61 protein-coding genes and 1 other RNA gene (1 of these 62 only partly in view) are annotated in these 54,804 nt (G+C 61.2%); 43 read left to right on the plus strand and 19 right to left on the minus strand.

The genetic code is table 11. The features are described from left to right. A partial coding sequence (locus tag IGB42_RS00005; protein ID WP_159664782.1) for a TetR/AcrR family transcriptional regulator occupies positions 1-479 on the plus strand: 479 nt, incomplete at its 5' end. 118 nt (positions 480-597) lie between these two features. Here the strand turns inward: IGB42_RS00005 and IGB42_RS00010 are convergent. Further along, on the minus strand, positions 598-1,323 hold the full coding sequence (locus IGB42_RS00010; protein ID WP_159664785.1) for a peptidylprolyl isomerase: 726 nt from the start codon (positions 1,321-1,323) through the stop codon (positions 598-600). 115 nt (positions 1,324-1,438) lie between these two features. After that, complete coding sequence (locus IGB42_RS00015) at positions 1,439-2,695, minus strand: D-amino acid dehydrogenase (RefSeq protein ID WP_159664788.1); 1,257 nt, start codon at positions 2,693-2,695, stop codon at positions 1,439-1,441. Between the two features lie 194 nt (positions 2,696-2,889). On the opposite strand from IGB42_RS00015, the gene IGB42_RS00020 reads away from it, so the two are divergent. From IGB42_RS00020 to IGB42_RS00040, 5 genes are all read left to right on the plus strand, one after another. Beyond that, positions 2,890-4,749: an ATP-binding protein gene (locus tag IGB42_RS00020; protein WP_159664791.1), complete on the plus strand. Its 1,860-nt coding sequence runs from the start codon at positions 2,890-2,892 to the stop codon at positions 4,747-4,749. A gap of 86 nt (positions 4,750-4,835) precedes the next feature. Continuing rightward, complete coding sequence (gene recA, locus IGB42_RS00025; RefSeq protein ID WP_159664795.1) at positions 4,836-5,894, plus strand: recombinase RecA; 1,059 nt, start codon at positions 4,836-4,838, stop codon at positions 5,892-5,894. A gap of 199 nt (positions 5,895-6,093) precedes the next feature. Further along, positions 6,094-6,546 (plus strand): recombination regulator RecX, encoded by a 453-nt coding sequence (recX, locus tag IGB42_RS00030; protein WP_159664798.1) that lies wholly within the window; start codon positions 6,094-6,096, stop codon positions 6,544-6,546. Positions 6,547-6,655: 109 nt separating this feature from the next. After that, positions 6,656-7,528, plus strand: a complete 873-nt coding sequence (locus IGB42_RS00035) for a sensor histidine kinase (RefSeq protein WP_159664801.1) — start codon at positions 6,656-6,658, stop codon at positions 7,526-7,528. After that, a complete protein-coding gene (locus IGB42_RS00040) occupies positions 7,525-9,753 on the plus strand; it encodes an EAL domain-containing protein (RefSeq protein WP_159664804.1) in 2,229 nt (742 codons plus the stop codon). The genes IGB42_RS00035 and IGB42_RS00040 overlap by 4 nt, the downstream gene beginning before the upstream one ends. 16 nt (positions 9,754-9,769) lie before the next feature. Here the strand turns inward: IGB42_RS00040 and IGB42_RS00045 are convergent, their stop codons facing one another. Further along, positions 9,770-10,219, minus strand: a complete 450-nt coding sequence (locus IGB42_RS00045) for a YchJ family protein (RefSeq protein ID WP_374705039.1) — start codon at positions 10,217-10,219, stop codon at positions 9,770-9,772. 9 nt (positions 10,220-10,228) lie between these two features. Here IGB42_RS00045 and IGB42_RS00050 point away from each other — a divergent pair, with 9 nt between their 5' ends. Further along, positions 10,229-10,909, plus strand: coding sequence for an HAD family phosphatase (locus IGB42_RS00050; RefSeq protein ID WP_159664807.1), 681 nt, complete (start codon positions 10,229-10,231; stop codon positions 10,907-10,909). A gap of 2 nt (positions 10,910-10,911) precedes the next feature. Further along, positions 10,912-11,676, plus strand: a complete 765-nt coding sequence (locus IGB42_RS00055; RefSeq protein ID WP_159664810.1) for a CHAD domain-containing protein — start codon at positions 10,912-10,914, stop codon at positions 11,674-11,676. Positions 11,677-11,751: 75 nt separating this feature from the next. Here IGB42_RS00055 and dut read toward each other — a convergent pair whose 3' ends face one another. Both dut and coaBC read right to left on the minus strand, forming a co-directional pair. Next, positions 11,752-12,201, minus strand: a complete 450-nt coding sequence (gene dut, locus IGB42_RS00060; protein WP_159664813.1) for a dUTP diphosphatase — start codon at positions 12,199-12,201, stop codon at positions 11,752-11,754. Beyond that, positions 12,198-13,388 (minus strand): bifunctional phosphopantothenoylcysteine decarboxylase/phosphopantothenate--cysteine ligase CoaBC, encoded by a 1,191-nt coding sequence (gene coaBC / locus IGB42_RS00065; protein ID WP_159664816.1) that lies wholly within the window; start codon positions 13,386-13,388, stop codon positions 12,198-12,200. Before coaBC ends, dut begins: the two co-directional genes overlap by 4 nt. Before the next feature lie 105 nt (positions 13,389-13,493). Here coaBC and radC point away from each other — a divergent pair, with 105 nt between their 5' ends. The 8 genes from radC to IGB42_RS00105 all read left to right on the plus strand — a co-directional run bounded on the left by radC (position 13,494) and on the right by IGB42_RS00105 (position 21,334). Next, complete coding sequence (gene radC / locus IGB42_RS00070; protein ID WP_159664818.1) at positions 13,494-14,171, plus strand: DNA repair protein RadC; 678 nt, start codon at positions 13,494-13,496, stop codon at positions 14,169-14,171. A 76-nt stretch (positions 14,172-14,247) separates the two neighbouring features. Beyond that, positions 14,248-15,294 carry a VCBS repeat-containing protein gene (locus IGB42_RS00075; protein ID WP_159664821.1) on the plus strand — a complete coding sequence of 349 codons (1,047 nt, stop codon included), beginning with the start codon at positions 14,248-14,250 and terminating at the stop codon, positions 15,292-15,294. Between the two features lie 203 nt (positions 15,295-15,497). Beyond that, the gene (locus IGB42_RS00080) at positions 15,498-16,715 is read left to right on the plus strand and encodes a branched-chain amino acid ABC transporter substrate-binding protein (RefSeq protein WP_159664824.1); all 1,218 of its coding nucleotides are present in this window, start codon (positions 15,498-15,500) and stop codon (positions 16,713-16,715) included. A gap of 514 nt (positions 16,716-17,229) precedes the next feature. Next, positions 17,230-18,159 (plus strand): branched-chain amino acid ABC transporter permease, encoded by a 930-nt coding sequence (locus IGB42_RS00085; protein WP_159664827.1) that lies wholly within the window; start codon positions 17,230-17,232, stop codon positions 18,157-18,159. A 19-nt stretch (positions 18,160-18,178) separates the two neighbouring features. Continuing rightward, entirely contained in the window at positions 18,179-19,291 is a 1,113-nt protein-coding gene (locus IGB42_RS00090; protein ID WP_159664830.1) for an ABC transporter ATP-binding protein, read from the plus strand. Then, the gene (locus tag IGB42_RS00095) at positions 19,288-20,067 is read left to right on the plus strand and encodes an ABC transporter ATP-binding protein (RefSeq protein WP_159664833.1); all 780 of its coding nucleotides are present in this window, start codon (positions 19,288-19,290) and stop codon (positions 20,065-20,067) included. Before IGB42_RS00090 ends, IGB42_RS00095 begins: the two co-directional genes overlap by 4 nt. Beyond that, complete coding sequence (locus tag IGB42_RS00100; protein ID WP_159664836.1) at positions 20,064-20,780, plus strand: ABC transporter ATP-binding protein; 717 nt, start codon at positions 20,064-20,066, stop codon at positions 20,778-20,780. Before IGB42_RS00095 ends, IGB42_RS00100 begins: the two co-directional genes overlap by 4 nt. Positions 20,781-20,980: 200 nt before the next feature. Then, the gene (locus IGB42_RS00105; RefSeq protein WP_159664838.1) at positions 20,981-21,334 is read left to right on the plus strand and encodes a hypothetical protein; all 354 of its coding nucleotides are present in this window, start codon (positions 20,981-20,983) and stop codon (positions 21,332-21,334) included. A gap of 82 nt (positions 21,335-21,416) precedes the next feature. Here the strand turns inward: IGB42_RS00105 and IGB42_RS00110 are convergent, their stop codons facing one another. The 6 genes from IGB42_RS00110 to IGB42_RS00135 form a co-directional block, all read right to left on the minus strand. Further along, positions 21,417-22,190 (minus strand): peptidyl-prolyl cis-trans isomerase, encoded by a 774-nt coding sequence (locus tag IGB42_RS00110; protein ID WP_159664841.1) that lies wholly within the window; start codon positions 22,188-22,190, stop codon positions 21,417-21,419. A 36-nt stretch (positions 22,191-22,226) separates the two neighbouring features. Further along, on the minus strand, positions 22,227-22,487 hold the full coding sequence (locus tag IGB42_RS00115; RefSeq protein ID WP_159664845.1) for a BolA family transcriptional regulator: 261 nt from the start codon (positions 22,485-22,487) through the stop codon (positions 22,227-22,229). Next, a complete protein-coding gene (locus IGB42_RS00120; RefSeq protein ID WP_159664849.1) occupies positions 22,487-22,789 on the minus strand; it encodes a YciI family protein in 303 nt (100 codons plus the stop codon). Before IGB42_RS00120 ends, IGB42_RS00115 begins: the two co-directional genes overlap by 1 nt. Position 22,790: 1 nt before the next feature. After that, positions 22,791-23,342, minus strand: a complete 552-nt coding sequence (locus tag IGB42_RS00125) for a septation protein A (protein WP_159664852.1) — start codon at positions 23,340-23,342, stop codon at positions 22,791-22,793. Between the two features lie 296 nt (positions 23,343-23,638). Further along, positions 23,639-23,736: signal recognition particle sRNA small type (gene ffs, locus IGB42_RS00130), an RNA gene on the minus strand. Between the two features lie 20 nt (positions 23,737-23,756). Continuing rightward, positions 23,757-24,755, minus strand: coding sequence for an asparaginase (locus IGB42_RS00135; protein WP_159664855.1), 999 nt, complete (start codon positions 24,753-24,755; stop codon positions 23,757-23,759). 49 nt (positions 24,756-24,804) lie between these two features. Between IGB42_RS00135 and smpB the strand changes: the two genes are divergently transcribed. Then, positions 24,805-25,260: an SsrA-binding protein SmpB gene (gene smpB, locus IGB42_RS00140; protein ID WP_159664858.1), complete on the plus strand. Its 456-nt coding sequence runs from the start codon at positions 24,805-24,807 to the stop codon at positions 25,258-25,260. A gap of 63 nt (positions 25,261-25,323) precedes the next feature. On the opposite strand, the gene IGB42_RS00145 is transcribed toward smpB, so the two are convergent. Beyond that, complete coding sequence (locus tag IGB42_RS00145) at positions 25,324-26,106, minus strand: inositol monophosphatase family protein (RefSeq protein ID WP_159664861.1); 783 nt, start codon at positions 26,104-26,106, stop codon at positions 25,324-25,326. Positions 26,107-26,370: 264 nt separating this feature from the next. On the opposite strand from IGB42_RS00145, the gene IGB42_RS00150 reads away from it, so the two are divergent. The 4 genes from IGB42_RS00150 to IGB42_RS00165 all read left to right on the plus strand — a co-directional run bounded on the left by IGB42_RS00150 (position 26,371) and on the right by IGB42_RS00165 (position 28,356). Further along, a complete protein-coding gene (locus tag IGB42_RS00150; protein WP_174764148.1) occupies positions 26,371-27,135 on the plus strand; it encodes an RNA methyltransferase in 765 nt (254 codons plus the stop codon). A gap of 312 nt (positions 27,136-27,447) precedes the next feature. Beyond that, positions 27,448-27,960, plus strand: coding sequence for a hypothetical protein (locus tag IGB42_RS00155; RefSeq protein ID WP_159664864.1), 513 nt, complete (start codon positions 27,448-27,450; stop codon positions 27,958-27,960). Between the two features lie 21 nt (positions 27,961-27,981). Further along, positions 27,982-28,137, plus strand: a complete 156-nt coding sequence (locus IGB42_RS00160) for a hypothetical protein (RefSeq protein WP_159664867.1) — start codon at positions 27,982-27,984, stop codon at positions 28,135-28,137. Positions 28,138-28,140: 3 nt separating this feature from the next. Then, complete coding sequence (locus tag IGB42_RS00165; protein WP_159664870.1) at positions 28,141-28,356, plus strand: hypothetical protein; 216 nt, start codon at positions 28,141-28,143, stop codon at positions 28,354-28,356. Positions 28,357-28,411: 55 nt separating this feature from the next. Here IGB42_RS00165 and IGB42_RS00170 read toward each other — a convergent pair whose 3' ends face one another. Continuing rightward, the gene (locus IGB42_RS00170) at positions 28,412-28,954 is read right to left on the minus strand and encodes a DUF1697 domain-containing protein (RefSeq protein ID WP_159664873.1); all 543 of its coding nucleotides are present in this window, start codon (positions 28,952-28,954) and stop codon (positions 28,412-28,414) included. 309 nt (positions 28,955-29,263) lie between these two features. Here IGB42_RS00170 and IGB42_RS00175 point away from each other — a divergent pair, with 309 nt between their 5' ends. From IGB42_RS00175 to IGB42_RS00195, 5 genes are all read left to right on the plus strand, one after another. Then, positions 29,264-29,539: a hypothetical protein gene (locus IGB42_RS00175; RefSeq protein WP_159664876.1), complete on the plus strand. Its 276-nt coding sequence runs from the start codon at positions 29,264-29,266 to the stop codon at positions 29,537-29,539. Between the two features lie 414 nt (positions 29,540-29,953). Beyond that, complete coding sequence (locus IGB42_RS00180) at positions 29,954-30,151, plus strand: YqaE/Pmp3 family membrane protein (RefSeq protein WP_159664878.1); 198 nt, start codon at positions 29,954-29,956, stop codon at positions 30,149-30,151. Positions 30,152-30,235: 84 nt separating this feature from the next. Continuing rightward, positions 30,236-30,868, plus strand: coding sequence for a hypothetical protein (locus IGB42_RS00185; RefSeq protein WP_159664880.1), 633 nt, complete (start codon positions 30,236-30,238; stop codon positions 30,866-30,868). A 344-nt stretch (positions 30,869-31,212) separates the two neighbouring features. After that, a complete protein-coding gene (locus tag IGB42_RS00190; RefSeq protein ID WP_159664882.1) occupies positions 31,213-31,713 on the plus strand; it encodes a hypothetical protein in 501 nt (166 codons plus the stop codon). A 30-nt stretch (positions 31,714-31,743) separates the two neighbouring features. Further along, on the plus strand, positions 31,744-32,373 hold the full coding sequence (locus tag IGB42_RS00195) for an NADAR family protein (protein ID WP_159664884.1): 630 nt from the start codon (positions 31,744-31,746) through the stop codon (positions 32,371-32,373). 27 nt (positions 32,374-32,400) lie between these two features. On the opposite strand, the gene IGB42_RS21910 is transcribed toward IGB42_RS00195, so the two are convergent. From IGB42_RS21910 to IGB42_RS00205, 3 genes are read right to left on the minus strand one after another with little or no spacing between them, the layout of a single operon-like run. Next, on the minus strand, positions 32,401-32,541 hold the full coding sequence (locus IGB42_RS21910; protein ID WP_201799772.1) for a hypothetical protein: 141 nt from the start codon (positions 32,539-32,541) through the stop codon (positions 32,401-32,403). Further along, positions 32,511-33,029: an FMN-dependent NADH-azoreductase gene (locus IGB42_RS00200; protein WP_201799773.1), complete on the minus strand. Its 519-nt coding sequence runs from the start codon at positions 33,027-33,029 to the stop codon at positions 32,511-32,513. Before IGB42_RS00200 ends, IGB42_RS21910 begins: the two co-directional genes overlap by 31 nt. A 12-nt stretch (positions 33,030-33,041) precedes the next feature. After that, entirely contained in the window at positions 33,042-33,359 is a 318-nt protein-coding gene (locus IGB42_RS00205) for a multidrug efflux SMR transporter (protein ID WP_159664886.1), read from the minus strand. Between the two features lie 88 nt (positions 33,360-33,447). Between IGB42_RS00205 and IGB42_RS00210 the strand changes: the two genes are divergently transcribed. Next, positions 33,448-33,846 carry a helix-turn-helix domain-containing protein gene (locus IGB42_RS00210; protein ID WP_159664888.1) on the plus strand — a complete coding sequence of 133 codons (399 nt, stop codon included), beginning with the start codon at positions 33,448-33,450 and terminating at the stop codon, positions 33,844-33,846. Between the two features lie 99 nt (positions 33,847-33,945). On the opposite strand, the gene IGB42_RS00215 is transcribed toward IGB42_RS00210, so the two are convergent. Beyond that, entirely contained in the window at positions 33,946-34,695 is a 750-nt protein-coding gene (locus IGB42_RS00215) for an SDR family oxidoreductase (protein WP_159664890.1), read from the minus strand. A gap of 152 nt (positions 34,696-34,847) precedes the next feature. On the opposite strand from IGB42_RS00215, the gene IGB42_RS00220 reads away from it, so the two are divergent. After that, positions 34,848-35,747: a LysR family transcriptional regulator gene (locus IGB42_RS00220; protein WP_159664892.1), complete on the plus strand. Its 900-nt coding sequence runs from the start codon at positions 34,848-34,850 to the stop codon at positions 35,745-35,747. 22 nt (positions 35,748-35,769) lie between these two features. Here IGB42_RS00220 and IGB42_RS00225 read toward each other — a convergent pair whose 3' ends face one another. Then, on the minus strand, positions 35,770-36,411 hold the full coding sequence (locus tag IGB42_RS00225) for a pyridoxamine 5'-phosphate oxidase family protein (RefSeq protein WP_159664894.1): 642 nt from the start codon (positions 36,409-36,411) through the stop codon (positions 35,770-35,772). Positions 36,412-36,508: 97 nt separating this feature from the next. On the opposite strand from IGB42_RS00225, the gene IGB42_RS00230 reads away from it, so the two are divergent. The 6 genes from IGB42_RS00230 (at position 36,509) to IGB42_RS00255 (ending at position 45,908) form a co-directional block, all read left to right on the plus strand. Further along, entirely contained in the window at positions 36,509-37,969 is a 1,461-nt protein-coding gene (locus IGB42_RS00230) for a PLP-dependent aminotransferase family protein (RefSeq protein WP_159664896.1), read from the plus strand. A gap of 200 nt (positions 37,970-38,169) precedes the next feature. Further along, on the plus strand, positions 38,170-38,439 hold the full coding sequence (locus IGB42_RS00235) for a hypothetical protein (protein WP_159664899.1): 270 nt from the start codon (positions 38,170-38,172) through the stop codon (positions 38,437-38,439). A gap of 198 nt (positions 38,440-38,637) precedes the next feature. After that, positions 38,638-39,021, plus strand: a complete 384-nt coding sequence (locus IGB42_RS00240) for a DUF5086 family protein (protein WP_159664902.1) — start codon at positions 38,638-38,640, stop codon at positions 39,019-39,021. Between the two features lie 210 nt (positions 39,022-39,231). Then, entirely contained in the window at positions 39,232-41,142 is a 1,911-nt protein-coding gene (locus IGB42_RS00245) for an ATP-binding cassette domain-containing protein (RefSeq protein ID WP_159664905.1), read from the plus strand. Continuing rightward, on the plus strand, positions 41,139-44,054 hold the full coding sequence (locus IGB42_RS00250; RefSeq protein ID WP_159664908.1) for a PAS domain S-box protein: 2,916 nt from the start codon (positions 41,139-41,141) through the stop codon (positions 44,052-44,054). The genes IGB42_RS00245 and IGB42_RS00250 overlap by 4 nt, the downstream gene beginning before the upstream one ends. Before the next feature lie 264 nt (positions 44,055-44,318). Further along, entirely contained in the window at positions 44,319-45,908 is a 1,590-nt protein-coding gene (locus IGB42_RS00255; RefSeq protein WP_159664911.1) for a peptide chain release factor 3, read from the plus strand. 95 nt (positions 45,909-46,003) lie between these two features. Here IGB42_RS00255 and nagZ read toward each other — a convergent pair whose 3' ends face one another. Further along, on the minus strand, positions 46,004-47,542 hold the full coding sequence (nagZ, locus tag IGB42_RS00260; protein ID WP_159664914.1) for a beta-N-acetylhexosaminidase: 1,539 nt from the start codon (positions 47,540-47,542) through the stop codon (positions 46,004-46,006). Between the two features lie 184 nt (positions 47,543-47,726). Between nagZ and IGB42_RS00265 the strand changes: the two genes are divergently transcribed. The 9 genes from IGB42_RS00265 to IGB42_RS00305 all read left to right on the plus strand — a co-directional run. Further along, on the plus strand, positions 47,727-48,614 hold the full coding sequence (locus tag IGB42_RS00265; RefSeq protein WP_159664917.1) for an AraC family transcriptional regulator: 888 nt from the start codon (positions 47,727-47,729) through the stop codon (positions 48,612-48,614). Between the two features lie 249 nt (positions 48,615-48,863). Beyond that, positions 48,864-50,099 (plus strand): lipoprotein-releasing ABC transporter permease subunit, encoded by a 1,236-nt coding sequence (locus IGB42_RS00270; RefSeq protein WP_159664920.1) that lies wholly within the window; start codon positions 48,864-48,866, stop codon positions 50,097-50,099. Positions 50,100-50,106: 7 nt separating this feature from the next. After that, complete coding sequence (gene lolD, locus IGB42_RS00275; RefSeq protein WP_201799774.1) at positions 50,107-50,847, plus strand: lipoprotein-releasing ABC transporter ATP-binding protein LolD; 741 nt, start codon at positions 50,107-50,109, stop codon at positions 50,845-50,847. A 4-nt stretch (positions 50,848-50,851) separates the two neighbouring features. Next, positions 50,852-51,745: a histone deacetylase gene (locus tag IGB42_RS00280; protein ID WP_159664926.1), complete on the plus strand. Its 894-nt coding sequence runs from the start codon at positions 50,852-50,854 to the stop codon at positions 51,743-51,745. 124 nt (positions 51,746-51,869) lie between these two features. After that, the gene (locus IGB42_RS00285) at positions 51,870-52,700 is read left to right on the plus strand and encodes a transporter substrate-binding domain-containing protein (RefSeq protein WP_159664929.1); all 831 of its coding nucleotides are present in this window, start codon (positions 51,870-51,872) and stop codon (positions 52,698-52,700) included. A gap of 90 nt (positions 52,701-52,790) precedes the next feature. Next, positions 52,791-53,318 (plus strand): GbsR/MarR family transcriptional regulator, encoded by a 528-nt coding sequence (locus IGB42_RS00290; protein WP_159664936.1) that lies wholly within the window; start codon positions 52,791-52,793, stop codon positions 53,316-53,318. A gap of 107 nt (positions 53,319-53,425) precedes the next feature. Next, positions 53,426-53,788 (plus strand): thiol-disulfide oxidoreductase DCC family protein, encoded by a 363-nt coding sequence (locus tag IGB42_RS00295; RefSeq protein ID WP_159664940.1) that lies wholly within the window; start codon positions 53,426-53,428, stop codon positions 53,786-53,788. A 1-nt stretch (position 53,789) separates the two neighbouring features. Then, on the plus strand, positions 53,790-54,200 hold the full coding sequence (locus IGB42_RS00300) for a DCC1-like thiol-disulfide oxidoreductase family protein (protein WP_159664945.1): 411 nt from the start codon (positions 53,790-53,792) through the stop codon (positions 54,198-54,200). Next, positions 54,200-54,804: the 5' end (the start) of an NAD(P)H-binding protein gene (locus IGB42_RS00305; protein ID WP_159664950.1), read on the plus strand. Its footprint extends 628 nt past the window's final position; only the first 605 of its 1,233 coding nucleotides appear in the window; its start codon is at positions 54,200-54,202; its stop codon lies beyond the right edge, outside the window. Before IGB42_RS00300 ends, IGB42_RS00305 begins: the two co-directional genes overlap by 1 nt.

Consider the following 54,804-nt stretch of genomic DNA (forward strand, 5'->3'; position numbering starts at 1 on the left):
AAGCCGGCATCAACAAGATGAGCCTGTACCGGCAATTCAGCTCCAAGGATGAGCTGCTGCGCCAGTACCTGCTGCGGCGCGAGGAAAAATTCTGGGCATACTTCGAGCGCAGCATCAGCCAGCACCCTACCGATGCCGCCGCTGCATTGCACCGGTTTTTTGCCGATCTGGCCGAACGCGCCGGTCAGCCCACTTACCGGGGTTGCCCGTTTGTGAACATCGCGGTCGAATTTGCCGACCGCGAGCACTTTGCCCGGCAGTTTGTCGCGCAGAACAAACAGCAGTTGCTGCAACGGCTGCTTGAACTGTCGGCGGCTGCCGGCGCACGTGATCCATTGCAGCTTGCGCATGCGCTGGCCGTGTTGATCGAGGGCGCCTATGCGGCCAGCCAGACCTATGCAACCCCCGCACCACTGCTGGCCGCGTTGCCCGCCGTGGTGGATGCGCTGATTGCGCAGGCCAGGCAACCGGCAGACTGAAGCGCGGGTTGGCTGCAGGCCCCCGTCGCATGCTGACATGCTGAGCAATCCACAAACAGAAACCCCGCCGTAGCGGGGTTTGTTGTGTGCAGCGTGCCGCGGCAAAGCGGCGCGGCCATCACGCTTCCAGCTGGTAACCTTCGATCTTGGCGCCCTTGACCAGGCCGCCCAGATAGTCGTTCATTGCCTGGCGGCTGGCGAGTTCGGTCAGGTACTGCTGCAGGCGTTCCTGCACCTGATCGAATGCCACGCTTTCACCGGCGGTTTTCTTGCCAGCCTTGATGATGTGGAAGCCGAACTGCGTTTCCACCAGTTCCGGGCTCAACTCACCCTCGCCCAGCGCGAACGCTGCGGCATCGAATTCCGGCACCATCTGGCCGCGGCCAAACTGGCCCAGGCTGCCACCCTGCTTGCCGGACGGGCAAGTGGAGTGTTCGCGCGCATAGGCTTCAAACTTGTACGGCTCCGCCTTCAGTTCGTTCAGGATGCCTTCGGCCTTGGCACGCACCAGGCTGGCCGGTACGCCATCATCGGCCGAGAACAGGATGTGGCTGGCTTCCACTTGCTCGCCACGCACGAAGCTTTGCGGGTTCTGTTCGTAGAACGCACGGCAGGCGGCTTCGTCGGCCGGGGCGACATTGATCGCGGATTCAAGCAGGTTACCGATTTTTTCATCCTCGGTTTCACCGGTAATGCCCTGTGCGGCAGCGGTTTGCAGCAGCAGCTCGTGCAGGATCAGTTGCTGGGTTGCTGCGTCGCGCGGCGATGGCGTGCCCTCGAAATGCGGCAATTCGGCATCGATACGGGCATCGCTGATTTCGACGCCATTGACGGTGATGGTCATGCTTGGATACTCCTGTTTGCGGGCAAGCACCCGACATGAAAACGCCGCGTGGAACGCGGCAAACGGCGCATTGTACCGATCTGCAGACCAGATCAGCACATCACCGGCAGACAAACTAGATGCCGTCGATGAACGGAAATTCAACCTCGGGGGTTTTGCCGGAGATCAGGTCGGCAATCGCGTGGCCCGATCCGCAGCTTTCCGTCCAGCCCAGCGTGCCGTGGCCGGTGTTCAGGTACAGGTTGGGATAACGGGTACGGCCGATATAAGGCAGGTTGCCGGGCGTGGCCGGGCGCAAGCCGGTCCAGAACTCGGCCTGCGCATACCCTTCTATCTGTGGAAACAGCGTGCGCGTGCGCTGGATCAGCGCATTGCAGCGCACCGGGTTCAGCTCGAGGTTGTAGCCATTGAATTCCGCCATGCCCGCGACGCGCAAGCGCTCCCCCAGCCGCGAGAACACCAGCTTGTATCCGTCATCGGTCAGGCTGACCGTGGGCGCGACATCCCCTGCAGCCAGCGGGATGGTGGCCGAGTAACCTTTGGCCGGGTACAGGTCCAGCCGGATGCCCAGTGCACACAGGTGCTGCGCGCTATAGCTGCCCAGGCACACCAGGAAGGCATCGGCCGGCAGGCGCTCGCTGCCCTGCCCGCTTCTGACCTGCACTGCCTCGATCTGGCCACCTGCAGCGGCAAAGCCGTCTATCGTACAGTCGTAGCGAAAGCGCACGCCGCGCGCTTCGCACAGGCGCACCAGCTCGTTGGTGAAACGGCGTGCATCGCCGGATTCATCGGAAGGCGTATAGGTGCCACCGACGATGCGCTGGCGCGAGCCGGCCAGCGCGGGCTCGATGGCCAGGCATTCCGCGGCAGTCCTGATCTGCCGGTCCAGCCCGGTATCGCGCATCAGCGCGGCGGCCGGAATGGCTGCGGCAAATTCCGCCTCGCTGGTGTAAAAATGCAGTATGCCTTCACTGCGCTCGTCGTAATGGATACCGGTTTCTGCACGCAGCAGTTGCAGCTGGCTGCGGCTGTACAACCCCAGCCGCACCAAGTGCTGCAGGTTGGCCTGCGCGCGCGCGGCGGTGCATTCACGCAGGAAGCGCCAGCCCCAGCGCCACAACGCCGGATCGGCACGCAGGCGGAACAGCAGCGGCGCGTCTTCCTCGCCGAGCCATTGCAAGATTTTCCACGGTGCCTTGGGGTTGGCCCACGGCTCTGCGTGGCAGACCGAAATCTGCCCCCCGTTGGCAAAACTGGTTTCCCGTGCGGCCTCGGGCGCGCGCTCGATCACCGTCACATCATGGCCGGCCAGGCTGAGGAACCACGCCGAAGTGACGCCGATCACGCCGGCGCCCAGAACGATAAGCCGCATACAGACTCTCCCGAGGGCGGATTATGCCGGCCCGGGCTGCAATATGGGCAAAATCCGCTGCAAATCTGCCCATCAACGTGCTTGCCGATACACCAGCAGATGCGCGCCATTGCAACGCGCATCACGCACAGGGTGTAGCTGCCATGCAACTTGAACTAGACTAGCGCGACCGGCTCAAGCCAGACTGACGTCCAATGAAGAACTTATCGCTTCGCGCAGCCCTCATCATTGCCATCCTGATTGGCCTGTTGTTGCCGGCTGCGATCAACAGTCTGGTACTGCTGACCAGTCAGCTGGAGCAGAGCCGCGCGCAAAACGTCCGGGATCACCAACGCATTGCCGATATCCTGGTGCTGGGCATGCAGGAACCGCTGTGGAACCTGTCGCCCGATGCCGGCCGGCCACTGCTCGATTCGGTGATGAGCGACGAGCGCATCATCCGCGCCACCATCAACGACACCACGCTGGGCGTGTTCCTGTCCGCCAGCAAGCCCGAACGCCGCACCGGCCATGTGCATACGCTCACCCGCGTGGTCAGCAAGCAGGGCAACAATATCGGCACGGTGACGGTGGAGCTCGATGATGGCAAGGAAATTGCCGCCATCGAACAGGAACAGCACCTGTACGTGGGCGCGGTGATCCTGCAGGTGGTGATCAGCCTGGGGCTGATCCTGTTCCTGCTGAACTCGCGCGTGGTCAAGCCGATGGCCGAGCTGTCGCGCCAGTCGCTCAAGCTGGCCAACCGCCAGCTGGATGAACCCTTCGTCTGGCACCGCAACGACGAAATCGGCCAACTGGGCCACAACCTGGAAACCACACGGCAATCGTTGCACGCCATGGTGGAAACGCTGGAGCAGAAAAACCTGCAGCTGGAGGCGGACATCCTCAGCCGCCGGCAGATCGAATCCGCGCTGCGCGTCAGCCAGGATCGCTACCAGCGACTGGTGGAATCTACACAGGTGATCCCGTGGGATGCCAACGCCAGCGAGTGGCGCTTTACCTATATCGGCTCGCAAGCGGAACGCCTGCTGGGCTACCCGCTGACGCTGTGGTACCACGAAGCGTTCCTCTCCAACTATCTGCATCCGGATGACCGCCATCTGGCCTACCAGTTGTTCAGCGAGCAATCGATGAACCAGGAGCTGGAATTCGAATGCCGCTTCCTTGCCAAGGACGGCCGCACCGTATGGGTGTTGCTGATGGCCGCCAGTCGGGGCGAAGGCGCGCTGCGCCAGTTGCAGGGCTTCATGATCGACATCACTGCGCGCAAGCAGGCCGAACTGGAACTGGAACAATACCGGCACCACCTGGAAGAAACCGTGGAAGCACGCACGCGCGCCCTGGCCACCGCCAACCACGAGCTCGACACCTTCTCGCATTCGATCTCGCAGGACCTGCGCGGGCCATTGCGCACCATAGACGGTTACTCGCAGGTGCTGCGCGAGGATTACAGCGACAAACTCGATACCAGCGCGCGCAACTATCTGTCGCGCATCCGCGGCGCGGCGCAGGCGATGACCACGCTGATCGACGACCTGCTGTCGTTGGCCAAGCTCAACCGCAGCGACGTGCGGCGCCAGAGCATCGATCTTTCGGAAATATCGCGCGAGATCATCGAGGAATTCCAGCTGCTGCAGCCGGACCGGCAGATCGAGCTGTCGATCGCACCCGCGCTGGTGGTGGATGCGGACCCCAAGCTGATCCGCATCGCGTTGCACAACCTGCTGGATAACGCGTGGAAGTTCACCGTGCGCCAGGATCACCCGCGCATCGATGTGGGCGTCACCCACGTGCACGGCCAGAGCGTGTATTACGTCAGCGATAACGGCATCGGCTTCGACATGGCGCAGGCCGGCAAGCTGTTCAACCCGTTCCAGCGCCTGCACAGCGACTACAGCGGCAACGGCATCGGCCTGGCGCTGGTGCAGCGCGTGGTCAATCGCCACGATGGCCGCATCTGGGCCAAGAGCACGCCGGGTGAGGGCGCTACGTTCTACTTCACGCTGCCGGCCGCGGCGGTATTGCAGCCGCCGGCCAACCAGCTGATTGGCTGAGCGGGCCGGTTCAAAAAGCACTTGCCAAACAGAACGATTGTTCTATAATCGCCGTAACTTCTCGAACTACCCATACGGAACACGCCATGGACGACAACAAGAGCAAAGCGCTGGCTGCAGCACTTGCACAGATCGAACGCCAATTCGGCAAGGGCGCCATCATGAAGATGGGCGAGAACCAGATCGAAAACGACCTGCAGGTCGTTTCCACTGGTTCGCTCGGCCTCGATCTGGGCCTGGGTGTGGGCGGTTTGCCGCGTGGCCGTGTGGTGGAAATCTATGGCCCGGAATCCTCGGGTAAAACCACGCTGTGTCTGCACGTGGTGGCACAGATCCAGAAGCTGGGCGGCGTGGCCGCGTATATCGATGCGGAAAACGCGCTGGACCCGATCTACGCCCAGAAGCTGGGTGTGAACGTGGGCGACATGCTGATCTCGCAGCCCGATACCGGCGAACAGGGCCTGGAAATCTGCGACATGCTGGTGCGTTCCGGCGGTGTGGACATCATCGTGATCGACTCGGTTGCCGCGCTGACCCCGCGTGCTGAAATCGAAGGTGAAATGGGCGACCAGTTGCCCGGCCTGCAAGCGCGGCTGATGAGCCAGGCGCTACGCAAGCTCACCGGCAACATCAAGCGGACCAACACGCTGGTGATCTTCATCAATCAGCTACGCATGAAGATCGGCCAGATGATGCCCGGCCAGAGCCCGGAAACCACCACCGGTGGCAACGCGCTCAAGTTCTACGCCTCGGTGCGCCTCGACATCCGCCGCATCGGCGCGGTGAAGAAAGGCGACGAGATCATCGGTAACGTGACCAAGGTGAAGGTTGCCAAGAACAAGGTTGCCCCGCCGTTCCGCGTGGTGAACTTCGACATCCTGTATGGCGAAGGCATTTCGCGCGAAGGCGAGCTGATCGAACATGGCGTGGTGCACAAGATTGTCGAAAAATCTGGCGCCTGGTACAGCTACAACGGCAACAAGATCGGCCAGGGCCTGGAAAACTCGCGCATTTACCTGAAGGATAATCCGGAAGTGGCGAGCGAGATCGAAGCCAAGATCCGCGCCAAGGTAGGCATTTCCAGCGTGCCGCTCGATTCGAGCGCAGCCCTGGCCGAGGAAGACGACGAAGCACTGGCCGAATAAGCCTGCGCAATACCCATACTGGCCGCTGATGCGGCCAGTTTTCGTTTGATGGCGTGCATCGGTTTCCCCTCCCCGCTTGCCTGCCATCTGCATGCCGGGTGCAAGCGCATTGATGGCCGCTGCTGGCACCTGCCCGCAGGCAGCAATGCCGATAGCCGCACGCAAACCGGTCAATCCCGACCATTTGAAGGATCAGCGCATGTCGCCGTTACGCAGCAAAGGCCTGCAATTTCTGAACCGCCGTGAATACAGCCGCAGCGAACTGCGGCAGAAGCTGGCTGCACGCGCGGAAGATGAAGCGGCGCTGGAGGGGCTGGATGCACTGCTGGATGATTTCGAAGCGCGTGGCTGGCTGTCGGACCGGCGCTTTGCCGAGCAATGGGTAAGCAGCCGCGCCAGCCGCTTTGGCGCCAGCCGCCTGCGGGCAGAGCTGCGCCAGAAAGGCGTTGCCGATGAGCTGATTGCCGAGGCGCTGGGCGAAGCCGGCGACAATGAACTGGCGCGCGCGCGCGCAGTGTGGCAAAAAAGATACCCGCATCCGCCGCAGGATCTCAATGAGCGCGGCAAACAGTTACGCTATCTGGCCGCTCGCGGTTTTTCCCTCGACGTCATCTATCGCGTGGTCGGTGGCGAAGCACCGGAGATCGACTAGCGATTGATCTACCGCAGCGCCGTACCGGGAAACCCTTACTTGCCCTTGCAACGCTGGCGAATGCTTGCGGGTAGCACTATCAATAAGCATTGCCTTTGCAGACCCGGCCATGACGCAGCAGGATTCAGAGTTACCCGGCACCTCCACCGGCGCATCGGCAGCGGACAGCGTCGATGCGGCAGTGCATGCCGCGCTGAAAAACCTGCAGGGCGAACTGCTCAAGCGGGAGAAACTGGCATCGATCGGCAGCATGGTGGCAGGCTTCTCGCACGAGCTCAATACGCCGATCGGCAATTGCGTCACGGTATCTACCACGCTCTCGCACAAGACCCGCACCGTGGCTGCCGCGTTCGAAAGCCGCACGCTCAAGCAATCCCAGCTGGCCGCTTACCTGGCGGATGCGCGTGAAGCCACCGCGCTGCTGGAACGCAACCTGCAGCTGGCGCATGAACTGATCAGCCATTTCAAGCAGGCCGCCGTCGATCAGGCCAGCGCGCAACGGCGCAGCTTCGACCTGAAGGCCACGCTGGAGGAATATGCGGCGCTGCTGGAGCCACGGCTGAAAAAGACCACTCACCACTTGCAGCTCGATATCCAGACCGGCGTACAGATGGACAGCTACCCCGGCCCGCTGGGCCAGATCATCGGCAACCTGATCAACAATGCCTTGCTGCACGCGTTTGACGGCAAGGAAAACGGCCTTGTCCGCATCAGCGGCAGCGCCGCCGCAGACTCGGTTACACTGCGGATACAGGATGATGGCGTTGGCATAGCCAAGGCCAGCCTGCCGCGCATTTTCGAACCGTTCTTCACCACCAAGCTGGGCATGGGCGGTAGCGGGCTGGGCCTGCATATCGTGCATAGCCTGGTGACAGAACTGATGGGAGGCGAAATTACTGTGAGCAGCACGCTTGGCACCGGCACGCTTTTCGAGATTACCCTGCCGAAAGTTGCGCCCCCACAGCCAGAGGCACGCCGATGAGCAGCCCCGAACCGCTCGATCCTGACCTGCTGGCCCTGTCCGACGATGCCGATCCACCGCATGAGGTGATTTCGCGCTGGCGCATCCTGATTGTGGACGATGAGCCGGATGTGCACCTCGCCACCACGTTCGCGTTGCGCGACAGCATCATCCAGGGCCGCGAGCTGGAATTCCTGCATGCATACAATGGCGATGAAGCATTGCAGATGCTCTCGCAAGAGCACGATATCGCCGTGGTATTGCTCGATGTGGTGATGCAGGGCGACAACGACGGGCTGCTGGTGGCCGACGCCATCCGCAACCAGCTCAACCTGCAGGAACTGCGCATCGTGCTGCGCACCGGTCACCCCGGCTATGCACCCGAATACCAGGTAATCCGCGATTACGGCATCAACGATTACAAGACCAAATCCGACCTGTCGCAAATCCGCCTGCTCACCACGTTGACCACAGCCATCCGCTCGTACCAGCAGTTGCATGCAATCAATACCAGCAAACGCGGGCTGGAACTGATTGTCGAGGCGTCCGGGCAGTTGTTCGAGCGCCGCGCGCTGGAGGGATTCACCAGCCGCATCCTCGCCAACCTGGCCGAGCTGTTGCGTCTGCCCAGCGACGGGCTGATCTGTGTATTCAACGCCCGGACCCCCAGCCGCCGCCCGCAGCATGCATGGACGGTAGCCAGCGCATCCGGCCGCTACGTGAGCCTGGAAGGGCTGTCGCTGTCCGCGCTCGCCCGGCCCGAGCTCGTCAACGCCATCGAGCATGCAATCCGCTCGCGCAGCAATCTGTATAGCGGCGAATTCGCGGTGCTGTTCCTGTCGCGCCAGCGCGATCACGAGGCCGTGGTGTACCTGCACACCGGCCGGCCACTCGATGACATCGAGCGCCAGCTGATCGAGGTGTTCTGCAGCAATATCGCCATCGGCCTGGAAAACATCGCGCTGTTTTCGCAACTGCAGGACCTGGCGTATATCGACCCCTTGTGTCATGTGCCCAACCGCACCCAGCTCGTCAGCCAGTTGGGCCAGATGCGGCTGCACGCAATGGGTGACGAATGCGTGGTGCTGATCGATGTCGATCATTTCTCGCAGATCAACGATGCGCTGGGCCACCTGATCGGCGATCAGCTATTGCAAAGCATCACCTTGCGGCTACGCGGGCTATTGCCGCGTGAAACGCTGCTGGCACGCGTGGATGTGGACATGTTCGCCATTGCCGGGCGGGCCATCCATCTGGATCTCGATGCCATCATTGCCGCATTCGATCGCCCGTTCAGCGTGGCATCACACCAGCTGCGCGTGCAGATCACCGCTGCGGCCGCCAAGCTGGGCGATACCGAGGAAGACGGGCTGGGTTGCCTCAAGGATGTGACCATTGCGCTCAACCTGGCCAAGCAGGGCATGCGTGGCGGGCTGCTGTGGTTCTCGCCCTCGATGAGCAGCGCATCGCGCCAGCGTTTGTCGCTACTCAATGACCTGGAGCAGGCCATCGCCAGCAACCAGCTCACCGTGTACTACCAACCGCAGATCGAGCTGCAAAGCGGCCGGGTGATCGCGGTGGAGGCACTGGTGCGCTGGCCATTGCCGGGTGGGCACCTGATCCCCCCGGACCAGTTCATTCCGCTGGCCGAGCAATCGGGCCTGATCATCGAACTGGGTGAATGGCTGCTCGATACCGTGTGCCGGCAGATTGCCCGCTGGCGCGACGAGGGGCTGGGCGGGCTGCGCGTGGCCATCAATGTGTCGATGGTGCAGTTCAATCACGACGGCCTGATCGACTTGCTGGCCGATGCGTTGCGCCGCTACCAGATTCCGCCGGAGCTGATCGAGGTGGAAATCACCGAAAGCGTGGCAATGCGCAAGCCGGAAGACGTGATTGCGCGGATCGACCTGCTGAAGAAACTGGGCGTGCAGGTGGCCATCGATGACTTCGGCACCGGTTTTTCATCATTGGCTTACCTGCAGCGCTTGAAAGCGGACCGGCTGAAAATCGACCGGGCGTTCATCCGCGATATGGGCAGCGGCGAAACCAGCATTGCCGAGATGGTCATCAACCTGGGCCACAAGCTCGGCATACGCGTGCTGGCCGAAGGCGTGGAGTTTCCTGCACAGGCGGCCATCCTGCGCTCGCTGGGCTGTGATGAAGCACAAGGCTACATGTATGCGAAGCCGGCCCCGGCAGACCTGCTGACGTTGTGGCTGCAGGAAACCAACCGCAGCGTGTGAAAGCCGGGTGGCCTGATCAGCCGCCTTCGAACAGTTCACCGTCCACGTAATACCAGCGCCCGTCCTCGCGCACGAAACGGCTGCGTTCATGCAGCCGGTGCGCGCGGCCACCCATCTTGTAGCGCGCCAGGAACTCCACCTCGCCCCGATCACCCTCCGCATGGCTGGCCTTGATGACAAGGCCCAGCCATTTGCCGGGGGTATCCGTCGCCAGATCCAGCGTTGCCGGCCGTTTGCTGGCATGCCAACTGGTTAGCAAATAGTCCTCCAGCCCCAGCACGTAAGCGCTGTAACGCGAACGCATCAGCGCCTCCGGCGTGGTGGCGGGCATGCCTGCATGCAGCGCCCCGCAACAGGCAGCCAGCGCTTTTCCGCTGCCGCAGGGGCAAGCATTCACAGGGGGATTGTTGACTTTGGGCATCGGATCGGGGCGCTCGGGCTGGTAAACTGGGATTTTCCGCCCCATTTTACGCCGATGACCACCGTGACCAAGACCTCCGTCCAGATAAGCGCCGCATTGTTCGATATGGATGGCCTGATGCTCGATACCGAGCGCATTGCCTGCCGCGCCTGGCACGATGCAGCAGCAGGCTTGGGGCTGGAGATCGATCCGGAAGTGATCCTGGGCATGGTTGGCATGCATTCGAGCAAGGTCGAGGCCTGGCTGAAAAGCCAGTTGGGGGATGATGCCCCGGTCAACCTGCTGCGCGATGCCACGCATGAGCGCTACCTGCAACTGACCGAAGCACCGATTCCGCACAAGGCGGGCCTGATCGAACTGCTGGAATGGCTGAAAACTGCTGGCCTGCCGATCGGCGTGGCCACCTCCACCCGTCGCAGCATTGCCGAGCATCATCTGAAGGCCGCCGGCATCTGGCCTTACTTTGCGTTTGCGGTGTGCGGAGACGAGATCGACCACCCCAAGCCGGCGCCGGACATTTATCTGAAAGCCGCTGGTCTGCATGGTGTGGCGCCGCAGGCCTGCGTGGTGTTCGAGGATTCCAATTTCGGCGTACGCGCCGGTTACAGCGCGGGTTGTCAGGTGATCATGGTGCCGGACCTGCGCCAGCCTAGCGAGGAAACGCTGGCCCTTGGCATAACGGTGCTGCCGTCGCTGGTGGAAGCCCGGCAACTTGTTGCCAACTGGCTGGAGTGAAGATGGCACGCAAAAAACAGCTGCTGACAGAAATCGACATGCTGCTCGAGCGCATGGGCAAACTGCGCGCGCGGTTATGCGCCGCACCGGATGAAGAAGCATTGCACGATCTGCGCGTGGCGCTGCGCGGCTTGCGCACGCTGCTGCCGCTTTTGCTGGCAAAGCGTGATCCGCTGCACCAGTCGCTGAAAATGGCCTGGCGCAAGCTGTTCAAGCTCACCAGCCCGCTACGCGATACCGAAGTCATGCTGCAGACGCTGCCTGCCGATCACCCGATGACCAGCCAGTTGCAACAGCGGCAACAAGGCGCCTACCGTGCGCTGGTAGCGGGCCTGTCCAGCATTACCTGGCCGGTGCTGGATGCAGCCAGCCGTGCGCAACTGGCGCTGTCCATCGACAGCACACGCCGCAAACGCATCCGGCAGCGCATGCGCCGCCGTGCCGCACGTGCTGAAAACGAATTGCGGACATTACTGCATGATGGCGGCAAGGACGGCAAGGAGGCAGATCACGAAGCGTGGCATCCGTTGCGGATCAAGATCAAGCGCTTGCGCTACCTGATCGAATACGCCGGCCCGTGGCTTGCCGCGCCGACACGCAAACAGCTGGCACCACTCAAGGCCACACAAGGCGCGATTGGCGACTGGCATGACCTGATCGTGCGCCAACAAGCCGGCATCGTGCTGCCGCAGGACGCCGGCCGCTTGCCGGAGCTGGAACAAAAGGTGAAGCGCACGCAACGCAAATTGCGCAACGCGCTGGATTGAAACCGGACTGCAGGGAATCAGGCGTTCCGATTGAAGCCATACCTGGCAGGCCAATCCGGCCTGCCAGCGGCGGGATCAGTGCTTGCCGGTGCTGCCAAAACCGCCTGCACCACGCTCGCTCTCGGCAAACGATTCCACCAGATTGAACGTCACCTGCACCACCGGCACGATCACCAGTTGCGCAATGCGCTCCATGGGCTGGATCGTGAACAGCGTGTTGCCACGGTTCCAGACCGATACAAAAATCTGCCCCTGGTAATCCGAATCGATCAGCCCCACCAGGTTGCCCAGCACGATACCGTGCTTGTGACCCAGGCCCGAGCGCGGCAGGATCATCGCGGCAAGGCCGGCGTTGTCCAGATGGATGGCAATCCCCGTCGGCACCAGTGTGGTGGCGCCCGGCGCCAGCTCCACCGGCGCATCCAGGCACGCACGCAGATCAAGGCCGGCAGCGCCCGGTGTGGCATAGGCTGGCAGGTTTTCCCTGAGGCGTTCGTCGAGGATCTTGACGTCGAGCTGGGTCATGCGGTTTTTTCCTTGAAATAGAGTTGGGCAATATGGCTGACCATCTTGCGCGCCACGTCCAGCTTGGGGCCGCGTGGCAGGCGGTGTTCGCCATTGTCGTCGAGCAGGATGATTTCGTTATCGTCCGCACCCATGGCGCTTTGCACCAGGTTGGCGGCCAGCAGTGGCAGGTGCTTGCGCTTGCGCTTGGCTTCCGCGTATTCGAGCAGGTTTTCCGATTCCGCGGCAAACCCCACGCAGAATGGGGGTGCCGGGCGCGTGGCCACGCGCGCCAGGATATCCGGGTTGGGCGCCAGCTCCAGCGTGAGGATGTGCGCGTCTTTCTTGATCTTCTGCTCGGACGGGTTGAGCACGTAGTAGTCTGCCACCGCGGCCACCGCGATGAAGATATCGGCGTCATCCACCTCGGCCTCCACTGCATTGAGCATTTCCTGTGCCGATTGCACATCGATACGACGGCACTCCGGCGGTGTGGCCTGCGTGGTTTCACCGGCGATGATGGTGACCTCCGCGCCGGCTTCCCATGCGGCACGCGCCACCGCAAAGCCCATCTTGCCCGAACTGGAATTGGTGATGCCGCGTACCGCATCGATGCGCTCGAAGGTGGGGCCTGCGGTCAGCAGTACGCGGCGGCCAGAGAGCGGCTTGGGCTGGAAGCTGGCCTCCAGGTGCTGCAGCAGCTCTTCCGGCTCCAGCATGCGGCCCTGCCCCACCTCACCGCACGCCTGCTCGCCCGCGGCCGGGCCCAATACGCGCACGCCATCGGCCAGCAACTGGGCGATGTTGCGCTGGTTGGGTGGGTTGTCCCACATCTGCCGGTTCATGGCCGGCGCGACCAGCAGCGGGCAATCACGGGCGGAAATCAGCGTGGACAGCAAATCATCGGTCAGGCCGAGTGCGGTCTTGGCAATGATGTCTGCGGTAGCAGGCGCAATCAGCAAGGCATCGGCACCGCGCGTGAGCTGGATATGCGCCATGCCGTTCGACAGGCTGGGCGACCACAGCGCGCTGTACACCGGCCGGTTCGACAACGCCTGGAACGTGGCCGGGCCGACGAACTGTGCACCCGCCTCAGTCAGCACCACATCCACCTGCCAGCCAGCCTTTACCATCAGGCGCACCAGCTCCGCCGACTTGTACGCGGCCACCCCGCCGGTAACGCCCAATACGATCCTTCTTTGCTTCATGACCTGCCATCGCTTATATCGGTGTGACCCTGTGCCATAGATGCCGGCTGCAGCGCCAAAAACAATGCCCGGTAAACCGGGCTAAACATCCCGAGAGTGTAAACCATGCCCATCACCGATTGGCCCATCGATGAGCGACCGAGAGAAAAGTTGCTGACCCGCGGTGCGGCAGCGTTGTCCGATGCGGAACTGCTGGCGATATTCCTGCGGGTGGGCATCGTGGGCAGCAGCGCGGTCGATCTGGCGCGCACGCTGTTGCTGCGCTTTGGCAGCCTGAATGCGCTGTTCGCCGCCGCCCGCAGCGATTTTTCCGCCGTGCCCGGCATGGGTGATGCCAAGTTCGCGCAACTGCAGGCGGTGCTGGAAATGTCTCGCCGGGCGCTCAGCGAGGAAATCAGCCGCAACAGCGTGCTGGGCTCGCCCGCAGCGGTGCGCGATTACCTGGTGCTGCTGCTGCGTGGCCGCAGCAACGAAGTGTTTGTCGCGCTGTTCCTCGATGCAGCCAACCGGCTGATCAGTTGCGAGGAAGTAGCACAAGGCTCGCTGACCGAGGCGCGGGTTTACCCGCGCGAGCTGGCCAAGAAGGCACTCAATCTCAACGCGGCCTCGATCATCGTCGCACACAACCATCCGTCGGGAAACGCACAGCCATCCGCTGCCGACATCGCGTTGACGCGGCATCTTGCCGAGGCATTAAAGCTGTTGGAAATCAAATTGCTGGATCATTTTCTTGTTGCAGGACATCAAGTCATCTCCTTTGCGGAACAAGGGCTTATGGACTGAACGTGGGCTGAGCGCCCCTCAAGCTTTGCGTGAAGCTGCCGATTGCTTAAAAGAAACATGCTACGCGGAGCCTATCATGCGCATCACCGATTCAGCCGTTGCCTCCCAGGCAAGCCGCAGCTTTTCCAGCCAGCAACAGACCAGCATGTCGGTGCGCTACCAGGCGCCGCAACGCCAGCCGGCAGCACCGCGGGAGCAGGCGCGTGGCAACCGGCCCGATGTATCGCTGTCGCATGCTGGCCGCGAGCAATCCGCACAGCGGGTGGAAAAAAAAGACGCCAACGACAACCTCAGCCCGTACATTTCGCTGGTGAAGCGCCTGCTGGAATACATGCTGGGCCACGCTATCGACATCAGCCAGTATGTACCGGGCGCCACAGGTGGCGATAATGCACCGGCCACGCAGGACAGCGGAGCAACGGCCAGCAGTCAGCCGGCGCAGGCATCGCAAGCAGGCTTTGCCATTGAATACAATCACAGCTACCAGGAAGTGGAAGCAGCGCAATACAGTACGCAGGGCATCGTCAAAACCGCCGATGGCCGGGAAATCCAGTTTAGCGCCGAGCTCTCGATGGCACGCAGCTACTCGGAAACCAGCAGCGTGGGCGTCTATTCGGGCAGCCTGGCCAAGGTGCAGAAAGACCCGCTGATCCTCGATTTTGGCGGTACCGCCGGCCAGCTCTCCAGCCAGACCTTCGCTTTCGATATCGATAGCGACGGCCAGCAGGATCAGATCAGCAAGCTCAAGCAGGGGGCGGCCTTCCTTGCGCTGGATCGCAACAACAACGGCAAGGTGGACAATGGTGGCGAGCTGTTCGGCACCCGTACCGGTGACGGCTTTGCGGAATTGGCCGCTTACGACGACGATGGCAACGGCTGGATCGATGAAGGCGATGCAGTATTCGGCCAGCTCAAGCTGTGGCTCAAGGATGAATCGGGCCAGGATAAACAGGTCGACCTGAAAGCCATGGGAGTGGGTGCCATCTACCTGGGTGCGGCAAAAGCTGACTTCAATATCAACGATGCCAGCAACAACACCTTGGGCAAAGTACGTGCCAGTGGCATTTATCTGACAGAAGACGGCGCGGTCGGCAGCCTGCAGCAGGTGGACCTAAGCGTCTGAAATCTTGCAATTTTTCTTTATCGCACCCTTTAGTGGTGCAGATACAACAGTCGAATCCGGGAAAACCCGTATTTGACAGTCATTCTTCGCCCTCCCCATGATCGTTTTCTATCATCGGGTAAGTCCTGTGTTCAGATGGCTTGCAGCCTCCGTACACCGGCGCTCGCTGATTTCAACCAAACAGCATCTAGGGGATAGTTCAAATGACCATCGCGCGTTACAGCCTGATCGCAGCATCGCTGCTCACGCTCGCCGCTTGCGGCAAACAACAGGAACCGGCGGCGCCAGAAGCAGCCAGTGCAGCGCCTGCAGCTTCGGCCGCTGCTGAAGCACCGGCGACTACCGGCGGCGACGGTACTGTCAAGATCGGCCACGCAGCACCGCTGACCGGCAATATTGCCCACCTCGGCAAGGACAACGAGTACGGCGTGAAGATGGCCATCGACGAAATCAACGATGCCGGCGGTGCCGACATCGGCGGCAAGAAGGTCAAGTTCGAACTGGTATCGGAAGACGACCAGGCCGATCCGAAAACCGCCACCACCGTAGCGCAGCGCTTTGTCGACCAGAAGGTCGTCGGCGTGATCGGCCACCTGAACTCGGGCACCACCATCCCGGCTTCCAAGCTGTACTCGGATGCAGGCATCCCGCAGATCTCCCCGTCGGCAACCGCCGTAGCCTACACCGCACAGGGCTTCAAGACCGCCTTCCGCGTGATGGCCAACGACGCGCAGCAAGGCAAGGTGCTGGGTGACTTCGCCGTTGCCAAGCTCAAGGTGAAGAAGGTTGCCATCGTTGACGACCGTACTGCCTACGGCCAAGGCCTCGCAGACGAGTTCGAGAAAGCTGCCAAGGCCGCCGGTGCGGAAGTGGTGAAGCGCGAATTCACCACCAACCAGGAAACCGACTTCAACGCCATCCTGACCAGCATCAAGGGTGCCAAGCCTGACCTGATCTTCTACGGCGGCATGGATGCGCAAGCAGCACCGCTGAAGAAGCAGGCCAAGAAGCTGGGCATTGCCGCCAAGGTGATGGGCGGCGACGGCACGCAAACGCCGGAGCTGATCAAGCTGGCCGGTAGCGATGCGGAAGGCATGATTTCCTCCAGCCCGGGCCAGGACAAGGTTGCCATGCCGGGCGGCAAGGAATTCCTCGACAAGTTCAAGGCCAAGTTCGGTACCGATGTGCAGCTGTACGCACCGTACTGCTATGACGCCGTGAAGGTCATGGTCGAAGCGATGAAGAAAGCCGGCTCCACCGAGCCTGCCAAGTACCTGCCAGAACTCGCCAAGATCGAGCTGGACGGTGTAACCGGCCATATCTCGTTCGACGAGAAGGGCGACATCAAGAATGGCGCCATCACCATCTACCAGGTGAAGGGCGGCAAGTGGGAAGTACTGGAAGTCGTGGGCGGCAAGTAAGCCCCGGCAACCTGTCGTAACGCCCCGCTGGCGCAATAGCCGGCATCAGCGGGTGCGCTGCAGTAGCAACTGCAGCCGATTGCAGCGGCGCCCCTTGCGGGCGCCGTTTTCATTTCCGCATGCGGCTTGTTGCAGCACAGCAACAATCTTGTGCTGGCTGGCAACAGCACACCCGGAGCAGGCACTATCGCCAGTTGCACTGCAGCCGGCTGAAAACGATCGTTTTACGCGGAAATATCGACAAAATTGCCGCTGCAATCCGCATTCCGGCTATATCTGAAAGCAGGCCGGAAGCCAGCGGAAATGCAGCGATGCATGGCAGGAATAAGGCCTAACCCATAGGGGAAACACGCAAGTAGGCGCATCAGGTCGGCAGATGTAAGTTTCGCTCGCTAAACTGTAACGGTTGGTTTCAAACGCAACTGCATACAGATGACCGTCGCCCAACGGCCCGCACGCAAGCGCAGGCTGCAAGACGGTCGATACCAATACCCTCACCGAGGATGGGAGCCAAGTGGATATCTTCCTGCAACAAATCATCAATGGCCTGGTGGTCGGCAGCATTTATGCGCTGATCGCTCTGGGCTACACGATGGTGTACGGCATCATGCAACTGATCAATTTTGCCCATGGCGAAATCGTGATGATCGGCGCGATGGTCACCATCACCTGCATCAACCTGCTGCTGGGCATGGGCGTCAGCCTGCCCGGCCCGCTGCTGTTGCTGGCTGGCCTGTTGATGGCCATCCCGGTTTCCGCGCTGCTGGGCTACACCATCGAGAAGGTCGCCTATCGCCCGCTGCGCCGTGCGCCGCGCCTGGCGCCACTGATCACCGCGATCGGCGTTTCCATCGTGCTGCAGCAGGTGGCCATGCTGATCTGGGGCCGCAGCTATCGCCCCTTCCCCGCCATCTTGCCCACCACCGTGCACGATTTCTTCGGCGCTGCGGTGACCGACCTGCAGGTGGCCATCGTGATCCTGGCACTGCTGCTGATGGGCGGCCTGTTCTTCCTGATCGAGCGCACCAAGCTGGGCCGCGCCATGCGCGCCACCGCGCAGAACCCGGATGTGGCCGGCCTGATGGGCGTGAACATCAACAGCATCATTTCGATGACTTTCATGATCGGCTCGGGCCTGGGCGCCGTGGCCGGCGTGATGGTTGCAGCCAACTATGACCAGGCCCATGCGTACATGGGCTTCCTGATCGGCCTGAAGGCCTTCACCGCAGCCGTGCTGGGTGGCATCGGCAACCTCGCCGGTGCCGTGGTGGGCGGCATTCTGCTGGGGCTGATCGAAAGCCTCGGGTCCGGTTACCTGGGCGACCTCACCGGCGGCTTCCTCGGCAGCAACTACAAGGACATCTTTGCCTTCGTGGTGCTGATCGGCGTCCTTGTATTCCGCCCAAGCGGCCTGCTTGGCGAACGCGTGGCCGACCGCGCCTGAGCCAACGGAGAAAACAACAATGGCTATCGATTTCCTGAAAAACCGCCAGCAACGGCTGATTGCGAGCATCCTGTTCGCCATCGTGCTGGCCATCCTGCCCTGGGTATTGTCCGGCGGCTTCGAGAACGGCAAGTCCTGGCTGCGTGCCGTCGACTTCGCCCTCCTCTACATCATGCTGGCGCTGGGCCTCAACATCGTGGTCGGCTACGCCGGGCTGCTCGACCTGGGCTATATCGCGTTCTACGCGGTGGGTGCCTATCTGTACGCGCTGCTCAACTCGCCACACCTGCAGGCCGTCCTGCCATCATGGCTGGCCTATCCACCGTTGCTGATCATGCTGGTGCTGGCAGCGCTTGTGGCGGGGCTGTTCGGGGTGTTGTTGGGCTCGCCCACGCTGAAGCTGCGTGGTGACTACCTGGCCATCGTGACACTGGGTTTTGGCGAAATCGTGCGCATCTTCATGAACAACCTGGATCGCCCGATCAACATCACCAATGGCCCGCAAGGCATCAACAACATTGCCAAGGTACATGTGGGCGGGCTGGATCTGGGCCGGCCGATCGAGTGGCTGGGCATCACGTTCGAAACCGTGCACAGCTACTACTACCTGATCCTGGCGTTCTGCGCGCTGATCATCTTCGTGACCGTGCGCCTGCAGCAATCGCGTATCGGCCGTGCCTGGGTGGCCATCCGCGAGGATGAAATCGCCGCCAACGCCATGGGCATCAACACCCGCAACATCAAGCTGCTGGCGTTTGCCATGGGCGCCAGCTTCGGCGGGGTATCCGGTGCGCTGTTTGCCAGCTTCCAGGGCTTCGTATCGCCCGAATCCTTCGTGCTGATGGAATCGATCATGGTGCTGTGCATGGTGGTGCTGGGCGGCATGGGGCACATTCCGGGCGTGATCCTGGGCGCCATCATCGTATCGATCACGCCGGAAATCCTGCGTGACGTGATCAATCCGCTGCAGAACGCGGTGTTCGGCAAGCGCGTGGTGGACCCGGAAAACCTGCGCATGCTGATTTTCGGCCTTGCCATGATCATCATCATGCTGCTGCGCCCGGAAGGCCTGTGGCCATCCAAGCGCCGCAAAGCGGAATTCCATGAAAAAGACGCGGAGGCTACGGCATGAGCAACGTCCAGCAACCGCTTCTCAGCATCGAGGGCATCCACAAGCGTTTTGGCGGCCTGCATGCGCTGAGCGATGTATCGCTGTCGATCAACAAGGGCGAAATCTATGGCCTGATCGGCCCGAACGGCGCCGGCAAGACCACGCTGTTCAATGTGCTGACCGGGCTTTACCTGCCCGACGAAGGCAAGTTCACCTTTGCCGGCAAGAACCTGTTCCGCCAGAAACCCTACGTGGTGGTGGAAAGCGGTATTGCCCGCACCTTCCAGAACATCCGCCTGTTCGCCAACATGACGGCGCTGGAGAACGTGATGGTGGGCCAGCACGTGCGCACCAGGGCCGGCGTATTCGGCGCGGTGTTCCACCCGCCGAAAGCCAAAGCAGAGGAAGCGAGCATCAAGGCACGTGCGTTGGAGCTGCTCGATTACGTGGGCATTGGCAAGCGCGCGCAGGAGCTGGCACGCAACCTGTCGTACGGTGATCAGCGCAGGCTGGAAATTGCCCGTGCACTGGCCACCGGCCCTACCCTACTGGCGCTGGACGAACCCGCTGCCGGCATGAACCCGAACGAAACCGCGGCGCTGAAAACGCTGATGGAGAAGATCCGTGGCGACGGCGTGACCATCCTGCTGATCGAGCACGATGTGAAGCTGATGATGGGCTTGTGTGACCGCATTGCCGTGCTCGACTACGGCAAGAAAATCGCCGAAGGCGTACCGGCACAAGTGAAGAATGATCCAAGAGTGATCGAAGCATATCTGGGAGTCGCCAGCGAATGAGTCAAGCCCTGCTGCAAATCAAGGACCTGAAGGTTGCCTACGGTGGCATTCACGCGGTCAAGGGAATCAACCTCGAAGTCAACCCGGGCGAACTGGTGGCGCTGATCGGCGCCAATGGCGCCGGCAAATCCACCACGCTGAAAACTCTGGTGGGCATGGTCAAGCCGGCCGAAGGCGAAATCGTCTTCAAGGGCCAATCCACCGCCAGGCTGCCGGTCTATGACTACGTGCGCGAAGGCATGGTGCTGGTGCCGGAAGGTCGCGGCATTTTCAGCCGCCTGACCGTGGAGGAAAACCTGCAGATGGGTGCCTACACGCGTAATGACAAGGCGGAAATCGCCAGCGACCTGGAGCGTGTGTTCGGCCTGTTCCCGCGGCTGAAAGAGCGCCACAAGCAGCTGGCCGGCACCCTGTCCGGTGGTGAACAGCAGATGGTGGCCATCGGCCGCGCGATGATGAGCCGGCCCAAGCTGCTGCTGCTGGATGAACCCTCAATGGGCCTGGCGCCCATCATCGTGCAGAAGATTTTCGAGATCATCCGCATGATCGCTGCCGAGGGCGTCACCATGCTGCTGGTGGAACAGAATGCCAAGCTGGCGTTGCAGACCGCCAACCGCGGCTATGTGATGGAATCGGGCCAGATCACGCTGGCCGACAGCGCGGAAAACCTCTTGGCCAACGAGGCGATCCAGAAAGCCTATCTGGGCGAATGAACCACCGCATCGGACATCTGGCGGGCATTGCAGGGAGCCGCTTCATGCGGCTCTTTTGCATGGTGCGCGCCAAAGCACACACTCTGCACGCATCACGCAGCATCTGCTTCGCACAGCGCTTTGAATCGGCTTACAATCCGTCACCCGCAGTATTCCACTACCACAAGCATTTCAAAGCAAACAAGAACAAGGAGGAGAACATGAAACGTTTTGCCCTGCCGGTGTTCATGGCAATGGCACTGGCACTGTCCGCATGTGACGAAGCCCCGCAACAGGTGCCCGCCCCGGTTGTTGAAACCGGCAACCCGGTACTCAACCTCGACCGTGATCAATTCAAGACGGTACTGGCCGAATGCGGTGAATCGCTGTACAGCGGCGGCGCAGCGGATGAAGCTACCCGACTACGCTGCTACGGCGAAATCCGCGCCCGCCTGAAGGACGCCAGCCAGCCCGATGCGACCGACGCGCAACTGGGCAGCCCGCTGATCAGCGAGCGCTGGAAGTTCGAAAAGAACAAGAGCAGCCACGCATCCGGGGCCTCTGCAGCGTCGTGATGACGATGCCGGTTAGCGGATAGCCGGTGATGCTCAATAAAAAACCCCGCAGCGCGGGGTTTTTTATTGGCAGCAAGCAGAATCAGTTGCCGACCTTGGCCTTCGAGGTCAGGTCTTCCACATACTTCTGTACCTTGTCGCCTTGCACGGCGCGTTGCAGCTCGGCCTTCACTTCGTCGAAGGACGGGCCCTTGGCATCACGCACGTCGTCCAGCTTGATCACGTGCCAGCCGAACTGGGTTTGCACCGGGTCGGAAACCTTGCCCTTGGTCAGCGCGGTCAGTGCCTTGCCGAACTCGGGCACGAAGCCAGCCGGATTGGCCCAGCCCAGATCACCGCCATTCTTGGCGCTGCCGGTATCGAGTGACTTGGCCTTGGCGATGTCATCGAACTTCTTGCCTTTCTTCAGATCGGCTTCGATGGCATCAGCTTCTTCCTTGGTCTTCACCAGGATATGGCGAGCCTTGTATTCCTTGCCCGACATGCCAGCCTTGTTCTTGTCGTATTCTTTTTTCAGATCTGCATCGGAAACCGGGTTGGCTTTCACGAAGTCATTGATCAGTGCACCAACCAGGATCTGTTGCTTGGCGAAGTCCAGGCGTTGTTGCACGTCCGGGGTCTTGTCCAGGCCCTTCTTCTGGGCTTCCTGGTACAGCACTTCGTTGCGGACCAGCTCTTCCTTGACCTTGGCGCGCAGTTCCGGCGTATCTTTCTGACCGCGTTCGGTAACTTGCTTCACGTAGAAGTCGACCTTGGCATCAGAAATCGCCACACCGTTCACGGTGGCCACGTTGCCAGCAAACGCGGCGGCAGCGCTGAGGGAGAGAATCAGCGCAAGACTTTTGGGTTGACGCATTGAATCGTTCCTTGTTTGTATGTATTGCGTGAGTTGTCAAAGTTCGCCGGGAGCATATGCCTTCACGCTCAGCGCATGCACCCGGTCAGGAATCAAATCGCCCAGCACACCATATACGGTACGGTGGCGCTGCAGCGCGTTCTGCCCCGCAAAAACGGCCGCTACAATCACCAGATCGTAGTGGCCGCCACCGCGGTTGCCGGCATGACCGGCATGCGCGGCACTATCATCATAAAGGTCAACCGATTCTGGCGACAGACTGGCCAGACGCTGACGTATTTCTGCTTCCAAGCTCATCAGGGTAACACGTGCTTGAACGGCTTGACGATGACATCGGTGTACACGCCGGCAGCACGATAGGGGTCTGCATCGGCCCAAGTCCGGGCAGCTGCCAGCGTTTCGAATTCGGCTACGATCAGGCTGCCGGAAAAACCGGCTGAGCCGGGATCAACCGAATCGATGGCAGGGAACGGGCCGGCCAGGACCAAGCGCCCTTCTGCTTTCAATTGCTCCAGACGGGCCAGATGAGCCGGGCGGCTGGCCAGACGATCGGTCAGGCTGTCAGTGCGATCGTTACCGATGATGGCATAAAGCGGCATGTCAATCCTTGGTTTCAGCCGGCAGATCTTCGACGTGGCGCGACAGGTACACGCTTTGCGCAATGGCAAATGCAAAGATCAGGCCGGTGGTGCCATAAAACTTGAAATTGACCCACTGCGCTTCGGTAAAGCGCAATGCGACGAACAGATTGAGCAGGCCAAGGAACAGGAAGAAACCTGCCCACGCCCAGTTGAGGCGTGCCCAGATCGGCTCGGGCAGCGCAATCTGCTTCTCGAGCATGCTCCTGATCAGATTCTTGCCGCGCAATGCATGCGCGCCGCCCAGCACCACGGCAAACAACCAGTACAGTGCGGTGGGCTTGAATTTGATGAACAGTGGATCGTGGAAAATCAGCGTCAATGCGCCCAGCCCGATCACCATGCCTGAACTGAGCAGCAACATGGGTTCGGCCTTGCGGTGGCGCAGATAGACATAGCCTACCTGCAGCGCAGCCGTCGCCATGGCAACCTTGGTCGCAAGATAGATGTCTTTCGTGATCAGGTAGGTGCCGAAAAACAGCAGGACAGCGAGGAGATCAAACAGAAACTTCATGGCAGCACTGTATGCTGGAGATTGCGCATTATGCGGCGGACAATCTGCCAAAACAAGCAGCGCAAAAGTGAATTTTGCAGAAATGCCGCATAAAAAAGCGCCGCATTGGCCTGCGGCGCGCAAAGCTCACTGGAACACATGCGCTGACGCAAGGCCATTCTGCCCGGCAACGCGGCGGCAGGACTTGACCGGGATCAAGTCTGGTCGATGACACTGAAGCAGGCGTGGCGTGAAACTTTGTGGATTGCAAAAGCAAAAACGGGGCCGGATGAAATCCGGCCCCGCTGCTGGAATGAGGTGGCGAGCCCGACCCCCGGCACTGGCATCAAACGCTGTGGCTGCTTCCTTCCGGACCTGACCAGGTTCACATCTTAGCCATGCGGGGAGACCCGCCATTGCAGAAGCGGGACTATATCACAAGCTGGCCGGTGTGGTGCGCTCGCCGGCAATATTGCTTTCGAACAGGCGCCGCTGCGTGGCCAGATCCAGCCGCTGCGCTGCCAGCCAGTACAATTTGCCCAGTGCCGCCTCCGGCGTCAGGTCCGCACCATCGAACACCCCCATCTGCTGCAAGCCGGCGCCTGCCGCATACTGGCCGGGCGTGATGCCTCCCTGCGGGCACAGGCTCAGGTTCACCACCGGTGCACGCGCAGCCAGGCGCTGCAAACTGGCCAGCAGCGCTGGCGCATCCGGCAGGTTGCCGGCGCCAAAGCTCTGCAGCAGCAGGCCATCGAGCCCCCCGGCATCGAGTGCCGTAACCAGGAAATCAGTAGTGTGGCCCGGCGCCAGTACACAATGTGCAATCCGTGCGTCCACTGCAACCGGCTGGTGGCGCAAACCGCACTGCACAGCTGGCTGCAATGCCTGGCTATCGATCTGCCATTGCCCATCCTCGTAATGCCCCAGCGGCGGCGCTCCCGGGCTGGCGAACGCAGCGTCCGCTTCGCAATCCATCTTGCGCACTCGGCAGCCGCGGTAAGCTACGCTGGCGAACACCACTGCCACTTCACGCACTTGCCCGTGCTGCGCCAATGTCAGCGCAGCGGCAACATTGGCCGGCGCATCGCTGCCTGGCGCTTCCCACGGCTGCATGGCGCCGGTCAGCACCACCGGTTTGTCCAGTCCTTGCAGGATGAACGCGAGTGCAGATGCGGTCCATGCCAGCGTATCGGTGCCGTGCAGTACCACGAAGCCATCGTGCGCATCGGCCTGTGCGGCGATGTCTGCGGCAATGCGGTTCCAGTGCGCCGGGCCCATGGCGCTGGAATCGAGCAGCGGCTGGTATTCGATGCAGGTGATACCGGGGTGCAGGCGTGCCAGTTCGGCGCCCAGAAAACCCGGTACCGGCGCCAGCCCCTGTGGTCCGGCGCGCATGCCCAGCGTTCCGCCGGTGTAAATCACAAGCAAGGACATTGATGCCTCCGTTACAATCATGTTTTTGCCCGTACCCAGCAACACCTCAATGACCATAGTCGACAACCGCAAAGCCTTTCACGAGTTCTTTATCGAAGACCGCTTCGAAGCGGGCCTCGTGCTGGAAGGCTGGGAAGTGAAATCGATCCGCGCCGGGCGCGTGCAGCTCAAGGAATCCTACGTCGTCTACATGAAGGGCGATTTCTGGTTGATGGGTGCACACATTTCGCCGCTGACCACCGCCTCCACCCACGTGTATCCGGACCCCACCCGCATGCGCAAGCTGCTGCTGCACGCGCGTGAAATCGAAAAGTTGTCCATCAAGGTCGACCGCGCGGGCTATACCGTGGCTGCGCTGAACATGCACTTCACCCGTGGCCGCATCAAGCTGGAAATCGGCCTTGCCAAGGGCAAGAAGCAGCACGACAAGCGGGAAACCGAGAAAGACCGCGAATGGCAGCGCGAGAAACAGCGGCTGGCCCGCGAGCACAACAAGCGCACCTGATACCAATCAGGTCGGGCAAGAAAAAAGGGGCTATTGCCCCTTTTTTCATTTGCAGCGCACCGCTTACTTCAGGTGTCCGCTGATCAGCTGCAGCATCTGGCCGAACACGCGTGGTGTACCGCACAGCACGTCGCCGGATTCCAGGTATTTCTCCTCGCCCTGCATATCGGTGATCAGCCCACCGGCTTCCTGTACCAGCAACGAACCGGCAGCGATATCGACCAGCTTGAGATCGAACTCGAAGAAGCCATCGAAACGGCCGCATGCCACGTAGGCCAGATCCAGCGCGGCAGCGCCCGGACGGCGGATACCGGCGGCTTTTTGCGCCATGTCGCGGAAGATGTTCAGGTAAACATCCAGATGCTTGAAGTTGGTGTACGGGAAACCGGTACCGATCAGCGATTCGGACAGCTCGCGCGCCTTGGAAACACGGATGCGGCGATCATTCAGGAACGCGCCCACGCCACGGGTGGCGGTGAACAGATCATTGCGGTTGGGATCGTACACAACCGCCTGGGTGATCACGCCCTTGTGCTCCAGCGCAATCGAGATCGCATATTGCGGAAAACCATGCAGGAAGTTGGTAGTGCCATCGAGCGGATCGATGATCCAGGTGTATTCGGATTTGCCCTGGTTACCCGATTCCTCGGCATGGATGGCATGCGTCGGATAGGCTTCGAGGATGGTTTCGATGATGGCCTGTTCTGCTGCGCGGTCCACTTCCGATACGAAATCGTTATGACCTTTTTTCTCGGTCACGATCACATCGAGGTTGTTGGACGCGCGCTGGATGACGGAAGCGGCGCGGCGGGCGGCACGTACGGCCGTATTGAGCATCGGATGCATGGCGGTTTTCCTGTTATGGCGAAGCTGACAATAACAAAACCGCCCACGCCGCCAGGGGCGGGTAGCATGAATCACGATGCGGCGGTGTCGCGTCCGGGGCAGGCCCGGTCAGCTTCTAAAGATCAAGGTGGCAAATCAACTGGCCGCCATTCTACCGGGCAATTGCCGCTTTGGCAGTATCTTCCGGCACGCGGCTGACGATGGGCCGGGCGCGAAGCGGCCATGGCGGGTAAAATGCACTCTTTGCGCCCCGTTCCCCTGCCCATGTCTGCCGAAACTGCCTGTCTGTCCCAAATACGTGTGGTGCTCTCGCACACCAGCCATCCCGGCAATATCGGCTCGACCGCGCGCGCAATGAAAACCATGGGAATCACGCGGTTGTACCTGGTCAATCCCAAGGAATTTCCGTCCGAAGTGGCTACTTCGCTCGCCAGCAGCGCGGATGATGTATTGAACAACGCCATCGTGGTCGATTCCATCGAGCAGGCACTGGCGGGCACCACCATGCAGGTGGCGATGACGGCACGCCGCCGCGAGCTGGTGCAACCGTTGCAGACACCGCGCCAGCTGGTGCCGGAAATCATTGCGGAAGCACGTAACGGTGGCGAAGTGGCGTTGGTGTTCGGTGCGGAAACCAGCGGGCTGACCATCGATGAAGTGCAGCTGTGCAATCGGCTGGTAACCATTCCCACCAACCCGGATTACTCCAGTCTCAACCTCTCGCAGGCGGTACAGGTGCTGGCATATGAACTGCGCGCCACCTTGCTCGATGATGTGAGCTACCTGGAAGAAAAGCGCGATCTGGCCGATCACGACTACGTGGAACGCTTTTTCGTACATCTGGAAGAAACGCTGATCCAGATCGGCTTCCTGAAACCGCATGCACCCAAGCGGCTGATGCCCCGACTGCGCCGGCTGTTCCAGCGCGCCAGGCTGGAACGGGAGGAAGTGGATATCCTGCGCGGCGTTTGCCGGGCTGCAGTGCAGTACGATCGCAAACCGCTACCCGGGCCGAGCAAGGCGGACTGAGCGGCCTCGCTAAGCCCGGAAGCATTATCCCGAGTCTGCCAGCCACCGGTATCCAGCTCGTTTCTCCCTAGCCAAGCGCGGGGTTGGCTTGGACGATATGACATCGGGTTGAATATCTGTATGCCAGCTAACACAGACAAGACAAATCTTTTGATATTCATGGATTTTGTCTTGCTCATTTGGTAAGTTGACAACCACCCATATCTTGCGTCAACACAAGCTGTAGTGACCGAATGCCAGTGCCTGCTGCAGATCGTGTTGACGCAATCAGTAGCGCCATCAGACCAGCCATCAGACCAATACGGGATATCCATGAAAACCAGCTCGCTCACCCTGCCGCTTGTTCTTGCACTTGGCCTCGGCCTTGCCGCCTGCGCGACGGATACCAAGAATTCCGGGGCAACCGGCAACAAAAGCACCGCCAGCGCTGCGCAGTCTGCGCCGCAGCCGACCGCCACCCCTGCCCAGAAGGCAGCCCAGCAAAACCAGACCGCGCCGGCTACCGGCAACGGGGTGAGCAAGACCTGGTCGAAGGAAGGTGATTTCGAGGGCGAGATCGTCGGTACCGTTGCACCGGGCAGCAAATTTTCCAAGCTGAGCATCGGCATATCGCGCAAGCAGGCAGAAAAGCTGATCGGCAAACCCGGCGCCACCAAAACCTATCAGCCAGGCAAGAACTGGATCGAAGTGAGCGGTGCGCTGTTCGAAAAAGACCGCTACCGCTATGAAACCTTTTACAAGGGTGAGGGCCGCTTGCTGTTTGCCAAGAACGGTGAAGAGCTGTACCGCATCGTGGCCGATACCACCGAGGACGGCCGCAAATAATCAGGCAGGTGTCGCCAGGCGATGACGCCGATCATTCTGTTGGGTGGCGAACGGCTTCTGTCGCGGTTTGCCATCCCATCGTTGCTGGCCTTGGGCGCCGCGCAATGCGGCGCCCTGCTACGGTGTGGCTTGTCGCCATGGTTGCTGGCCGGCTTTGCACTGCCGCTGTTCGAGTGATACGTGCATACCCATCTGCTGCAACGCTGGCCCGACAAGCTGGTGCTGGTGACTACAGTGCTGGTGTTTCTGGCACACGCTGTTGCACTCGGTTTTGCCCAGCAGCAGTTGATGCAACGCTGGGCAATCGACATCAGCTACATGGGCACGGTGCTGCTGGGCACCGGCCTGGGCTTGTTCCGCATCGCCAATGCAAGAACGAGCCGTCCTGACCGCTGATAGGGCACCGCCCGGATGACCGCGTTGGCACGATAGGCGTGACGCCTTTGCCGATTCAAAGCGGATATTTCTTCAGCAGGCGCAAGAGCGTATTCCATGCCCGCGTGGTTGCCGGCAAGCCCAGCATTTTTTCCATGAACAGATTGGGGCTGCCGGGGCTGCGCCCCAGTTGGCGGACCACGCTCATGGCTGCCAGATCGCTGACCAGCAGCACCTCGACATCGCCCTTGCTGTTCTGCAGCGCTGCGCCGGCTGGAATCACTGCGTCCTGATGCAGGAAAGTGACATAGCAATCGTACACGGTGCTCCTATCCACGCCGGCAAACGGGCGCAGCGCGGCAAGCCTGGCCAGATCGGGCAGCGCGCGAAGGAAGGCGGGCTCTTTCAAGCCACATACGTTCGCTAGTTCGGCGCAGGCCGCTGCCAGTATGACTTGTGCGCTGTGGGCATCCACTGCGGAGAACGCCAGCGTGCCGTTGGTGAGGAACGATTCGGCGAAGCCCGCCCCTGCATTCAGGAACGCGGCCTCGAACTGACGTCGATCCGGGCAATTGCGGCGCCCCAGGTTGAGGTTGCGGAAGAACACGGCGTAAACCATGCGGCACCACGGGCATGTCAAAGGAATTCCCAGCCTGCCCATCGGGCAGCGTGAAATCAAGCCCGGCGGACAGATCCGTTGTAGCCAAGCGCCTTTTAATGAAGCTGAGCTGCATCTACCACTGCCAAGCCATCTTGCTCAAGCACGCGATCAACACTGACATCATGCTTTTAAGAAAAATGTGAATGGTTTCACAAAACTTTCAAAAAATAGCAAAAATTACTGAATATGCCATACGGGCATGGCGGTGGCTGGCTATGCTAGGCGCTTGAAATGATTCCTTATTTTCACATCAGGAGCCTGCCAAGCATGATCGTTCTATCCACCGCGCTCTTCATCGGCGCCGTTGTCGTGCTCTTCTACTACTTCGTCCGTATGCCCGCTGCACTGAAGGACTGGGAGCGCCTGCCCACCAAGGAGACCTATCTGGCGCTGCACCCGGATGCCCGTCATGCCAAAGGTGGCCGCTGCCATCAATGCATGAATGAAGCGCTGCTGAACGTCGGCCTGATGCGCATGACCGACTACCGCCGCAAACGGTTTTGCAAGCCATGCAAGCTGAGCTTGTGGCGCGAAACCGTTTGATCCCCTGAAATGCGCTCTGGTAACGAATCCGTGGCAGGCTGGTTCGCAGCAGTAGCTACTGGCACGATCAGCGTGGCACGCATACCGGTATTCCCACGCCAAATGATATGTGGCCCGATACCGCTTGCTGCACTATCGGGCAGCCAGCAGCGAATACTGGCTAGCACCTACAAGACCGGTCATACACAGTGCGCTGGCGCGTCATTCAAGGTGCAAGCGCCGCGGGATCGCAGCCTGATTGGCCTGCCAGCCCGGTATTAGTACCGACGCACAGCATCCAGTTGCAAGCAATAGCCGCAATTTTGTTAAGGTTCGGCATGCCGTGTTTGCACACGGCAGGGGTGCGCCGTCGGCGCGCCATAGGTATCCGGACCACCATGCGGCGTTCATGCCGCACCTCCATAGGACTTTGCAATGCGTTTGCTGCTGGCGATCTTCCTGCCCTTTCTGGCTTTTTTGAGCATAGGCCGCAGGGGTGCCAGCCTGACCGCATTGCTTCTGCAGGCAACGTTGATCGGCTGGTTGCCGGCCACCATCTGGGCAATCCACGCCGTCCGCGAATACAACAGCGAGCGAAAGCTGCAGTACGCACTGTCCAATACCCGGCTGTAACCGTTGCGGCAGTTCCCGAGTGGGTTTTTCGGCCGGGCTTCGGTTATGCTCCGTAGCTACCATTAGGCTGCAGACCTGTCTTGCATGAACCGTTACTGCCCCATCAACCTTGCCCGCCCATCCGCAATCATGCTGAGCACGCTGCTGCTTGGCCTTTCCGGCTGCAGCAAGGCTGAATTGCCGGCATACCGCGAGAATTACATCCTGGCCAAAGACCACGGCTGGATTGAACTGACGGTGGATATACCCGCAACCGTCATCAAGCAGCCACGCAAGGGCGAACCGGCAAGTTGCGGCATCAGTGTGTACATTAATGGCGAAAATTACCTGGTTGCGCCGTTGCCGGTAACAGACAAACTTGCGGCAAATCTGCGCAGCGGCTTTCTGTTTCCCGCACCCGCCAATGATCTTGATGTCACTGTCACATCGGACTGCAGTGCGGCCGAACAGCCGGATGCACAGCTGCAATTCAAGCTCGACAAGGACAGCAAGGCCGGCCTGCTTTTTGATGGCACGCAATTGCATGGCACCGGCACAACGAAGGAAACGCCGGCCACGCTCGCCGGGCTGCAAGATGACATGACCGCGCTGCATGCAAAGCAGACCAGCGACAGCGAGGGCAACGCTGCTGCGTTCACCTGGCAGACCCGTCTGCTGGCGGGTGGCTTTGCGCTCGTCACGGTGTTGCTGCTGGTCCTCATCTTCAAGCGAAAATAGCCGGCATCATTGTGATCCAGGCGCTGCCGCGTTAGCCTTTCCGCATGGAGAAAACAATGCGCGCAGGCTGGAACCCGACCCGCAGGAACAGGCATATCGGTACCGGGGCTCAAGGCCACGGCCAGGATAACAAGCTGGTGATTCCGCAATCCTGACATCAGGCCAGATGCTATTGTGAAGACCTGAAATACTACGTCGTGGTGCGGCGTCAGATCGGCAGCAAGGAACGGCTGTTCTTTGTAGAGCCGACGCGACCGGGTGCCATCTACCCATGCAGCATCGATGATATCGCCACCCTGCTGCGGCATTGCACCGCGGAAGAACTCGCCACATTCGATTTCATCGTGCTGCGGCAGCGCACGCGCAAGCAAGATATTCTGGCACCGGCATGGGCGCGCGCGCACTTTGCCTTCGATATCGATCGATACTCCGGTACTGCCATCCTCATCGAGGCGCAATCACTCGTCAGCCTTGCCTGGAGCAACCATGTCACCGTTGAACAGGAACGGGAACTCGCCAGGTTGCAAAGCGATGGGCATCTGATCACGCGATCACGCCGCAAGGTGGAACTGACCCCCAACGTGCCAGCAATGCGCAACACCGTTCTCTTCAGATCCATGCTGTTCGAAATTGGCAACCACATCGATTTTGCACGTACCGGACCGGATGAGTGGCAGCGCAGGCCGGCATCACAGAAAAAAGATTTCGCCCATCGCCATGCCAGCGAGTGCTACCAGCGCCTCTCCCGGGCAGGCCATGTGCCCTTTGCTGCAATCATCGACGCAGCATCGCTGGCGCAGGATGGATTGCGGCGGGAATGGTTCGCTTTTGAAGAGCCAGCCTAGCACCACGATCATCGCCAGGGGTACACCACAATGAACACCATCAACTTCTATACCGTTGAAGCACCCTACGGCTGCTTTTCCAACTTTGCGCCCTATCCCATCATGCTCGATGGCCTGACTTGGCCCACCAGCGAGCATTACTTCCAGGCTGCCAAGCTGATCCATGCGGCGGACAAGGCAGCAGTGCATCAAGCCCCGACGCCATTTCTGGCCGCGCAAATCGGCCGTGAGCGCACCCGACCGATCCTGCCCGACTGGAACCAGGTCAAGGACGGCGTGATGGCAACCGCGCTGGCAGCCAAATTTGTACAGCACCCGGCCATAGGCGAAATCCTCCTTTCCACCGGCGATGCCTTGCTGGTGGAACACACTGTCAACGATGCCTATTGGGGCGATGGCGGTGATGGCCGTGGCCGCAACCGGCTTGGGTATCTGTTGATGGATTTGCGGGGCAGCACTCAAGCGCAATCGCAGCCCTTCTTCGCACCACCCTGGCTGGTGTTTCCGGGCATCGAAGTATCCGATCTGCACTGGCGCATGGGCGAAGGCGAGGGTTACCTGATGCGCGCCGCCCGCTGGCGCAGCGCGTTGTCACCAGTGGCACGGCGCGAATACGACCTCTACTATCCGGTACCGGAGGCTTGGTCCGGCTCGTGGTAAGCACCCTGCCGCCTGCCAGTTGCAGCGCTAAAGCTGCGCCGCGAGCTCGCGCGCCAGCTCCAGGCTCCGCTCCCGCGTGAGTGCCAGTTGTTCCGGTGCTGCCAGCGTGGGTGCCACGGCAATCTCGCCCGCCACATCTATCCCCACAAAGCGCAGCCATTGCCGCATATATGGTTTCTGGAAAGCCGCATCGGGCAACCCGGGTGCATCCAGCGGGTAATCGCCAGCGCTGCTGTACACCAGCACCGCGCGCTTGTTATCCAGCAACGGGGTATAGCCGTCTGCCGCGACCAGGCCCAGTTCTGCCCCGGCAACGTAACCACATCGATGAAGTGTTTCAGCCGGTATGGCACACCGAAATTCCACATCGGCAAGCTGAACACATACAGGTCTGCACTGTTGAAGCGCTGCGAGATGGCCACTGCCCTTGCCCACTGCGCCTGTTGTTCCGGCGTGGCGTTCTGCGCACGCAACACGGCGAATTTGGCGGCAATCATCGTGGCATCGAAGGCGGGCAGATCGATATCCCAGACATCCAGCGTGTCGACGCTGGCATCGGGGTGATGGCCAAGATAGGCGGCGAGCAATGCGCACGCTGTGGCGCCGGAAAGCGAAGCGTCTTTGCCCGGTGATGCGGCGATATGCAGTATGCGCATGGGGTTCTCCTGTCAGTTTTCGATCAAGCGCAGGCCGACGATGCCGGCAACGATCAGCGCCATGCACAGCAACCGCGCTGCGGACGGGCTATCGCCAAACAGCACGATGCCCAGCACCGCCACGCCCACGCTGCCGATACCGGTCCATACCGCGTAGGCGGTGCCGGCAGGCAACTGCGGCAATGCCCGCGCCAGCAGGAAAATACTCAGCAATGCTGCAGCAATCCCGATCACGCCGGGCACAGGCTTGCTCCAGCCATCCGCATACTTCAGGGCCACCGCCATCACGATTTCCACCGCGCCGGCAGCCAGCAACAACAACCAGGCCATAAGCACCTCCGATACTTGAAGTGGTATCAGCGTGCATCCATACTCACCACACGACAAGTACGCACCTTCTGGTGCCTATGGATCAGGGATGGAAAACGATCATTCAAATGCCAGCGTGTACAGCGCCAGTTGCCCGTCACGTGCCGCGCTGGAGCTGGTCAGCAGCAAGTGGTCGCTGCTGATCGTGCCTTTCCTGGCGGCAGGCCCGGCCCGCAACAGCGAACTGCTGCGCCGGATCGGTGGCGTTTCGCAAAAGATGCTGACGCAAACGCTGCGCGAGCTGCAGCGCAATGGCCTGGTCGAGCGCATCGATTACCAGACCGTGCCACCACACGTGGAATACCGGCTGAGCCCGCTGGGGCACTCGCTGAGCCAGACGCTGGCGGTGGTGGACCGCTGGGCGGAAACGCATCACGCCGATCTGACGCAGGCGCAACAACGCTTCGATGCAGCTGATGGCCATGCTGGCCACCCGGGCGGCAAGTAACAGGCCGGCCCTGCCCGCGCACCCGCAGATAAAGCAACAGCCCCGCATGCAAGCACACGGGGCTGCGGGGTCGGGCCGGTTGCGGCCCGCAATACCTGATTACAGCTGGCTCATGCCACCATCCACGATCAGCTCGGTGCCGACGATAAAACCGGCATCGCTTGATGCGAGGTAGGTGACCGCGCTGGCAATCTCTGCGGGTGTACCGAAACGCTTGAGCGGTACCTGTGCCTGGATGCCTGCGGCTACATCGGACAATTGCTCGGCCGGAATACCCAGCTTGCCATACAGCGGTGTGCTGACCGGGCCGGGGCTGACCACATTGACGCGGATGCCATGCCCGATCAGCTCGCTCGACAGGGTTTTGGCCAGCGAGATCAGCGCGGCCTTGCTGGCTGCGTACACGCTGGAATTGGGCATGCCGATATGTGCGTTGATCGAGCCGTTGAGTACGATGCCGGCACCGTCATTCAGCAATGGGCGCAATGCCTGCAGGGTAAAGAACGGGCCCTTGATGTTGATATCGAAGGTTTGGTCCCACAGTGCTTCGTCCACGCCTTCCAGCGGTGCAAACTTGGCCACACCGGCATTGAGGAACACGGCATCAAGCGTGATGCCCTGCTCGGCAAGCTGCGCAGCCAGCGTTCTGGCGGCCTGGATATCGCCAGCGTCATTGCGGATGGCCAGCGCGCCTTCACCCAGCGTGCCGCGAGCCTGTTCCAGCGTGGCCTCGTCGCGGCCGGTGATGATGACGCGGGCGCCCTCGGCTGCAAATGCCTGTGCAGTGGCCAGGCCAATGCCGCTGTTGCCACCGGTAACCAGTACTGTCTTTGCGTTGAAGCGTGTCATAACGATCTCCTGAAGTGTATTTGCTGTTGCACTCGTTCAGTGCCCAATGCGCTGCTCGATGGATGTAATGTATCTGCATATAAAAAATCAAAGAAGACAATAAAAATTGTTTAATAATTCAGCTTTTATGAATCATGAAAAGGCGATGCCCGATGGACAGGCTGCGTGCATTCGAGATCTTCGTCGCCGTGGTGCAGCGCGGCAGTTTTACCCGGGCTGCCGATGCGCTGGATACCTCCCCCGCCAACGTCACCCGCTATGTCAACGAGCTGGAGGCCTATCTGGGCACGCGGCTGCTCAACCGCAGCTCACGCAAGCTCTCGCTCACGGAAAGCGGCGAAGCCTTGTTCGAGCGCGGCAAATCCATCCTGGATGACGTGGCCGATGCAGAATCGGTGGCAACTGCTTCCTCCGCACAGGCACGCGGCCGATTACGGCTGAATGCGCCAGTGAGCTTCGGCATCCGCCATCTGGCGCCGCTGTGGCCGGGCTTTCTGCAACAGCACCCGCAGGTAGAGCTGGATGTGAACCTGATCGATCGCGTGGTGGATATCGTCGATGAAGGCTACGACCTAGCGATCCGCATCTCGCGCTCGGGCGCCACCAGCCACGCCGCGCGCAAACTGGCTTCATCGCGCAACGTGCTGGTGGCCGCGCCCGGCTACCTTGCAGCGCATGGCACGCCGCAAACACTGGCGGACCTGGCCCTGCACCAATGCATTGTCTACAGCTATACCGGGGATGAGTGGCACTTCCGCGATGCAAGCAGCAAGCTGCATTCGGTGCGGGTCAATAGCCGGCTGCAGACCAATAATGGCGATACCGCACGCAGCGCGGCGCTGGCCGGCGCCGGTATCATCTGGCAGCCCACTTTTCTGGTGGGCGATGACCTGCGTGCCGGGCGCCTGCAACCGCTGCTGCCCGATTACCGCATGCCCGATACGGATGTGCTCGCCGTCTACCCCAGCCGGCGCCATCTCAGCGCCAAGGTCAGGGTGATGATCGATTATCTGGTCAACGCATTCAGCGGCGTGCCGCCGTGGGACAGATAAGCGGGTAACCCGCAGTTGCCGATCACAGCGCCCACCGCTGCACATAGGCGGGGGCCGGCACGGTATTGGCCGCATCAGCAAGCGGTGCTTGCCGTACCTGCGCCAAAGGCAGTACGCCTGCCCACACCGGCAGCGCCAGATCAGCCTCGTCATCTTCCACCCCGCCGGTGCGGATCTTGGCCGCAGCTTCATCCAGCGAAATACGCAGGATGGTCGTCGCGGCAAACTCCTTGGCATTGCCACGGCGTGCTTCATCTTCCCTCCCCGGCGCGATCTTGTGCATGAATGCATCCATCAGCGCGTGCTTGGCTGCCAGATCGGTGACTGGCTCGAAGCGGCCGTATACCACCGCAGAGCGGTAGTTCATCGAGTGATTGAATGCCGAGCGCGCCAGCACCAGCCCATCCAGATGCGTGATGGCAACCGATACATCACGGTCTGCTACCAATTGCCGCATCAGGCGGCCGCCGTTGGAGCCATGGATGTAAAGGAAATCACCGTCACGCCAGCAGGCGGTGGGGATGCAGTGACTGCTTTCGCCATCAAAGAAACTGATATGGCACAGATAGGCTGCATCCACGATGGCGTGCAGCGTGGCACGTTCGTAATTGGCCAGTTCTGCGATGCGGCGGATGCGGGTACGGGGTGTGGGGGCGGAAGACATGAGGAGAATCGCTTTTACCGGATAAGGAAAAGCGCGCAGCTTAGGTTAGCATTGGCTCTATCACTAGATCCAACTTTGAATTTTTTATAGGGCCATTATGGATTACGCATTGCTGCTTGCCGAGTTCGAAGCCCGCCATGCCGCGCAGCGCTGGCCTCGCCAGCGCCTGCTGCATCAGTGCTTGCGCAACGCCATCCTGAATGGCCAGCTGGCCAGTGGCAGCACACTGTTGTCGTCGCGCTGGCTGGCGCAATCCCTGGGTATCGCGCGCAATACGGTGCTGTACGCATATGAGCAACTGGCCGCAGAGGGCTTGCTGCTGACCGAACGGCGCCGCAGCGTTGTGGCCACGCTGCCGGGCCAGCACGACAAGGCCACGGCACCGCTCTCGCCACCAGCCAGGTTGGCGGCACGCAGCCAGATGCTGAATGCCATTCCCGAAGACAGCTGCGGTATCCGCGCTTTTACACCGGGCGTGCCTGATCTGGCTGCATTTCCACTGAGCGCATGGCGCCGCCTGCTGGAGCGCGTGTGGCGCAACAGCACGCTGGCGCAGTTGGGATATGGCCACACACAAGGTGAACCGGCATTGCGGCAGGCCATTGCCGAGCATTTGCGCCTGACCCGCGGTGCACGCTGCGATGCGCGGCAGGTTTTCATTACCGATGGCACGCAGCACAGCCTGGACCTGTGCGCGCGCCTGCTGGCCGACGCTGGCGATACCGCCTGGACCGAAAACCCAGGCTATAACGGCGCGCTCAGTGCATTTCTGGGGGCGCAGCTCGAGGTGATCGGCAAACCGGTGGACGCGGATGGCATGGTGTTGACCGATGCCGACTGGCACGCTCCACCCAGGCTGATCTACCTGACCCCGTCGCACCAATACCCGCTGGGCAGTGTATTGTCGCTGCCGCGGCGCGTGGCGCTGATTGCCCAAGCTCGTCGGCATGGCACGCTGATCATCGAAGACGATTACGATAGCGAATTCCGTCACGATGGCCCCCCGCTGCCTGCGCTGCAGGGGCTGGAGGCCGATGCGCCGGTGCTGTATCTGGGTACCTTCAGCAAAACCATGCTGCCGGCGCTGCGCATCGGCTTCATGGTGGTGCCCGCCGGCATGGTTGCATCGCTAACCAACGTAATGGCGCGCAGCGTACCGCGCGGGCGCCAGCCGGAGCAGGCGGCGCTGGCCGAATTCATGCGTAGCGGGCTGTTTGTGACCCACCTGCGGCGCATGCGCCGGCTGTATGCGGAACGGCGCGATACGCTGATCGCACTGTTGCAACAGCATCTGGGCGACATCGCCACTATCGGCGGCGCCAGCGCCGGCATGCATCTGGCGATACAGTTACCGGCTGCATATCCCGACCTTGCCATCAGCCACATGGCGGCATCGCAAGGGCTGACCGTGCGTGCGCTCAGCCCGTATGCGACTCCGGCAAGCCGATTGCCCTGCAACGGCCTGGTGCTGGGTTACGCACAGATACCCGGTGAGCAGATGGCAGCCCACGTGCTGCAACTGGCAACAGTGATTCGCAGTTGTGCGATCGGCAGCTGATGCCCGCTCCACACAAACGCGCACTCACAGCTGACATCAGTGCTTTCCTGCACGCAACGTGTTCCTGACTGACAGTGTTGTACGCTGATTTTCCGTTACAACCGCGGTAGCAACCCGACAGTGATGGGAGTGGCGACGGCATAAGCTTCATCTCAAGCAAGTTCGCCAGATATCCCGTTCACCCGATAAGGAGCACTACCATGAAAAAATTCCTCGCCATGCTGGTCGTAGCCGGTCTCAGCCTGCCAGTTGCTGCACTGGCAGAAGATAACAAGCCGCAAGATGCCAGCGCCGTCGAAGGCGCAACATCCAGCAAGAAGGACGCCACCAAGCCGGTTAAGCCTGCAGCTGGCGCCAAAACCCACAAGACACGTGCCAAGAAGGCATCCGATGCGCATTCCACCTCGGATACCTACCCGACACGCAACAACGCTGCCGACAGCAGCGACAAGAAGAGCACGCAGGAGTAACACTGCACCGCTCTGCAGGCCCGCTCCGGCGGGCTTTTTTATTGTTGTACACGCCCGGGTAGTGAAGATTTTCCGGCTTATCCTGTGTCAGGATGCGGGATCATCAACAGACCGCAGTACACCATGATGCACCGTTGTCGTCACAATGCACTGACCCACCTGAGGCTGACTGCAATAGCCCTCTGCCTGCTTGCGGCAATGCTGCCTCCGCTTGCCCGGGGTGCAGATGATCGGCTGCAAGGCAACCCTGCAGGCCTATGGTCGATTGCCGATACCAGGCAGGAAAAACGCTGGGTGTCCCTGCATGATCTGGCCCGCAGTGGCCATACCGGCATCTATCACCTTGAAGTACTCGGTTTGCGCCGAGGCGATCCGGCGTGGAAGGTCAGGCATCTGGTCGACCATATGGCCATCACCGAAGAAGCGCTGCTGCGCAGCATCATCAAACCGCTGAAGCGTGGCGGTGTTTACCCCGAATCATTCCATTGGGCTTATCAGGCATGGCAGGCCTTGAATCACGGGGCTGGCGGGGATATATGCCAGAGCAATGTTCTGCAATGCATGCGGGACAACCACCCCTGAGCCTGCGGAATGACCTGCCTGCATCTCAAACCCGCGATGCCTGCATAGCGCATCGTTGCTGCAATCCGCCTGCCAGCAGCCGGGCTTGGTAGAATGGCGCCTCGCGTTCAATCGTAGCCCCGATTGAGGGTGGTCAACGGCCACGCCGCAGCTTCTTTGAATGAAGCAGTCCGCACCATATCCATCTATCCAGCCATTCAGAGATCACACATGCCCTTGCTTCTTGTTGAAAACGCCTGCCTTGCCTTCGGCCACTGGCCGTTGCTGGATCACGCCACCATCTCGGTGGAGCCCGGCGAGCGCGTGGGGCTGATCGGACGCAACGGCCAAGGGAAGTCTTCGTTGCTGAAGGCTGTAGCCGGCCAGATCAGGCTCGATGATGGTGAAATCCGCATCGCGCAGGACGCACGGATGGCCTTCGTGGCACAGGAGCCCGAATTCCGCCCGGATGCCACCGTGTTCGAAGCCGTGGCAGAGGGCTTGGGCAACCTGTCGCAGATCCTTAGCGATTATCACGCGGTGGCCATGCAGCAGGACGGCTCGCAGGAAGCGCTGGATAAACTGATGGCGCTGCAGCATGAGGTTGAGCTGCGCGACGGCTGGCGCTTCGATGCGCTGATTGCCGCCACGCTGACGCAATTGAACCTGCCGGCCGATACGCGCATTGCCGATCTGTCTGGCGGCTGGAAAAAGCGCGTGGCGCTGGCACGTGCGCTGGTGCTGGAACCGCAATTGCTGCTGCTGGACGAACCCACCAACCACCTGGATGTGTCTGCAATCGAGTGGCTGGAAAACCTGCTCAACAATTTTGCCGGCAGCGTGCTGTTCATCACCCATGACCGGCGCTTCCTGGACAACGTGGCCACGCGCATCGTCGAGCTGGACCGCGGTACTGTCACCAGCTTTCCCGGCAACTTCACCACCTACGAAACCCGCAAGGCCGATTTGCTGGCGCAGGAAGAAGTGGTCAACAAGAAGTTCGACAAGGTATTGGCGCAGGAAGAAGTGTGGATACGCAAGGGCGTGGAAGCACGCCGTACCCGCAACGAAGGCCGCGTACGGCGGCTGGAGCAATTGCGGCGTGATCGCTCGGCCCGGCGCGAGCGCGTGGGCAATGTGAGCTTCACGCTGGATGCGGGCGAGCGTACCGGCAAGCTGGTGGCGGAATTCGAGCACGTGCGCAAGGCGTTTACCGATCCGGCCGGCAACGAAAAGGTGCTGGTAAACGACTTCACCAGCCGTATCCTGCGCGGTGACCGCATCGGCCTGATCGGCCCCAACGGCGCCGGCAAGACTACCTTTCTGAAGCTGGTTCTGGGCGAGCTGGCGCCGGATGCCGGTATCGTCAAAACCGGGACCAACCTGCAGGTGGCGTATTTTGACCAGTTCCGTACCCAGCTGGACGAGGAAGCGTCGATTGTCGATGTAATCGGCCAGGGCAAGGATTACGTCGAGATCGGCGGCGCACGCAAGCATGTGATGGGGTATCTGGAAGAGTTCCTGTTTGCGCCGGAACGTGCACGCAGCCCGGTGAAATCGTTGTCTGGCGGCGAGCGCAACCGCCTGCTGCTGGCCATGCTGTTCACCAAGCCTGCCAACGTGCTGGTGCTCGATGAACCCACCAACGACCTGGATATCGATACGCTGGAGCTGCTGGAATCGCTGCTGGCTGACTATCCCGGCACGCTGTTCTTGGTCAGCCATGACCGGGCGTTCCTGGATAACGTCGTCACGCAGACCATCGCCTTCGAAGGCGGCGGCAAGCTGATCGAAAATGCCGGTGGTTATCAGGACTGGATCACCGCCAAGGCGCGCATGGCCGCAGCCGCAGTGCCGGTGGAAAGCAAGACTGCCGAAGCGGCCAAGCCGGCGGCAGATCGCAACAAGGCACGCAACGGCAAGCTCAGCTTCAACGACCAGCGCGAGCTGGAGCAGTTGCCGGCACAGATCGCTGCGCTGGAAGCAGAGCAGGCCGATTTGCAACAAGCATTGCTCGACCCGGACCTGTATAAACAGGCACCCGCGAAAGCTGGGGAAATGCAGGCTAGAATCGAAGCAATCGACACCGCTTTACTCGAAAAACTCGAACGCTGGGAAGTGCTCGAAGCCAAGCGCCCATGAAGCAAAAGCCGCTCAACAACCCACAGCCCGCGCATGGCCTGCCGGCCCCCGCGCAAACGCTCAGGCCGCTGCGCGGCGGCCTGATCCTGTTTTATGCGGTGCTGGTGCTGTTGGGCGCGTTGATGCTGGGATGGCTGACCCTGCGCGATTACGAGAGCGCGCTGGATGATGCGGAGCGACAAAATCTGTCGCTGGCCCGTTCACTCGATGAGCACACCACCCGCACGCTGATCTCGGTCGAGCAGGCGATGCAGAACATCATCGAGATGCTGGAAACCGGTGGCGGCATCGATAGTGCAGAAGAATACAAAACCCATATCCTGCTGAAGAACCGCATCACGCTGACCCCGCAGGTACGCGGCATCATCGCCATCGACAGCCGCGGCATCCTGCAAAGCCACGGGCTGGAATATCCGACCCGGCGCGTGGATCTCTCCGACCGCGCTTACTTCAAGTATCACCGCGATACGCCGGACAACCGGCCATTGATCGATGTGCCAGTGGTCAGCCGCACTGACGGACAATGGCTGATACCCATCACCCGGCGCATCAATACCCCGGACGGCGGCTTTGGCGGCGTGGTGCTTGCGGGCGTGGAACCTACCTATTTCCTGAAATTCTATTCCGCACTGAAGCTGGACCCGACCACGCGCATCCAAGTGCTGCGCAGCGATGGCGTGGTGCTGCTCAATTATCCGTTCGATGCGGCGTATATCGGCCAGAACCTGCGCGAACGCGATTCACTGATGTTCGAGAAACGCCGGCTCAAGCACGCCAGCAGCTATACCGAGCTGGACCCGATCAGCGGCCAGCGCCGGATGTATGCATTTCATGCCAGCGAGGGTGAATTGCCCATCGTCATCATCACTTCGGTGGACGAGACAGCCATGCTGACCAAGTTCCGCGATGCGCTGGTCACGCGCGCCATCATCGCGGTGTTCCTGTGGCTGATCGTCACCATCCTGCTCTACCTGCTGCTGCGGCAGATCAAGCGGGTCGAGCAGATCGAATCACGCTTGCACCTCACCCAGTTCACCGTGGATGAAGCCCCTGATCTGGTGCTATGGGCAGACCGGCGAGGCACCATACGCTATGCCAACCGCAGCGCCAGCGTCCAGACGCATTACAACCAGGACGAGCTGCTGAATCTGCGCTTTGGCGATCTTTATCCGCAATTCGACGAGCGCCGCTGGGATCCGCTGTGGGAGCAGTTGCAGCAACATCGGCAAAACAATGAAATCGCTTTCCAGCGGGACCGCAACGGCAAACAGCAGCCGGTAGAAATCACTTTCAACCTGATCGAATTCGACGAAGAAGCCTATCTGTGCGCCACGGTGCGCGATATCAGCGAGCGGCAGAACACCGAGCGCGAGCTGCGCCGCCACCGCGATCACCTGCAAGACCTGGTGCTGGAACGCACCGCAGAAATCCGTACCGTGCTTGATGCCAGCCCGCTGGCCATCATGCTGGTGGTGAAGCAGCACATCCGCCTGGTGAACCCGGCATTCGAAACATTGTTCAACCATGTGGCCAGCGATGTGATCGGCCAGCCGGCCAACCAGATTTTCGCCAGCCCCGGCCGTGGCGACGAAATGATCGAAACCATCTGGAGCCGCATCGACGGCGGCGGCGTATATCGCGGCGAACTGGAGCTGTATCGCCATGATCACTCCGGCTTCTGGGCGATGATCTACGCCAAGGCACTGGTACCGGGCGACCGCAGCAAGGGCCTGATCTGCGTGATCGAGGAAGTGACCGCGCAGCGCATTGCCGCGCAGGCGCTGCGCCAGTCGGAACGGCTGAAGCGCACCATCATCGACACCACCGCCGACGGCTTTTTGCTGATCGACGCTGCCCAGCATATCGTCGACGTGAACCAGTCGTTCTGCCGCATGCTCGGTTACCGCCGCGAGGACCTGATCGGCCAGCGCCCGGAAACGCTATGGGGGGCTACCGCCCGGCTGCTGTTTCCACCCGAACTGTATGAGGAAGGAGGCGCTTCCAGCCATGTGGGTGAACTCACGCTTAATTCTTCGCTGGATGAACCGCTGCCCTTCCTGGTGAACTCTGCCGCGATCAATGATGAAAACCACCGTCTGGAATATGCATTTGCGTTCCTGACCAATATCTCCCGGCAAAAGGAAATCGAGCGCAACCTGGTTGATGCCAAGGAAATTGCCGAATCGGCCAACGTGGCCAAATCGGCGTTCCTGGCCAATATGTCGCACGAGTTGCGCACCCCCATGCATGCGATCCTGAGCTTCTCCGAAATGGGTTTATCCAAGATCGCCAAGGGCGAAACGGGTTCCAGCCTGAGCCGCTATCTGGATCGCATCCACTCCAGCGGCAACCGCCTGCTGGTGTTGCTGAACGATCTGCTGGACATGTCGCGGCTGGAGGCCAACAAGATGGCCTACAACAAATCGCGTCATGTACTGCAACTGGTGGTGCAACAGGCGGCCACCGAAATCAGCTCGCTATTGGCCAGCAAGCAGCTGCGCCTGCACACCGACGACAACACGCTGCAGCTCTATGCCATGTTCGACAAGGCCCGCATCACCCAAGTGGTTGTCAACCTGCTGTCCAACGCCATCAAGTTCAGCCCGGAGGGCGGGCGTATCGAAATCAGCTTCATTGCGCTCAGCCTGCTCGACGATGGTCGCCCGGCGATTGGCCTGGCGGTGCGCGATCACGGCCCCGGCGTACCGGCGGAAGAGCTTGACCTGATCTTCGACAAATTCATCCAGAGCACACGCATGCGTACCAGTGGTGGCACCGGCCTGGGCCTTGCGATCAGCCGGCAGATCATGGAAGACCATGGCGGCAGCATTGCGGCCAGCAATCACCCGGATGGCGGCGCCGTGTTCACCATCCTGTTGCCTGCGGAACGTACCATCCACGCCGCCACCTAGCGCCGCCAACCGAGGCGGAGCCGCACGGCCGGCAAGACACGACCGGCGAAGTGTGGCTGGCGAAGCAGGCAAAATGCGCTCGATCCGGGCACACGGCAAATTGAGGCCCGGCGTGGGCGGTGAACAGCGACCGGCCGGGTTGGCGGGCGATGCGCCGCTCCACGACGCTGGTAGCGGGATTTTGTTGGCGGCGTCGAATCGTCGTTGGGAAGGCACGCACCGGATCGGGTACAATCTGCTGTTTTTCGTCTTAGATTCAATACCATGCCCGATATCGCCCGCGAAGTACTGCGCCGCCGCACCTTCGCCATCATCTCCCACCCGGATGCCGGTAAAACCACGCTGACCGAGAAGCTGCTGTTTTTCTCCGGCGCGATCCAGATGGCCGGTACCGTCAAGGGCAAGAAAGGCGGCAAATTCGCGACCTCCGACTGGATGGAAATCGAAAAGCAACGCGGCATTTCGGTCGCATCGTCGGTAATGCAGTTCGATTACCGCGATCACGTGGTGAACCTGCTCGATACCCCGGGCCACCAGGATTTCTCGGAAGACACCTACCGCGTGCTGACCGCGGTGGATTCCGCATTGATGGTGATCGACGCAGCCAAGGGCGTGGAAGCGCAAACCATCAAGTTGCTGAACGTGTGCCGCATGCGCAGCACGCCCATTGTCACGTTCATGAACAAATACGACCGTGAAGTGCGCGATTCGCTCGAGCTGCTGGACGAAGTGGAAAGCGTGCTGAAAATCCGCTGTGCGCCGATCACGTGGCCGGTCGGCATGGGCAAGACCTTCCGCGGCGTGTATCACATCCTGCTCGACCAGGTCATCCTGTTCCGCGCCGGCCAGGGGCCGCTGGACGACGTGGAAATCATCGAGGGCATCGACAATCCGCGCCTGGATGAACTCTTTCCGCTGGAAATCGACAACACCCGCATGGAGCTGGAGCTGGTGCGCGGTGCATCGCACCCGTTCGTGCTGGAAGAATTCCTTGCCGGCACCCTTACCCCGGTGTTTTTCGGCTCCGCCATCAACAACTTCGGCGTGCGCGAGATTCTGGATTCGCTGGTCGACTGGGCACCCGCCCCGGCCGAGCGCGATGCAACCGTGCGCAGCGTGGCGCCGCAGGAAGAAAAATTCTCTGCCTTCGTATTCAAGATCCAGGCCAATATGGATCCCAAGCACCGCGACCGCATCGCCTTCATGCGCGTGTGCTCGGGCGAGTTCTCGCGCGGCATGAAGTTCAAGCACCTGCGGCTGAACCGCGAAATCGCCGCCAACTCGGTGGTCACCTTCATGGCGCAGGGCCGCGAACAGGTCGAAGAAGCGTATGCGGGCGACATCATCGGCGTACCCAACCACGGCAATATCCAGATCGGCGATTCGTTTTCGGAAGGCGAAGCATTGTCTTTCACCGGCATCCCCTACTTTGCGCCCGAGCTGTTCCGCATCGTGCGCATCAAGAACCCGCTCAAGCTCAAGCAATTGCAGAAAGGCCTGCAGCAGCTGGGTGAAGAAGGTGCCGTGCAGGTGTTCAAGCCACTCAACGGTTCGGACCTGATCCTTGGTGCCGTGGGCGTGCTGCAGTTCGAAGTGGTCGCCAGCCGTTTGCTGAACGAATACAGCGTTGAAGCAATGTTCGAATCGACCACCATCTACACCGCCCGCTGGGTAACGTGTAATGACCCGAAAAAACTGGCCGACTTCGAGAAAAACCTTGGCAACAACCTGGCCCGCGATGCTGCAGACAGCCTGGCTTATCTCGCCACCAGTCGCGTCAATCTGGAACTGACGCAGGAGCGCTGGCCGGATGTAGTATTCCACGCCACCCGTGAGCATGCGGTAACGCTGTAAACGGCAAGTTGCGCTGCATGGACCGAAACAGCCCGCTTGACGCGGGCTGTTTCATTTCAGAAGAATAATTCAGCCGAAGCAGTTGCCCCAGCAGATCAACGTCCCAGCAAACTATCTGCAACCGGCACCAGTGCCGCCGGCCGATTGCCGAAAGCGGCCAGCCGCCCCTGTGCTTTTGGCGCAAGATCAAGATCGTATGGCAGCCGGCCCGCTACCAGCCACAGGCGCTCTGCCGGCAATGCGGCGATCAGTGCCTGCTGGCTGCGGGACAACACTGCGTTGTAACTCTGCAGCACGATCTGCGGTGCTTGCGCTGCCAGCGATACGATGGCGGCGATTTCGTCCGCACTGGCATCAGGCTCCAGCGTGGCTTCGCTGACCGACAGGCCGGCATCGAGCAATGGCAGTTGCAAAGAGCCACGCGCTTCCTTGTTCTTGCCCAGCGCCACTTCGTCGATCTCGGTATGGCTGCGTACTTCCACGGTGATCAGCATCACCGCTTGCGTGCGATCCAGCGGCTTGAACGGCGCCGGCACTTGCAGTGCGGCAGCCTGCACCCGCGCGGCCAGTGCCATGGCAGCGGGCTGCTGCAGCGCACGCGGCGGTTGCGGCATATCGCGCCAGCCCTGCACGGCCGGCCGTTGCTTGAGCACCGCAATGCGCCGCAGTGCGTGTTCGAGGTGTACAGCCGGGATGGCGCCGGATTCAACCGCGCGCAGCAGCGCTTCCACTGCGGCATGCTGGCGCTCCGGCAGGTGCGATACCAGCACGATATCCGCCCCCGCCAATACCGATTGCACTGCGCCTTTGGCGATGCCGATGCCATCGGCAATGGCGGCCATTTCCAGGCAATCGGTCATCACCACGCCATCAAAGCCCAAGTCATCGCGGAGCAGGCCGGTCAGTACCGCGTGCGAAATGGTGGCTGGCAAACTGGTATCGGGCTCGATGGCCGGAAAAACCACGTGGGCGGTCATGATCGCATCCACGCCCGCGGCAATGGCGGCACGGAACGGTGCCAGCTCCACCTCATCCAGCCGGGCACGGCCGTGCGGGATCACCGGCAGTGCGTAGTGCGAATCCGCCGCGGTATCGCCATGGCCTGGGAAGTGCTTGGCGACCGCACCCACGCCGGCTGCCTGCATGCCGCGCATGGCGGCAATGCCATAGGTAATGGCGGTTGGCGCATCTTCGCCATACGCACGCACGCCAATCACCGGGTTGAGCGGATTGTTGTTCACATCCAGATCCGGCGCCAGGTTGAGGTTGATGCCCATCTGGCGCAGCTCATCCGCACCGATCTGCGTCAGTGCCGTGCAGTCTGCCACCGAACCCGCCGCCTGGAATGCCATGGCCGACGGCAATGGCGTTACCCCCTCTTCGATGCGCATCACCATGCCGCCTTCCTGGTCGATGCCGATCAGCAGTGGCGTGGTCGAGACCTCGGCATTGATTTCCTGCAGCCTGCGGCATAGCGCCGCCACCTGCGCCGGTGATTCGATATTGCGGCGGAACAGGATGATGCCCCCCACGAGGTGGGTACGGATCATATGTTCGATATGGGCATTGGCCGTATAGCCCTCAAAGCCCACCATCAGCAATTGGCCGACGGCGCGGCGCAGCGATTCAGACATCCAACCCTCCCGGTGCAAGATAAATAACCATATATCACAAGGCACTGGCGGAATGGATGGTGCCCGGTGGATGGATTGCAGTGTAGAAGCATGCAAATGGCGGCGGAATGTCTGCCGCTAACGTATGATTTGTTCTGGAATAACAAGCCCGGCAAAACCCCGCCAGCCCTCCACGGAATGCGCAATGGCCCAGATTTATCAGGAACGCTTCAACATCGACGATGCCACGCGGCAGAAGCTGGTGGGTGCGCAGCAGATTCACAAAGCGTCTTACCCGCCGCTGTGGGATCGGGGCATCTTCATGTGCGGCACCAGCGAGGCGCATGGCGCGCTGGAAATCGAGCGCATCGATGCGCCTTTCCACGTGCTGCTGTTCACGCTGAGCGGCGAAGGCGAGTTGTTCGAGGATGCCCGCACCTGGGCTGCCATGCCGCAAACGCTGGCGCTGCTGCCCTCTGGCGGCCAGCGCGGCTTTCGCCGCAACGGCACTGCCCCATGGCATTACGTATGGTTTCTGCTGAGCGCGGTGGCGCGCTGGCAAGGCCTGGCGCAGGTGCATTGCAGTGTGCACGCCTGTGACGAGGGGGTTACGCTGCAAAACGCATTTACGCTATTCCATGCCGAGGCAGAGCGCTTCAACCAGCAGGATGGCAGCGAGCTGGCGCTGCCCGCGCTGGATATGCTCAGCGCGGTGCTGAACCGTGCGCTGGCGCCATTGCAGCAGAAAACCGGCTGGCCACAGGCATTGCAGGCGCTGTTTGCGCATATCGCCAGCCGTCTGCACGAAGACTGGCCCAACGAACGCATGGCGGCGCAATTGCAGATCACCCCCAACCACATGCACCGGCTATGCATTGCCCACCTGGGCGCCTCACCGGGCAAATACCTGTTCCAGCTGCGCATGCAGCACGCGCGCGAGCTGCTCTTGCATGGGCAAAGCGTCAGCCAGGTTGCACCGGCGATTGCCTACCGGGAAATCGCCAGTTTCTCGCGCCAGTATTCGCGGCATTTCGGCTTCAACCCCAGCCAGACCCAGCAGCGGTTTTCGCGCTTGAGCGCGCCGCGCGATTAGGACAGTGACGGAACCACATCCATGTCCGCAGCTCGCGTGCAGCCGATCCCGCAAAGCGACCAACACCGTGCAATCCCGCATCCGCGCGCAAGCGGCCGGGTGATGCCGGGCAAGGCCCCCACCGCAGCCCGGTCGATAACGGATGCCGGTCACCACTGGTAGATATTGCCATGCCGGCATGCGGCGCCAATACGGGCTGCAACAGCCCGGCGTGCTAGACTCGCGGCCTGCTTCCCCGATTTGGCCACCATGTACGAATTGCTTATTGGCCTGCGCTATACGCGGGCCAAACGCCGCAACGGCTTCATATCCTTCATGTCGTTTTCTTCCATTACCGGCATTGCGCTGGGTGTGGCAGCGCTCATCATCGTGCTATCGGTAATGAATGGCTTCCAGGAAGAAGTGCGCAACCGCATTCTGGGCATGGCTGCGCATATCCAGATCACCGGGGCGGACAACACGCTGGCCAACTGGCAGTCCACTGCAAAAACCGCCACCGAAAACAAGCATGTGATCGCCGCCGCCCCCTATGTATACGGGCAGGGCCTGCTGGCCAATGGCAGCCAGGTCAAAGGCGTGCTGATGCGCGGTGTGGACCCGGAGCGTGAACCGCAAGTGAGCGAGGTTGCCAACCATATGCTGGCCGGCTCGCTCACCGACTTGCGCCCCGGCGAATTCGGCACCGTCATCGGTTGGCAAATGGCGGCAGAGCTGGGCGTACGCATCGGCGACAAGATCACGCTGATCACCCCGCAAGGTCAGGTCACCCCCGCCGGGCTGATTCCGCGATTTCGCCAGTTCACCATCATGGGTGTATTCAAGGCTGACTATTACCCGTATGACGCCGGCTTGGCGCTGATCGAGCTATCCGATGCGCAAAAGCTGTTCCGCACCGGCAGCGCGGTATCCGGTGTGCGCTTGCGGATTGACGACCTGTTCGCTGCTCGCCAGGTAGCGCGTGAAATCAACCGCAGCCTGCCGGATCAGCTGGTCAGCGACTGGTCGCAAGAGAACCCCACCTACTTCCGTGCGGTGGAAATCGAGAAGCGCATGATGTTCATCATCCTCACGCTGATCATTGCCGTTGCCGCCTTCAACCTGGTATCCACGCTGGTGATGCTGGTGACCGACAAACAGGCCGATATCGCCATCTTGCGCACGCTGGGTGCGGCGCCAACGTCCATCATGAAAATCTTCGTGATCCAGGGCGCGCTGTCCGGCTTTATCGGCACCGTATCCGGCGTGGTGCTGGGGGTGCTGGTTGCCCTCAACATCGGCACCATCGTGCCGCTGATCGAGAAGCTGATCGGCACGCGCATCCTGTCTGCCGATGTGTACCTGATTACCGAGCTGCCCTCGCGCGTGGAAGTGATGGATGTCAGCACCATTGCACTGATCTCGCTGCTGCTGTCGCTGGCTGCCACCCTGTACCCGAGCTGGCGCGCCAGCCGCGTCAACCCTGCCGAGGCGCTGCGCTATGAATGATGTCGCAATGGATCAGCCCATCAATGCCACCGGGCGGGTGCAGCCCGCTCCCGGCCAGTTCGTGATTCAGGCCAGCCGCCTTGCCAAGATCTACAAGGCCGGCAAGCTGGAAACCCCGGTCCTGGCCGATATCGAATTCCAGCTGCAAGCGGGTGAAACTGTCGCGATCGTCGGTGCTTCCGGCTCGGGAAAATCAACCTTGCTGCACCTGCTGGGCGGGCTGGATCTGCCCAGCGCCGGCAAGGTATTGATTGCTGGCGCCGATGCCTTTGCGCTGAACGAAAAGCAGCGCGGTGCACTGCGCAACCAGCAGCTGGGTTTTGTGTACCAGTTTCACCACCTGCTGCCAGAATTCAGCGCGCTGGAAAACGTGGCCATGCCGCTGCTGATCCGCCGCACCCCCAAAGCAGATGCATTCAAGGCGGCTGCCGATATCCTTGGTCGCGTGGGCCTGGGGCATCGGCTACAACACAAGCCGGGTGAGTTATCGGGTGGCGAACGCCAGCGTGCGGCCATTGCGCGCGCACTGGTTACCCGCCCTGCCTGCGTGCTGGCAGACGAACCCACCGGCAACCTGGATCGGCATACTGCGGAATCGGTCTTCGCATTGATGCTGGAACTGAACCGCGAGTTTGGCACCAGCTTCATCATCGTTAGCCACGACGCCGAGCTGGCCAGCCGCTGCCAGCGCACCGTGCACTTGTCGGATGGCCGCATCGTCGTCCCTCAGGCGGTACCCGCGCTGTAACAGCATGCAGATCTACCGTACCGATCAGCACCCGTTGCCACTGCCGGCAGGCCACCGCTTTCCGGCCGGCAAATACCGGCAGCTATTCGATGCGGTACAGCCGTTTGCTGCAAACCTGATTGTCGATGCACCCGCCGCCAGCGATGCCGAGCTGCTTGCCGCGCATACGCCGGATTATCTGGCCAGGCTCGGCAACGGCACGCTCAGCAAGGCGGAAGAGCGCGCCATCGGCCTGCCGTGGTCCGCGCAGCTGGTCAGCCGCTCCCGGCACTCCACCGGTGCCACGCTGGCTGCTTGCCGCAGCGCACTGCTGGAAGGCTGCGGCATCAACCTCGCTGGCGGTACACACCATGCCTATGCCGATCACGGCAGCGGTTTTTGCGTGTTCAACGATAGTGCCGTCGCGCTCCGGGTATTGCAGCACGAAGCGGCCATCAGCCGTGCACTGGTGATCGATCTGGACGTGCATCAGGGCAATGGCACCGCCGCCATGCTGGCCGATGCACCTACACTATTCACTTTCTCCATGCACGGGCAGAACAATTTTCCGTTCCAGAAAGAGCGCAGCGATTGGGATATCGAACTGGCCGATGGCACCGGGGACGATGAATACCTGGCTGCGCTGGCAGGGGCATTGCCACAGTTGCTGAGCCTGTCCCAACCGGACCTGGTGATTTACCTGGCCGGTGCAGACAGCTATGCCGGCGACCGCCTGGGCAAGCTGGCGCTGAGCATGCAGGGCCTGGCCGAACGCGATGCGCTGGTGCTCGATACCTGCCAGCGCTTTGGGCTGCCGCTGGCGATTACCATGGGTGGCGGCTATGCCACGCCGATCGAAGATACCGTCGCCATCCAGGCCGGCACCGTCCGTCAGGCATGCACGCGTTACGCCGCTTGAACTTGCCCACGGTTGATCTTGCTAATTGCAGCGCCCCCCGCTAGACCGGAACAAGAACAATAAATATTCCGGGGGCATGATGATGAGGGCAATCCTGCTGGCCCTATGCTGCTGGACGGCTACCTTGCCTGTGTGGGCCGAAACCATCATCTATCCGCGCCACCAGGCGCAGCACGATCCACAACTGGCCTACACGCTGGCGGTGCTGCAGCTGGCGATCCAGAAATCCGGCAAGCCCTATACGCTGAAACAGGCCGGGCTGGTGATGGTGCAAAGCCGCGTGATCCAGGAAATCGCCAGCAATACCGGCAGCGTGGACATCGTGTGGACCGCCACCGATACCGACCGCGAAGCCCTGCTGTTGCCCGTGCGCATTCCCATCGATCGCGGGCTGATCGGCTGGCGCATTGCGCTGGTGCAGGCAAGCCGCGCGGATCTGCTCGGCAAGGTGCGCACGCGGCAAGACCTGCGGCAGTACAAGGCCGGCCAGATGCACGACTGGCCCGATACGCGCATCCTGCGCGATAGCGGCCTGCTGGTGGAAACCACCAGCAGCTACGAAACGCTGTTCCAGCAACTGGCCATCGGCAGGCTGGATTACTTTCCCCGCTCGGTGCTGGAAGTGGCTGCGGAGCTCGCCAGCCACCCGGACCTGCACCTGGTGATGGACCGCTATCTGGTGATCGAATACCCCAGCGCATTCTACTTTTTTGTCGGCCGTGCGCGGCCGCAGCTGGCTGCAGACCTCACACGCGGGCTGGAAACCGCGGTACGCGATGGCAGCCTGGAAAAGCTGTTCCAGCAGCACTTTGGCGCCATGCTGCAACAGCTGAACCTGGCGCAGCGACGGCATATCGTGCTGGAAAACGCCTGGCTGCCCGCATCGGTGCCGCTCAACCGGCCGGAACTCTGGTACCGGCCCACATCGGCAAGCAGCCCGCGACGCACACGCTAATGTGTTCCCGCCACAGATGCAGGTTTTGCTTGCGCTCCACGCTGAAAATCTCTAATTTCTGTATTAACAGAAATCAATGACGAGACTAGCATGGAGCTCACTCCGGTCAAACAGAAGTTCGTGCTGCATTGGGGCGAAATGGGAACGCGCTGGGGTGTAAACCGCACCGTGTCGCAAATCCATGCGCTGCTGTTCATCGCCGATAACCCGCTCAACGCCGAAGACATCGCCGAAACGCTGGTGGTGGCGCGCTCCAACGTCAGCAACAGCGTGAAAGAGCTGCACAACTGGGGCCTCGTCAAGGTGGTGCACGTGCTGGGAGACCGGCGCGATCACTTTGAAACCAGCAAGGACGTATGGCAGCTGTTCCGCACCATCGTGGATGAACGCAAGCGCCGCGAGTTCGACCCCACGCTGACCATCCTGCGCGATTGCGTGATGGAACAAGGCGAAGCCGCTGACGAAGCCGCACTGCAGCGCATGCAGGATGTGCTCGATTTCATGGAAACGCTGGCCGCGTGGATGAAGGAAATGGAACGCCTGCCACCAGAAACGCTGATGAAAATCCTCAAGATGGGCGCCAAGGTACAAAAACTGCTGGGCCGTGCCGACAGTTGAATCGGCCTAGGCCAACCGAAAGATGGCCAGCGTGCAGCCCGCAGATGCGGGCTTTTAAAGAACAACATATTTCTGTCTGTACAGAAATAAAATACAAGGAGCCAGCCATGCTGACGATCTACTTCGATGCCACCTGCCCGCTGTGCCGGCGGGAAATCGCGCTGCTGAAAAAGCTGGATCACCGGCAACGCCTTGCCTGCATCGATATCAATGCGGCCGCTTTCAATGTGGCGCCGCTGGGCACCACTGTCGCCCGGCTCAAGGCCACCTTGCATGTGCAGCCGGCCAATGGCGCGATGATCATCGGCGCGGATGCAGTCCGCACCATTTACCGCACCATCGGCCTGGGCTGGCTGGTGTTCATCAGCGAACTGCCCGGCCTGCGCCAGCTGTTCAACGCCGGCTACGCCCGCTTTGCCAATCGCCGCAGTGACTGTACCGCCGGCGTCTGCAACCTCCGGAGGGAATGACATGCTTACCGCCTACTTCGATGGCAGTTGCCCTTGCTGCACACACAGCATGCTGGCATTGCAGCGCCGGGCGCCCACTGGCATCCGCCTGGTGGATGCAGCGGCGGCAGACTTCGATCCGGCCAGCATCGGCCGTACCCGCTTGGCGCTGATGACCGAGCTGTGCGTACAACGCATGGATGGCACGCACTTGAACGGCGTGGATGCCGTGCACGCGCTGTTCGGCGCCGCCGGGCTGGCGTGGCTGGCTTGGCCATTGCGCATCCGGCCGCTGCGGCGCATGTGGATGGCCGCGTATGCCGCGCTGGTGCGCAACCGCTATGCCATCAGCAGCGCACTCAAGCTCGATTGCTCCGGCGGCACCTGTACCGTGCGCTATCTGGGCAAGGCATCGTGGCGCGACGAATCGTGATGCATATCCTGCTACTGGGTGCCGATGGCTTTCTGGGCCGTCACCTGAAAACGGCGTTGCGGGCTGCCGGCCACACGGTGACTGACGGCGTGCGCCACCCGCAACACACCGGCCAGATCGCCGTGGATTTTACGCAAGACCACGATCCGGCAATCTGGCTGCCCAGGCTGGCCGGTATCGATGGGGTGATCAACTGCGTGGGCCTGTTCCGTGAAAGTGCCGGTAGCAGCTTCGATGCGATACAGGTACAGGCGCCCCGCGCGCTCTATGCCGCATGCCGGCAAGCCGGTGTGCAGCGGGTGCTGCTGATTTCCGCACTGGGCGCTGCCATGGATGCCCCTACCCGCTACTGGCGCAGCAAGGCCGCTGGCGAGCAGGTGCTGATGCAGGCCGGTGTGCCATGGAACGTGCTTCGCCCATCGCTGGTATATGGCGACGACGGCGCGAGCAGCCAGCTGTTTGCCAGGCTGGCCACCTTGCCGGTATTGGCGCTGCCTGCCTGTATGGGCAAGGTACAGCCCGTTCATGTCGATGATCTGGTCGCCGGCTGCGTGGCCCTGCTGGCAGACAACACCAGCACCGGCCAAGCCATGGATGCCACCGG

Origin of the sequence: Andreprevotia sp. IGB-42 (assembly GCF_009848685.1) — a bacterium.
In the GTDB taxonomy this organism is placed as follows: Bacteria; Pseudomonadota; Gammaproteobacteria; order Burkholderiales; family Chitinibacteraceae; genus Andreprevotia.

Excerpts from the sequence above, each read along its gene's own strand:
- IGB42_RS00225 (WP_159664894.1), bottom strand. The coding sequence starts at position 36,411 with ATGTCTTCCGCCCCCACACCCCGTACCCGCATCCGCCGCATCGCAGAA.
- IGB42_RS00115 (WP_159664845.1), bottom strand. The coding sequence starts at position 22,487 with ATGAGCTTGGAAGCAGAAATACGTCAGCGTCTGGCCAGTCTGTCGCCA.
- IGB42_RS00050 (WP_159664807.1), top strand. The coding sequence starts at position 10,229 with ATGACCACCGTGACCAAGACCTCCGTCCAGATAAGCGCCGCATTGTTC.
- IGB42_RS00300 (WP_159664945.1), top strand. The coding sequence starts at position 53,790 with ATGCTTACCGCCTACTTCGATGGCAGTTGCCCTTGCTGCACACACAGC.
- lolD (WP_201799774.1), top strand. The coding sequence starts at position 50,107 with ATGGATCAGCCCATCAATGCCACCGGGCGGGTGCAGCCCGCTCCCGGC.
- recX (WP_159664798.1), top strand. The coding sequence starts at position 6,094 with ATGTCGCCGTTACGCAGCAAAGGCCTGCAATTTCTGAACCGCCGTGAA.
- IGB42_RS00160 (WP_159664867.1), top strand. The coding sequence starts at position 27,982 with ATGACGCCGATCATTCTGTTGGGTGGCGAACGGCTTCTGTCGCGGTTT.
- IGB42_RS00055 (WP_159664810.1), top strand. The coding sequence starts at position 10,912 with ATGGCACGCAAAAAACAGCTGCTGACAGAAATCGACATGCTGCTCGAG.
- IGB42_RS00265 (WP_159664917.1), top strand. The coding sequence starts at position 47,727 with ATGGCCCAGATTTATCAGGAACGCTTCAACATCGACGATGCCACGCGG.
- IGB42_RS00135 (WP_159664855.1), bottom strand. The coding sequence starts at position 24,755 with ATGTCCTTGCTTGTGATTTACACCGGCGGAACGCTGGGCATGCGCGCC.
- IGB42_RS00110 (WP_159664841.1), bottom strand. The coding sequence starts at position 22,190 with ATGCGTCAACCCAAAAGTCTTGCGCTGATTCTCTCCCTCAGCGCTGCC.
- coaBC (WP_159664816.1), bottom strand. The coding sequence starts at position 13,388 with ATGAAGCAAAGAAGGATCGTATTGGGCGTTACCGGCGGGGTGGCCGCG.
- IGB42_RS00075 (WP_159664821.1), top strand. The coding sequence starts at position 14,248 with ATGCGCATCACCGATTCAGCCGTTGCCTCCCAGGCAAGCCGCAGCTTT.
- IGB42_RS00090 (WP_159664830.1), top strand. The coding sequence starts at position 18,179 with ATGGCTATCGATTTCCTGAAAAACCGCCAGCAACGGCTGATTGCGAGC.
- IGB42_RS00280 (WP_159664926.1), top strand. The coding sequence starts at position 50,852 with ATGCAGATCTACCGTACCGATCAGCACCCGTTGCCACTGCCGGCAGGC.
- IGB42_RS00245 (WP_159664905.1), top strand. The coding sequence starts at position 39,232 with ATGCCCTTGCTTCTTGTTGAAAACGCCTGCCTTGCCTTCGGCCACTGG.
- IGB42_RS00080 (WP_159664824.1), top strand. The coding sequence starts at position 15,498 with ATGACCATCGCGCGTTACAGCCTGATCGCAGCATCGCTGCTCACGCTC.
- IGB42_RS00035 (WP_159664801.1), top strand. The coding sequence starts at position 6,656 with ATGACGCAGCAGGATTCAGAGTTACCCGGCACCTCCACCGGCGCATCG.
- IGB42_RS00240 (WP_159664902.1), top strand. The coding sequence starts at position 38,638 with ATGCTGCCTCCGCTTGCCCGGGGTGCAGATGATCGGCTGCAAGGCAAC.
- IGB42_RS21910 (WP_201799772.1), bottom strand. The coding sequence starts at position 32,541 with ATGCGGCAATGGCTGCGCTTTGTGGGGATAGATGTGGCGGGCGAGATT.
- IGB42_RS00255 (WP_159664911.1), top strand. The coding sequence starts at position 44,319 with ATGCCCGATATCGCCCGCGAAGTACTGCGCCGCCGCACCTTCGCCATC.
- IGB42_RS00205 (WP_159664886.1), bottom strand. The coding sequence starts at position 33,359 with ATGGCCTGGTTGTTGTTGCTGGCTGCCGGCGCGGTGGAAATCGTGATG.
- IGB42_RS00290 (WP_159664936.1), top strand. The coding sequence starts at position 52,791 with ATGGAGCTCACTCCGGTCAAACAGAAGTTCGTGCTGCATTGGGGCGAA.
- IGB42_RS00180 (WP_159664878.1), top strand. The coding sequence starts at position 29,954 with ATGCGTTTGCTGCTGGCGATCTTCCTGCCCTTTCTGGCTTTTTTGAGC.
- IGB42_RS00170 (WP_159664873.1), bottom strand. The coding sequence starts at position 28,954 with ATGGTTTACGCCGTGTTCTTCCGCAACCTCAACCTGGGGCGCCGCAAT.
- IGB42_RS00250 (WP_159664908.1), top strand. The coding sequence starts at position 41,139 with ATGAAGCAAAAGCCGCTCAACAACCCACAGCCCGCGCATGGCCTGCCG.
- IGB42_RS00040 (WP_159664804.1), top strand. The coding sequence starts at position 7,525 with ATGAGCAGCCCCGAACCGCTCGATCCTGACCTGCTGGCCCTGTCCGAC.
- IGB42_RS00185 (WP_159664880.1), top strand. The coding sequence starts at position 30,236 with ATGAACCGTTACTGCCCCATCAACCTTGCCCGCCCATCCGCAATCATG.
- IGB42_RS00155 (WP_159664864.1), top strand. The coding sequence starts at position 27,448 with ATGAAAACCAGCTCGCTCACCCTGCCGCTTGTTCTTGCACTTGGCCTC.
- radC (WP_159664818.1), top strand. The coding sequence starts at position 13,494 with ATGCCCATCACCGATTGGCCCATCGATGAGCGACCGAGAGAAAAGTTG.
- IGB42_RS00210 (WP_159664888.1), top strand. The coding sequence starts at position 33,448 with ATGGAAAACGATCATTCAAATGCCAGCGTGTACAGCGCCAGTTGCCCG.
- IGB42_RS00045 (WP_374705039.1), bottom strand. The coding sequence starts at position 10,219 with ATGGGGCGGAAAATCCCAGTTTACCAGCCCGAGCGCCCCGATCCGATG.
- IGB42_RS00195 (WP_159664884.1), top strand. The coding sequence starts at position 31,744 with ATGAACACCATCAACTTCTATACCGTTGAAGCACCCTACGGCTGCTTT.
- IGB42_RS00020 (WP_159664791.1), top strand. The coding sequence starts at position 2,890 with ATGAAGAACTTATCGCTTCGCGCAGCCCTCATCATTGCCATCCTGATT.
- IGB42_RS00175 (WP_159664876.1), top strand. The coding sequence starts at position 29,264 with ATGATCGTTCTATCCACCGCGCTCTTCATCGGCGCCGTTGTCGTGCTC.
- IGB42_RS00200 (WP_201799773.1), bottom strand. The coding sequence starts at position 33,029 with ATGCGCATACTGCATATCGCCGCATCACCGGGCAAAGACGCTTCGCTT.
- IGB42_RS00295 (WP_159664940.1), top strand. The coding sequence starts at position 53,426 with ATGCTGACGATCTACTTCGATGCCACCTGCCCGCTGTGCCGGCGGGAA.
- nagZ (WP_159664914.1), bottom strand. The coding sequence starts at position 47,542 with ATGTCTGAATCGCTGCGCCGCGCCGTCGGCCAATTGCTGATGGTGGGC.
- IGB42_RS00010 (WP_159664785.1), bottom strand. The coding sequence starts at position 1,323 with ATGACCATCACCGTCAATGGCGTCGAAATCAGCGATGCCCGTATCGAT.
- IGB42_RS00270 (WP_159664920.1), top strand. The coding sequence starts at position 48,864 with ATGTACGAATTGCTTATTGGCCTGCGCTATACGCGGGCCAAACGCCGC.
- IGB42_RS00220 (WP_159664892.1), top strand. The coding sequence starts at position 34,848 with ATGGACAGGCTGCGTGCATTCGAGATCTTCGTCGCCGTGGTGCAGCGC.
- recA (WP_159664795.1), top strand. The coding sequence starts at position 4,836 with ATGGACGACAACAAGAGCAAAGCGCTGGCTGCAGCACTTGCACAGATC.
- IGB42_RS00095 (WP_159664833.1), top strand. The coding sequence starts at position 19,288 with ATGAGCAACGTCCAGCAACCGCTTCTCAGCATCGAGGGCATCCACAAG.
- IGB42_RS00235 (WP_159664899.1), top strand. The coding sequence starts at position 38,170 with ATGAAAAAATTCCTCGCCATGCTGGTCGTAGCCGGTCTCAGCCTGCCA.
- IGB42_RS00105 (WP_159664838.1), top strand. The coding sequence starts at position 20,981 with ATGAAACGTTTTGCCCTGCCGGTGTTCATGGCAATGGCACTGGCACTG.
- IGB42_RS00125 (WP_159664852.1), bottom strand. The coding sequence starts at position 23,342 with ATGAAGTTTCTGTTTGATCTCCTCGCTGTCCTGCTGTTTTTCGGCACC.
- IGB42_RS00015 (WP_159664788.1), bottom strand. The coding sequence starts at position 2,695 with ATGCGGCTTATCGTTCTGGGCGCCGGCGTGATCGGCGTCACTTCGGCG.
- IGB42_RS00145 (WP_159664861.1), bottom strand. The coding sequence starts at position 26,106 with ATGCATCCGATGCTCAATACGGCCGTACGTGCCGCCCGCCGCGCCGCT.
- smpB (WP_159664858.1), top strand. The coding sequence starts at position 24,805 with ATGACCATAGTCGACAACCGCAAAGCCTTTCACGAGTTCTTTATCGAA.
- dut (WP_159664813.1), bottom strand. The coding sequence starts at position 12,201 with ATGACCCAGCTCGACGTCAAGATCCTCGACGAACGCCTCAGGGAAAAC.
- IGB42_RS00215 (WP_159664890.1), bottom strand. The coding sequence starts at position 34,695 with ATGACACGCTTCAACGCAAAGACAGTACTGGTTACCGGTGGCAACAGC.
- IGB42_RS00230 (WP_159664896.1), top strand. The coding sequence starts at position 36,509 with ATGGATTACGCATTGCTGCTTGCCGAGTTCGAAGCCCGCCATGCCGCG.
- IGB42_RS00150 (WP_174764148.1), top strand. The coding sequence starts at position 26,371 with ATGTCTGCCGAAACTGCCTGTCTGTCCCAAATACGTGTGGTGCTCTCG.
- IGB42_RS00100 (WP_159664836.1), top strand. The coding sequence starts at position 20,064 with ATGAGTCAAGCCCTGCTGCAAATCAAGGACCTGAAGGTTGCCTACGGT.
- IGB42_RS00120 (WP_159664849.1), bottom strand. The coding sequence starts at position 22,789 with ATGCCGCTTTATGCCATCATCGGTAACGATCGCACTGACAGCCTGACC.